Annotated in this window: 37 protein-coding genes and 1 tRNA gene (1 of these 38 cut by a window edge); 18 read left to right on the top strand and 20 right to left on the bottom strand. The window is 36.5% G+C overall.

All coding sequences use genetic code 11. The features are described 5' to 3' along the window. Window positions 1-11: 11 nt before the first annotated feature. Window positions 12-91, top strand: a tRNA-Leu gene (locus tag OZP12_RS00915). A gap of 93 nt (window positions 92-184) precedes the next feature. Here OZP12_RS00915 and OZP12_RS00910 read toward each other — a convergent pair. The 10 genes from OZP12_RS00910 to OZP12_RS00865 form a co-directional block, all read right to left on the bottom strand. Then, window positions 185-1,753 (bottom strand): DUF8693 domain-containing protein, encoded by a 1,569-nt coding sequence (locus OZP12_RS00910; RefSeq protein ID WP_281227166.1) that lies wholly within the window; start codon window positions 1,751-1,753, stop codon window positions 185-187. A gap of 988 nt (window positions 1,754-2,741) precedes the next feature. Then, on the bottom strand, window positions 2,742-3,209 hold the full coding sequence (locus OZP12_RS00905; RefSeq protein WP_281227165.1) for an OsmC family protein: 468 nt from the start codon (window positions 3,207-3,209) through the stop codon (window positions 2,742-2,744). 273 nt (window positions 3,210-3,482) lie between these two features. Continuing rightward, window positions 3,483-4,670: an aldose epimerase family protein gene (locus tag OZP12_RS00900; protein ID WP_281227164.1), complete on the bottom strand. Its 1,188-nt coding sequence runs from the start codon at window positions 4,668-4,670 to the stop codon at window positions 3,483-3,485. 120 nt (window positions 4,671-4,790) lie between these two features. Next, window positions 4,791-6,302, bottom strand: a complete 1,512-nt coding sequence (gene araA, locus OZP12_RS00895) for an L-arabinose isomerase (RefSeq protein WP_281227163.1) — start codon at window positions 6,300-6,302, stop codon at window positions 4,791-4,793. A gap of 128 nt (window positions 6,303-6,430) precedes the next feature. After that, complete coding sequence (locus OZP12_RS00890) at window positions 6,431-7,132, bottom strand: L-ribulose-5-phosphate 4-epimerase (protein WP_281227162.1); 702 nt, start codon at window positions 7,130-7,132, stop codon at window positions 6,431-6,433. Further along, a complete protein-coding gene (locus OZP12_RS00885) occupies window positions 7,116-8,807 on the bottom strand; it encodes a ribulokinase (RefSeq protein WP_281227161.1) in 1,692 nt (563 codons plus the stop codon). The genes OZP12_RS00890 and OZP12_RS00885 overlap by 17 nt, the downstream gene beginning before the upstream one ends. A 188-nt stretch (window positions 8,808-8,995) precedes the next feature. Then, window positions 8,996-10,981 (bottom strand): alpha-L-arabinofuranosidase C-terminal domain-containing protein, encoded by a 1,986-nt coding sequence (locus OZP12_RS00880; protein WP_281227160.1) that lies wholly within the window; start codon window positions 10,979-10,981, stop codon window positions 8,996-8,998. A gap of 110 nt (window positions 10,982-11,091) precedes the next feature. Further along, on the bottom strand, window positions 11,092-13,035 hold the full coding sequence (locus OZP12_RS00875; RefSeq protein WP_281227159.1) for a glycoside hydrolase family 97 protein: 1,944 nt from the start codon (window positions 13,033-13,035) through the stop codon (window positions 11,092-11,094). A gap of 69 nt (window positions 13,036-13,104) precedes the next feature. Next, a complete protein-coding gene (locus OZP12_RS00870) occupies window positions 13,105-15,066 on the bottom strand; it encodes a glycoside hydrolase family 127 protein (RefSeq protein WP_281227158.1) in 1,962 nt (653 codons plus the stop codon). A gap of 89 nt (window positions 15,067-15,155) precedes the next feature. Continuing rightward, a complete protein-coding gene (locus tag OZP12_RS00865) occupies window positions 15,156-16,703 on the bottom strand; it encodes an alpha-N-arabinofuranosidase (protein WP_281227157.1) in 1,548 nt (515 codons plus the stop codon). A 933-nt stretch (window positions 16,704-17,636) separates the two neighbouring features. On the opposite strand from OZP12_RS00865, the gene OZP12_RS00860 reads away from it, so the two are divergent. Further along, the gene (locus tag OZP12_RS00860; protein ID WP_281227155.1) at window positions 17,637-18,329 is read left to right on the top strand and encodes an NUDIX hydrolase; all 693 of its coding nucleotides are present in this window, start codon (window positions 17,637-17,639) and stop codon (window positions 18,327-18,329) included. Between the two features lie 95 nt (window positions 18,330-18,424). On the opposite strand, the gene fsa is transcribed toward OZP12_RS00860, so the two are convergent. The 5 genes from fsa to OZP12_RS00835 all read right to left on the bottom strand — a co-directional run bounded on the left by fsa (window position 18,425) and on the right by OZP12_RS00835 (window position 27,190). Beyond that, window positions 18,425-19,081, bottom strand: a complete 657-nt coding sequence (fsa, locus tag OZP12_RS00855; RefSeq protein ID WP_281227154.1) for a fructose-6-phosphate aldolase — start codon at window positions 19,079-19,081, stop codon at window positions 18,425-18,427. Window positions 19,082-19,227: 146 nt separating this feature from the next. Next, on the bottom strand, window positions 19,228-21,279 hold the full coding sequence (locus OZP12_RS00850) for a transketolase family protein (protein WP_281227153.1): 2,052 nt from the start codon (window positions 21,277-21,279) through the stop codon (window positions 19,228-19,230). 499 nt (window positions 21,280-21,778) lie between these two features. Further along, a complete protein-coding gene (locus OZP12_RS00845) occupies window positions 21,779-24,394 on the bottom strand; it encodes an alpha-L-arabinofuranosidase C-terminal domain-containing protein (RefSeq protein WP_281227152.1) in 2,616 nt (871 codons plus the stop codon). 16 nt (window positions 24,395-24,410) lie between these two features. After that, window positions 24,411-25,469, bottom strand: coding sequence for a glycoside hydrolase family 43 protein (locus tag OZP12_RS00840; RefSeq protein ID WP_281227151.1), 1,059 nt, complete (start codon window positions 25,467-25,469; stop codon window positions 24,411-24,413). Window positions 25,470-26,191: 722 nt separating this feature from the next. After that, window positions 26,192-27,190 carry a GntR family transcriptional regulator gene (locus OZP12_RS00835; protein WP_281227150.1) on the bottom strand — a complete coding sequence of 333 codons (999 nt, stop codon included), beginning with the start codon at window positions 27,188-27,190 and terminating at the stop codon, window positions 26,192-26,194. 154 nt (window positions 27,191-27,344) lie between these two features. On the opposite strand from OZP12_RS00835, the gene OZP12_RS00830 reads away from it, so the two are divergent. From OZP12_RS00830 to OZP12_RS00805, 6 genes are all read left to right on the top strand, one after another. After that, a complete protein-coding gene (locus OZP12_RS00830) occupies window positions 27,345-28,355 on the top strand; it encodes an aldose epimerase family protein (RefSeq protein ID WP_281227149.1) in 1,011 nt (336 codons plus the stop codon). A 12-nt stretch (window positions 28,356-28,367) separates the two neighbouring features. Further along, on the top strand, window positions 28,368-29,402 hold the full coding sequence (locus OZP12_RS00825) for a glycoside hydrolase family 53 protein (RefSeq protein WP_281227148.1): 1,035 nt from the start codon (window positions 28,368-28,370) through the stop codon (window positions 29,400-29,402). Between the two features lie 51 nt (window positions 29,403-29,453). Beyond that, a complete protein-coding gene (gene galK, locus OZP12_RS00820; protein ID WP_281227147.1) occupies window positions 29,454-30,617 on the top strand; it encodes a galactokinase in 1,164 nt (387 codons plus the stop codon). A gap of 8 nt (window positions 30,618-30,625) precedes the next feature. After that, on the top strand, window positions 30,626-31,675 hold the full coding sequence (locus OZP12_RS00815) for a UDP-glucose--hexose-1-phosphate uridylyltransferase (protein WP_281227146.1): 1,050 nt from the start codon (window positions 30,626-30,628) through the stop codon (window positions 31,673-31,675). 2 nt (window positions 31,676-31,677) lie between these two features. Beyond that, on the top strand, window positions 31,678-32,721 hold the full coding sequence (gene galE / locus OZP12_RS00810; protein ID WP_281227145.1) for a UDP-glucose 4-epimerase GalE: 1,044 nt from the start codon (window positions 31,678-31,680) through the stop codon (window positions 32,719-32,721). A gap of 291 nt (window positions 32,722-33,012) precedes the next feature. Then, a complete protein-coding gene (locus tag OZP12_RS00805; RefSeq protein WP_281227144.1) occupies window positions 33,013-34,713 on the top strand; it encodes a sodium/sugar symporter in 1,701 nt (566 codons plus the stop codon). An 85-nt stretch (window positions 34,714-34,798) separates the two neighbouring features. On the opposite strand, the gene OZP12_RS00800 is transcribed toward OZP12_RS00805, so the two are convergent. The 3 genes from OZP12_RS00800 to OZP12_RS00790 all read right to left on the bottom strand — a co-directional run bounded on the left by OZP12_RS00800 (window position 34,799) and on the right by OZP12_RS00790 (window position 37,544). Beyond that, window positions 34,799-35,599 carry a polysaccharide deacetylase family protein gene (locus OZP12_RS00800; RefSeq protein ID WP_281227142.1) on the bottom strand — a complete coding sequence of 267 codons (801 nt, stop codon included), beginning with the start codon at window positions 35,597-35,599 and terminating at the stop codon, window positions 34,799-34,801. Between the two features lie 239 nt (window positions 35,600-35,838). After that, a complete protein-coding gene (locus OZP12_RS00795) occupies window positions 35,839-36,279 on the bottom strand; it encodes a LexA family protein (RefSeq protein WP_281227141.1) in 441 nt (146 codons plus the stop codon). Then, entirely contained in the window at window positions 36,270-37,544 is a 1,275-nt protein-coding gene (locus tag OZP12_RS00790; RefSeq protein WP_281227139.1) for a Y-family DNA polymerase, read from the bottom strand. Before OZP12_RS00790 ends, OZP12_RS00795 begins: the two co-directional genes overlap by 10 nt. Window positions 37,545-37,697: 153 nt before the next feature. Here OZP12_RS00790 and OZP12_RS00785 point away from each other — a divergent pair, with 153 nt between their 5' ends. Both OZP12_RS00785 and OZP12_RS00780 read left to right on the top strand, forming a co-directional pair. After that, on the top strand, window positions 37,698-38,303 hold the full coding sequence (locus OZP12_RS00785; protein WP_281227138.1) for a hypothetical protein: 606 nt from the start codon (window positions 37,698-37,700) through the stop codon (window positions 38,301-38,303). Between the two features lie 189 nt (window positions 38,304-38,492). Beyond that, a complete protein-coding gene (locus OZP12_RS00780) occupies window positions 38,493-39,800 on the top strand; it encodes a nucleoside hydrolase-like domain-containing protein (protein ID WP_281227137.1) in 1,308 nt (435 codons plus the stop codon). A gap of 307 nt (window positions 39,801-40,107) precedes the next feature. Here OZP12_RS00780 and OZP12_RS00775 read toward each other — a convergent pair whose 3' ends face one another. Both OZP12_RS00775 and OZP12_RS00770 read right to left on the bottom strand, forming a co-directional pair. Beyond that, on the bottom strand, window positions 40,108-40,800 hold the full coding sequence (locus OZP12_RS00775; RefSeq protein ID WP_281227136.1) for an NUDIX hydrolase: 693 nt from the start codon (window positions 40,798-40,800) through the stop codon (window positions 40,108-40,110). 65 nt (window positions 40,801-40,865) lie between these two features. Beyond that, window positions 40,866-41,585: an NUDIX hydrolase gene (locus OZP12_RS00770; RefSeq protein ID WP_281227134.1), complete on the bottom strand. Its 720-nt coding sequence runs from the start codon at window positions 41,583-41,585 to the stop codon at window positions 40,866-40,868. Between the two features lie 778 nt (window positions 41,586-42,363). On the opposite strand from OZP12_RS00770, the gene OZP12_RS00765 reads away from it, so the two are divergent. From OZP12_RS00765 to OZP12_RS00730, 8 genes are all read left to right on the top strand, one after another. Continuing rightward, window positions 42,364-45,450: a SusC/RagA family TonB-linked outer membrane protein gene (locus OZP12_RS00765; protein WP_281227133.1), complete on the top strand. Its 3,087-nt coding sequence runs from the start codon at window positions 42,364-42,366 to the stop codon at window positions 45,448-45,450. A gap of 11 nt (window positions 45,451-45,461) precedes the next feature. Then, the gene (locus OZP12_RS00760; RefSeq protein WP_281227132.1) at window positions 45,462-47,039 is read left to right on the top strand and encodes a RagB/SusD family nutrient uptake outer membrane protein; all 1,578 of its coding nucleotides are present in this window, start codon (window positions 45,462-45,464) and stop codon (window positions 47,037-47,039) included. A gap of 25 nt (window positions 47,040-47,064) precedes the next feature. Then, the gene (locus OZP12_RS00755) at window positions 47,065-47,934 is read left to right on the top strand and encodes a hypothetical protein (RefSeq protein WP_281227131.1); all 870 of its coding nucleotides are present in this window, start codon (window positions 47,065-47,067) and stop codon (window positions 47,932-47,934) included. A 464-nt stretch (window positions 47,935-48,398) separates the two neighbouring features. Continuing rightward, a complete protein-coding gene (locus OZP12_RS00750; protein WP_432419536.1) occupies window positions 48,399-50,828 on the top strand; it encodes a glycoside hydrolase family 2 TIM barrel-domain containing protein in 2,430 nt (809 codons plus the stop codon). A gap of 78 nt (window positions 50,829-50,906) precedes the next feature. Further along, window positions 50,907-53,306 carry a glycoside hydrolase family 31 protein gene (locus OZP12_RS00745; RefSeq protein WP_281227129.1) on the top strand — a complete coding sequence of 800 codons (2,400 nt, stop codon included), beginning with the start codon at window positions 50,907-50,909 and terminating at the stop codon, window positions 53,304-53,306. Window positions 53,307-53,391: 85 nt separating this feature from the next. After that, window positions 53,392-55,395: a glycoside hydrolase family 97 protein gene (locus OZP12_RS00740; RefSeq protein ID WP_281227128.1), complete on the top strand. Its 2,004-nt coding sequence runs from the start codon at window positions 53,392-53,394 to the stop codon at window positions 55,393-55,395. A gap of 287 nt (window positions 55,396-55,682) precedes the next feature. Further along, window positions 55,683-57,263, top strand: coding sequence for a GH39 family glycosyl hydrolase (locus OZP12_RS00735; RefSeq protein WP_281227127.1), 1,581 nt, complete (start codon window positions 55,683-55,685; stop codon window positions 57,261-57,263). Window positions 57,264-57,293: 30 nt separating this feature from the next. After that, a protein-coding gene (locus tag OZP12_RS00730) for a glycoside hydrolase family 3 C-terminal domain-containing protein (protein ID WP_281227126.1) crosses the window boundary here: on the top strand, window positions 57,294-57,671 show its 5' portion. It continues 1,857 nt past the right edge of the window; 378 of the gene's 2,235 nt are visible here — the first part of the coding sequence; the start codon lies at window positions 57,294-57,296; its stop codon lies off the right edge, out of view.

The following is a 57,671-nucleotide window of genomic DNA, read 5'->3' as shown; positions in this document are numbered from 1 at the left end:
CTGTCTGCTAAGCCCGGATGGCGGAATTGGTAGACGCGCTGGTCTCAAACACCTGTGGGAAACCGTGCCGGTTCGACTCCGGCTCCGGGTACATTAACGGAAAAGCTGTCATTTTTGACAGCTTTTCGTTTTTTAACTCCCTTCTTAAATCTTACTATTCCTCCCTAATTCTTTTTTATAATCATTAAAATATTGTTTTACTGACTAATAATTTTCCGCTTTTTAATTGAGTTTTGATTAATAAAACTTGGTTCGTTGAATTCAGGTTTTGAATAATCAGTTCAGAACTATTTACATTTGGCATTTCATAAAGAAGTTTTCCTTTTAAATCATAAACCGATACCATATCAATTGTTTGCTCAATAGTATTCACTTTTATTTGATCATTATTAATGGATATGATTGCCTTATTTCTGTTTTTATTAGTAGTAACAAGACCGTTAGAATTGTTATTTGGATCAGTGACAACAGAATTGGATCCGTTTGGATTAGTTACCGCAGGTGGAGAAACGATTGGAGTTGTTACAACTACAACCGGATCTGAAACAACTGGAGTCGGTGCTGGCACAACTGGATCAGTTACAGCTGGTGGAGTGACAACTGGGTCAACTACAACTACAACCGGATCTGAAACAACTGGAGTCGGTGCTGGCACAACTGGATCAGTTACAGCTGGTGGAGTGACAACTGGGTCAACTACAACTACAACCGGATCTGAAACAACTGGAGTCGGTGCTGGCACAACTGGATCAGTTACAGCTGGTGGAGTGACAACTGGGTCAACTACAACTACAACTGGTTCTGTTACAACCGGAGTTGGTGCAGTCACAACTGGATCAGTTACTGCTGGCGGAGACACAACTGGGTCAGCTACAACTACAACTGGATCTGAAACAACTGGAGTTGGTGCAGTCACAACTGGATCAGTTACTGCTGGGGGAGTGACAACTGGGTCAACTACAACTACAACAGGTTCTGTTACAACCGGAGTTGGTGCAGTCACAACTGGATCAGTTACTACTGGCGGAGACACTATAGGAGTCGGCGCTGTCACAACTGGATCGCTTGCAACTGGAGTTTGGGTTACTGGAGGAACAATCACAACTGGATCAGTCACAACTGGATCTACATTTGCAGGAGGCGTAGCAACAACTGTATTGTCAATATAAACCAATACAAAACGATCATTAAACCTTCCCGTAGAAGTTGAAAAACTATATGAACCCTTTTTTAAATTATGAAATACTCCTGTAGTTTTATCTTCAAGGAATATATCCTGATTAACTAAAACACCATCTACATGATCAATACTTATCTCAAAAGTACCCGCTATCACCGTTTTATAGCCCAACGGCACTACATCAGTATTTACAAACGGAAGAGCACGCCCTTGAATTGTCAAATATTTATCGCTATTAATACTATAAAAATCAACATAAGGATTAGAATCCATACTCACTCCATCATATAAATTATCCCATCCATTGGTAGCGCCAGTAACATAGCCAACTAATATTTGTTTAAAAGCACCTCCTGTATTTGTAAAATTCAACCAAACACGATTTCTTTCTGTTACCGCATTTATTTTGTTCTTTGCAATTTTGTTGGAAAAAGTATTCCTAACAACTGATACATCTTTAAATGAAACTTCATTGCCTTTTGTAATAGCAAAAGAATCACTACCAACCTCTTTTCCAAATGTCATTTGCGAAACAAAAAAGAGAACATTAATTAAAAGTAGAATTTTTTTCATTGTAGTAAGGTATTAGATATTATATTGACTATTGAACGACCTTTTCTATAGATCTATCTATATTCACAAAAGCAACTAACAAACAAACTCTAATCAAATAGTATTATTTATCAATCCTGTACAATAAATAACTATTCTCATTATCATATTCTATGCTTTATGCTTTCTTTAGAAAGCTCCCATTTGTTAGTTGTTTAAAAAATTAGCGGTTTGCGTACATCTAAATCTTTTAAAAATCTGTCCAAATAACCAAAGATATAAGTGGCTGATTAGTAGTGTATGAAAATGTATTATGAACAGTATTAAAGTTAATGAATTGTATTTAATAAATCGAAAAAATGCATATTTTATCGATGAAATACATGTTTATTTTTTTAGTAGAGTATTTTTACTACAATAAATGAATTATTTTTCAATTGAAACATCTGCCTTATAATAAATAACAAAAAAGCTTGTAATATCATAAAAATTATTAATTGTCTTATCACAAAATAGCGATGCACAATTCAAGAGTATGAAAACGATAGAGTAAAAAGGGAGTATAAATCGAAAGGATATTTTATGCCTGAGGAGTAGAAGAAGATGAGGTAAAATTGTGTTCGGACGGTTTCAGAATAATGACTTTTCGGAAATTATTACCCCCTCAGGCTCTCGTGCAATGTCATTAAGTTAAGAATGATTTGGCCGTTACTGTGTCATTTCGACAAAGAAGAAACGAAGTTCAGCGAAGCTAAATTACATAACGTGAGTCATTAGTGAGATTGCTTCGCCAATTCGCTTTCGCTCGTGTCCTCATTCTTCGGAATGACAAAACGATGGCTTTATATCCTTAACTTAATGACATTGGGCTCTCGTTAACACAAACAAAATCTGCCTGTCAGGTTATACCAAACGAAATTATATCTAAACCCTAATACTTCTGGTATTATGCCGATGTAATATGAAAATAGTACAATGCAATTGGACTATATTGAATATACAATCGGTATTATATGTTTGAAACCTCACAACTCGCATTATGAAAAACCGGAAAATTGCAGGAATTGGCAATAAAGCACAATTGATTTGCTTTTTGATGCAGTTCTAAGGCCAATTGGATTTTATCTGAATCGGTAATTGTTACTTTCGGGTTTAATGTAACTTCTGTAAAACGGCCGCTTCCATCAGGATTTACTTCAAGTGTAGCTTCGGCATTGTCGGAATAATTCAGGACTTCTATTCCGTTTTGGGAACAGACGTATAAATACGACATCATGTGACAGGAAACCAAACTACTTAAAAGCAAATCTTCGGGATTGTATAAAGAGGGATCGCCTTTGAAAGCTTTTGCTGCAGAAACATCTAAAACTGGTTTGCCTTCAATCTGAATTTGATGGCTTTTGCTATAAAATTTTGTAGTTCCTTCTTGTTTATTCTTTGAAGTCCAATTTAGCTGCGCTTTGAATAGATGTTTCATTTGATGTCTTTTGCTATTGCTAAAATAATGTTTTTAATCTGACCTAGATTAGTGTTTTTTTAAGCCATAGATTACACGGATTTAAAAGATTAATCTGTTAAATCCGTGTAATCCGTGGCAAAAAGCAAATTATAACTTTGCGTTCAGTGCAATTAAATTATCCCCAATAAAAAACCCCGAATGTATGAGGCCATCCGGGGTAAAAACCAACAAAACGTTTATTTTTGAGAAAGAGGTTCAACAAGGAACAATTGTTCGGGAATGTTTTTTACATTATTTAACCGAAAATTTGAAAGTTGTTTTTGTTTTATAGTTTTCTCCCGGACTCAAGACAGTCGTTGGGAAATCTTTTTGATTTGGTGAATCTGGATAATGTTGTGTTTCCAGGCAAAATCCGGTTCTGTGAGCATAAGTTCCTCCGTTTCTCATAGGCAAAGTTCCATCAAGGAAGTTACCGGAGTAGAATTGGATTCCAGGTTGGTCCGTGTAAACTTCCAATAATCTACCGTTTGCAGGGTAGTAAGCAGAGGCAACTAAACGATCTCCTTTACCTTGGTTGTTCAAGACCCAGCAGTGGTCATAACCCAATCCTCTTTTTATTTGCTCGTCATTAGCATTGATTTCCTTTCCAACCAATTTTGGTTTTCTGAAATCAAATGGGGTATTGGTTACATCCGTCAATTGACCTGTTGGAATAAGCGTAGCGTCCACAGGAACCAATTTGTCGGCATCAATCATGATTTCGTGGTCTAAGATTGGTTTAGTGAAATCAGATGACAAGTTGAAATACGAATGTTGAGTCAAGTTAACCACCGTTTTCTTGTCGGTAGTAGCTTCATACTGTACGTCCAAAGCATTGTCTTTGTTCAACGTGTAAGTAACAAAAACAGTCAGGTTTCCAGGATAACCTTCTTCCATGTCTTTGGCTACATATTTTAGTTTTAGGGTAGCAACATCGCCACCTTTGGCTTCTTCAGCAGTCCAAACCACTCTGTGGAAACCTTCAGGGCCTCCGTGCAAAGCATTTGGCTCGTTGTTAATGGCCAAAGAATATTGCTTTCCGTCCAAAGTGAATTTACCTTTGGCAATACGGTTTCCGAATCTTCCGATAAGGGCTCCGAAATAAGGATTTGCTTTTTGGTATTGTTCCAATGAATTAAAACCAATTACAACTTCTTCTGATTTACCCGCTTTGTTTGGTACTTTTAGCGAAGTGATAATACCACCGTAAGTGATGATATTTACTTCCATACCTTTGTGGTTTTTCAGGGTGTATTGGTCTATTTGTACTCCTTTATCGGTTTTACCATATACCGATTTTGCTATAGATACTGAGTCTGTAGCGTTAGCTTCCAGAGTGGTTTCTGCTCCGTCTGCTTTTTTTTCTCCTTTACACTGTACATTCATACTTGCTAAACTTAAAATGGAAATTCCATAGATACAACGTTTTACTAGATTCATAAATATTATTGGTTTTTTAGTTAATTAAAAACATAAAGGCAAAAGCCTTGAAACCAAATGTATTAAAATTAAATTTTACTTTTTGGACTTCAAGGCTTTGTTGTTTCTGTTTAAAACAGATTACAATCTTGTTTGAAAGATATGAAAGTACGCTTCATTAGCGTTCAATGTATCTTTAAAGTTACGGATAGTTGTATTGTTGTCAATTACAACCAATTCGATACCGGCAATATCGGCAAAATCTTCCATGAATTCAGTAGTTACCGCTTGGCTGTAAACAGTATGGTGTGCACCACCTGCAAGAATCCAAGCTGTAGCAGCTACGTCAAGGTTTGGTTTGCAATCCCACAATACGCGAGCTACAGGAAGTTTTGGTAAATCAGCCATTGGTTTTACTGCTGTTACTTCGTTTACGATTAATCTGAAACGAGTTCCCATATCTACCAAAGACACGTTGATAGCATCTCCTGCAGGAGAATTGAATACCAAACGAGCCGGATCTTCTTTACCACCAATTCCTAACGGATGTACTTCGCAATTTGGTTTTCCGTCTGCAATAGAAGGACAGATTTCCAACATGTGCGATCCTAAAACGTATGATTTTTGAGGAGTAAAGTGATAAGTATAATCTTCCATGAAAGAAGTTCCTCCTTCAAGTCCAATGTTCATTACTTTTAACGCTCTAACCATAGCAGCTGTTTTCCAATCTCCTTCACCACCAAAACCGTAACCATCAGCCATTAAACGTTGTGTAGCAATACCTGGTAATTGTTTCCAGGCTCCTAAGTTTTCGAAAGTATCGGTAAATGCTCCAAATCCTCCTTCTTCAAGGAACGCTCTTAATCCTAATTCGATTTTTGCAGCATCCGCCAATGATTGTCTTTTGGCTCCGCCTGCTTTTAAATCATCTGTTAAATTATAAGAAGCTTCGTAAACGGCTAATAAATCGTTCAATTGTTTGTCGGTTACTTTTTCTATGTGTTTAGTCACATCCGAAGAATCGTATCCGTTAACAGAAACTCCAAAACGAATTTGAGCTTCTACTTTATCACCTTCAGTAACGGCAACTTCACGCATGTTGTCTCCGATACGTGCCACTTTTAGGTTTTGCAATTCATTCCAACCTAGAGCAACTCTTGTCCAGTTTCCAATTTTAGTTTGAACGCGCTCGTCTTCCCAATGTCCAACAACCACTTTACGTTTTTTACGCAATCTTGACATGATGAAACCAAATTCTCTGTCTCCGTGAGCCGATTGGTTCAGGTTCATAAAATCCATATCGATAGAACTCCATGGAATTTCAGCATTAAATTGTGTATGCAAGTGGCATAATGGTTTGTTTAAAATGCTTAAACCACCAATCCACATTTTAGCTGGAGAGAAAGTATGCATCCAAGCCACGATACCAATACAGTTTTTGTTTGAATTAGCTTCCAAACATACATTTGTGATTTGCGCAGGCGATTTTACTACATCTTTATATACCAATTTTACCGGTATTTTAGAAGAGGCGTCCAATCCTTTTGCGATGATTTGTGAATGCTCAGCCACTTTTTTTAGCGTTTCTTCGCCGTATAACTCTTGGCTTCCTACTACAAACCAAATTTCTTTTTGGGATATATCAATTTTCATTGTTTAGTATTTATTCGTTTATATGTTTTTATTTGTTTACTATTTCTGATTTTAAGATTTCAATCGTTTTGTAGAGCTTATATTATTTTCATAAACCTGCATGTTGAAATCTAAAATCTGCAATCTTTTTACTGTCCGTAATACGAATCTTTTCCGTGTTTACGTTCGTAATGTTTTTTGATCAAAGAATCTTTCAATCTTGGGGCAGTTGGGTTTATTTGCAAAGTCAGGTAAGCCATTTCAGCTACAACTTCAAGGACTTTACTGTTGTAAACAGCTTTAGCTGCATTTTTTCCCCAAGCAAAAGGCCCGTGATTTCCTATCAGAATCATTTCTACTTCTTCATAAGAAAGATTTTTTTCTTTGAAACAATCCAAAATCTGGATTCCGGTATTGTGCTCATAATTCCCTTCGATAAGTGAATCGGCCATTGGGGGCGCACACGGGATGTCTGCAGTCAAGTGATCGGCATGTGTAGTTCCGAAAATCGGAATGTCACGTTGTGATTGTGCCCAAGCTACCGAATAAGTCGCGTGAGTATGCGCTACTCCACCAATGTTTGGCCAGTTTTTGTATAAATACGCATGTGTTTTTGTGTCCGAAGATGGACGCATGGTTCCTTCGATAATGTTGTTGTCAAAATCGACAATGACAATATCTTCCGGTTTTAGGTCTTCGTAAGGAACACCGCTTGGTTTAATGGCGAAAACACCATTTTTTCTGTCGACTGCGCTAACGTTTCCAAAAGTATAAACTACCAAATTCAATGCGTTCAACTGCATATTCGCTTCGTAGCATTCTTGTTTTAAATCTTTATATATAGAGCTCATTATGTTGTTTTTTAATAGATGGATCTGCAAATGCACTTAATTGTTCGTAAGCCAAAAGCAATTTATTGTAAGCGGCTACTTTGTCTAGTTGTGGAGTATATTCACTTTCAAAAGGGCTTCCCATTTTTTGGCTAGCCTCAATTACATTTGGATAAATTCCGGCAGCAACAGCAGCATAAATGGCAGCTCCCAATGCTGGTGCCTGGTCAGAAATCGCTACTTTGATTGGTTTGTTTAGCACATTGGCCAAAGTTTGCATGATGAATGGAGATTTACGAGCCACACCACCAATTCCGATTACAGTGTCAATTCGAACACCTTCTTCTTCAAAACGATCTACGATTTTTTTAGATCCAAAACAAATAGCATTTACTAAAGATTTGAATACATGAGGCGCTTTGGTTCCTAATGATAAGTTAGAAATGGCGCTTTTAAGTTCCTGATTAGCATCTGGAGTTCGTCGCCCGTTGATCCAATCCAGTGCGATTGGCACACTTTCAGACAAAGGAATTTTTTCAGCTTCAATAGTTAGTTCTTTGATAAGGTTATCACCGATTTCCGCTTTCAATTGTTCTTTTTGTTCTGCTGTCAAAAGAGTAGAAGAAGTCAATAAATTTTCGGTTGGCCACATTAATAATTCTTTGTACCAAGCCAATACATCTCCAAAAGCAGATTGTCCGGCTTCAAGTCCGATGTATCCGGGAATTACCGATCCGTCAACTTGTCCGCAGATTCCACGAACAGTTTTTGATCCGATAGATTCTTTGGTGTCAACAATAATATCACAGGTTGAGGTTCCCATAACGCGAACCAAAGTGTGTTCTTCGATTTTTGCACCTACTGCTCCAGAGTGAGCATCGAATGTTCCCACTGCGATAACAGTATCAGTTGAAAGTCCCAAACGAGTTGCCCATTCTTGGTTTAAGTTACCTGCAACTAAATCGGAAGTATAAGTTTCATCGTATAATTTTCCACGAAGAGAAGCCAAATAAGGATCTAATTTTTCTAAAAATTCAACAGGAGGCAAACCATTCCAGTCTTCGTGCCACATTGCTTTGTGACCTGCTGCGCAACGGCTTCTTTTGAACGATTTCAAATCTTTATTGTCGATTAACAAATACGTCATCAAGTCGCAATGTTCCATCCAAGTATAAGCCGCTTTTTTAACTGCTTCGTCTTCTCTGGCAACATGAAGGATTTTAGCCCAAAACCATTCAGAAGAATAGATTCCTCCTTCGTATTTGGTAAAATCTTCGCCACCCCAATTGGCAGCCAATTCATTGATTTCGTTAGCTTCGTTTATAGCTGTGTGATCTTTCCATAACACCATCATGGCATTTGGATTATGTTCAAAACCTTTAGTCAGTGCCAATGGAGTTCCATCTTCGGCAACTGGCACAGGAGAAGATCCGGTTGTGTCAATACAAATGCTTCGTATCAAGGACGGATCCACTTTGCTGTTTTCTACCACATATTTTATTGTAGTTTCTAATCCTTCGATATGATCCAAAGGATGTTGGCGAAACTGGTTTATTGAGGCGTTACAATATTCTTTGTTTTTCCATCGCTTGTAATCGCAAACGTTTGATGCCAATTCCTGTCCATTTTCAGTATCTATCAATACCGCACGAACAGAATCTGAGCCGTAATCTAATCCTATTACATAATTTTTCATCACAAATCTTTTAAATTATCGACAAATATAATATAAATATTTAATAAGTGTATAAAAAACACTTAATTTATTTTTTGTTGCAACTTCAATTAAAACTCCATATTCCAAAAGGGTTTATGGAGAAAACTAAAAACACATATTAAAACAGTAAATGCATAAATGGTATAATATGTGTTTTTGTATTTCATTTATTTCATTTTCAACTTTAAAACAGACACCGAGTAGGCTGGAAGGTTCAATTGTGCTTTCTCTCCTTTCAAGGCATATTCGCTTTCTTTTGGGCTTATTTTTTTAGGTTCTGCAAATGAATTTTCGTCTTGCAGGTTTGCACTTGTCAATGTGATTAACTTTCCATTTGATTGCAGTTTACTACCTTTTAAGTCAACGGTTACGTCTTGTGCTTTTGCCGACGTATTTACTAATTTTACGATTATCTCTTTGGTGTTTTCATCTTTCACCGCTGATGCAAACAAATCGTTTTGTCCAATAAGTGCTTTACCATCTTTGGTTATAGATAATAAATCGGTTCCTTTATTGTTTGAGAATAACTTTTGGACATAATAATTAGCCGAACCATAAGATTCCAAGTTATTGAACCAAATCATGTCCGGTGTCCATTGCCAAGCTTCGGCGTGAGCCATCAGTGGAGCATAAGAAGTTAGATAAACTACTTCGGCGTTACGTTCCAAACCAGTCATGAAAGCCGCTTCAGAGAAAGCACATTCCCAGTTGTTTTTATTATCAGGACTTGCAATCGCGACACTTTGAGCAGCATATTCACCGGCAAATACTTTTGGTCCTTTGCGGTCGTAATTGTCATAACGAGTAGCATTTTCTCTAAACCATTTTGGATTTTTATAGTAATGCTCGTCTACAATTTGGGCATTCAATTTCTTAAGTTCCTGCATGCCATACTCAAAATAATCTCCTTCAGGAAACGGTCCTGCTCCCGAAACAATCGTAATTGTTGGGTATTTGGCTTTGATGGCTTTTTCAAAAACTTTATATCTTTCGATGTATTGTGGTCCCCATTGTTCGTTTCCAACTCCGATGTGTTTTAAGTTGAATGGTTTTGGGTGTCCCATATCGGCACGAACTTTACCCCAAGGCGTATCAACACCTCCGTTTGCAAATTCAATTAAGTCTAAGGCGTCTTGAACATAAGGATCCAATTCGGCTAAAGGAACCAATTCACCTGTGTTGAACTGACAAGCCATTCCGCAACTCAAGATAGGTAGAGGTGCTGCTCCAATATCTTCGGCAAGTTGGAAATATTCAAAGAATCCTAATCCGAAAGTTTGAAAATAATCAGGAGCCAGTTTATGAGCAAATTCCATATTCCAACGGTTGATTAGCGTTTCTCTTTTATCTACATCGCCAACTGTTTTTTTCCATTGATAGCGTTGTGCCAAAGTTTTTCCTTCAACAATACAACCACCAGGGAATCTAAGGAATCCCGGTTTCAAATCATATAATAATTGTACGATGTCTTTACGTAATCCATTTTTTCTGTTGTTCCAAGTTTCTTCCGGGAATAGTGAAATCATATCCAAATCGATAGTTCCTGTTCCTTCAAAAGTGATTTTTAATTTAGCTTTAGCTTCGGTTTGAGTAGCTGTTAATTGCGCTGTGTAGTTTTGCCAGTCAGAAGCCGATGGGGAAATGCTAGTCTCACCTAATACTTTTTTGTCTTTATCAATAAATTGGATAATGATTTTTTTGATGCTTCCACTTGGGTTCGACGCTTTTAGTGAAAGATTGTATTTTGCGTCTTTCTTGATTCCCATGCCGCGGAATCCTTCATTGATTAATTCGTAACCTTTGTCATCGTTTACAAGAACTCGGCAAAAATTAGGATTGGTCTTGTTTTCCAATACGTTGATCGTCGTAGCAATACCCGATTCTTTGTTGTACGAATGTCTGTCGCTCTTTGGTTGTATCCAGCCCATAAGTGGCGTTTCAAATTCGAAAGAACGGTTTTTTACCATTTCGGCATACAGACCGCCATCGGCAGCAAAATTGATATCTTCAAAAAACACCCCATACATCGTAGGTTGAATTTTGGTTATGGTTTTAGTGGTGTTTACTTCGAGAGTCGTTTTTTGGGCATTGGCATAAATACCGTTTAGCAACAGCCCGCAAAGTGTTATTTTGGTTATTAAATTCGGTTTCATTTATTTTTTATTTAAAGTTTTTGAGAGTGAATTTTAGTCTGATTCTTTTTTAAAATAATTTGCAAATTGAATTAGATCAAAGAACAAAATCTTGACATTTTCAATCTAAATTAATTTGTCAAAATCACACCTCCATTTGGTTGAATTGCCAAAGACACTTCTCCATTTTTACTAATTTTTATATTTTTCATTTCCGGTTTATTTCCTTTTTCATCGGAGTAATAGGAAACTTCTTTATCTGTAAACATTGGTAGTTTTACCTTTATTTTTAAGATTTCTTTCGTGGCATTTATTCCTGCAACATACCATTTGTCATTATGTCGTCTCGCCAATATGCAGTATTTTCCTGGGTAGCCATCGATGTAACGTGTTTCATCCCAAGTTGTAGGGACTTTTTTCATGAAGTCAATTGCAAATGCGGGTGCATCTGTCAAATTATTTGGAGCAATTGCAAACATTTGTACCGAACTTTGAAACAAGACCGCTGTCGATAATTCGAATACATCGCCTGTCATTCGGATTCTGCCGCCGTCATTTGTTCTATTGTGTTTTTTATTTAGTAAAACAGGGCCAAACTCCATAGATCCAACTGCATTTCTTATGAAAGGATGCAAGGAAGCACTAAATGCCTCAAGGTCGTTTGACCTTTGTGTGAAAATTAAATTTTCGGAAGCTAAAACAGCCTCGCTGCTAACATAGTTTGGATACATTTTTTCCCAACCTCTCGGTAGTGTACAACCATGAAATATTATCATCAGGCCATATTCATTAGCATCAGATAAAATATCTTCATACAGTTTGATTGTTTCCTGCTTATCGCCTCCAAAGAAATCAACTTTTAGGCCTTTAACTCCTTGGCTTTTTAACCATTTCATTTCTTTCTTTCTTGCAATCGAATTGTTCATGCGCTGTTTTGCACCTTGTGGTGCATCATTCCATTGCCCATTTGAATTATACCATAGAAAAACATCGACTCCTTTGGATTGGGCATATTTGAATAATGAAGGCAAGCGATCTTGACCTATTTGCTTATCCCAAAGGCCGTCAATCAAAACATATTCATAGCCCATGGTTGCTGCAAAATCGATGTATTTAACTTGGTCTTCGTAATTGATACTATGATCCTGCCACATGATCCAGCTCCAAGTGCTTCGGCCAAACTTATATTTTTGAGAAGGTTCGTACAGCGGTTTTACAACGTCAAAAGGTACTGTTGTTTCTACAATTGGCTTAAGGTTGTCTCCAACTGTTATCGTACGCCAAGGTGTCTCGCCGGGAAGACTCATTGCGGGTTGTGGAGTACCGCTGCCATTATTTTCCTGAGCGTTTGGAAAAGCTATTGTATAGATACCATCTTTTGTTCCATCACTCAAATGCGATCCACAATACGAACTGTTAACACCTGTTTCTGAAACTAGAGCCCAACCATTATTGGCAACATGAAAAAGTGAAGGAAAAGTATATCCTTGTCCGTATTTTGAAGGAGTTCCTATTGGCTCATCAGCAACATATTCTTCCTCATAACTTGGTTTTGTTCGCATCCAGCCAATCATTGGGGTAGCTTGTGAAGTTAAAAAAGTGGTAGTATTTTGAGGGAAATTAAATCCTGTAATCTCTTTTTCAACAATACAACAAGCAGTTTCGCCTTGCTGTGGAAGAGAATATTTAAAAGCAACATCATTATTTCCTACTCTGAAAATAAAATCGATATTCTGTTTTTTCTCATTGGTCAGAGTCAAAACAATTTCTTTGGCCTGATAATGAACTGATGAAACTTTTATCTTTTCAAGTTCATATTTTTCATCAATGTTATTTTCCTTAGCCGAATTAAATGTCATTCCTTTCGAGAAATCTCCATGATTGGTTATAAGTCCCAAAGGAGATTTTTCAACCAACAAATTGTTATTATAGACAACGGAATAGGATGGAATTCCTTGGTCTACATAAAAATTCAATAGTAATTTACCATTTTCGGAAGTAACAGTTTTTACTTGCCCAATCGCAAAGATTGGAAGTAAAAGAAGTAATAAGTTGTTTGTTATTAATTTACGCATGCTTTATTTTATTTATCAGGACTGTTTTGAGTATAAATGCTAATTGCTAAAAAACTTAGTTGCTAATGTTTATTTTAAATCTATCCAAACTTTCATTTTTCCAACACCTCTGTTTGACCAGGAATAATATGGAATTGCTTTTAGTTTTGAGGTTTGAATAGTATTTACACCTTCCAAAAGGTTATTCTCTTTGGTCACTTTGAAAGTATCATTGGCATTAATAGTGATTTTTCCAAAGTCCGTAGGGTTGTCTATTTCTTCAATAGCATACACAATCGGACCGTATTCCAAAGCTACTTTACCGATGTTGCCTTCAACTTTGCTATTGGTTACCACTTCTTTTACTTCCATTGGGAAATCCAGTTTTATGGTATCACCTTTTTTCCATTTTCTGGTAATGATAATATATCCTTTTTCTTCTGATTGATTGAAAGGGATTTCGTTTACAGTTACCTTGGTTACAAGAGATGAAGCTGATTTATAGCTGTACAAATCGCCTGGTAAAACTTGGTTTCTAGCCCAGCCCGGAATTCTTAATTTGATAGTGAATTCACTTTCTTTTTGTGGAGAAACAGTTAATGCGACTTTGCCATCCCAAGGATAATCGGTTTGCTGTGAAATTTCCAAAGCTGTTTTGTCCAATGTGATTTTTGCTGTATTAGAAGCGTATAAATTAACATAAAGAATGTCTTTGCTTGTTGAATAAATCAATCCCGGAATTGAAGGGATAAAGCGAATTAAATTGGTTGGACAACAAGAACAATCAAACCATGCCTGACGTGTGCAGGAACCTCTGTTGTTTTTGTGAACTCCATCTGATTCCAATGCATTTGGGTAGAAGAATTGTTTTCCATCTAATGAAATTCCTGAGATTAATCCGTTGTATAAACTGCGTTCTATTATGTCAAAATAATCCGAATTTCCGGTTAGGCTGTGCAGTCTGTGGTTCCAATAAACATCACCAATGGCAGCACAAGTTTCGTTGTAAGCGGTAAGATTTGGCAATTCATAGTCTTTACCGAAAGCTTCTCCTTCATGTTTGGCTCCGATTCCGCCTGTGATGTACATTTTTTTGTTGACCATATTGAGCCACAAATTATTCACAGCATTCAGATAACTTTGATCGTTATATATCGCAGCAATATCAGTCATTCCTGCATACATATAAACCGCTCTCACGGCGTGGCCTACAGCTTCCTTTTGTTGGATTACTGGTATGTTGTCTTGTGCATAGGCTCCATACAACTTATGGTTTTTCGGATTTCCTCTATTGTCAAGAAAGTATTTGGCTAAAGTTAAATAGGATTTGTTATTGGTAATTTTATAGAGATTGACCAAACCGGTTTCAACTATTTGATGCCCCGGAACACCATGAACCTGATCTGGTTTGTCGCCAAAAGTACGGACTAGCATATCGGCAGTTTTGATGGCGATGTCCAGGAAGTTTCTTTTTCCGGTTGCTTTATAGTGTACTACCGCGGCTTCAATCATATGTCCAGGGTTGTACAATTCGTGGCTAATTTGCAGGGATTCCCATCTTTTTCCTTCAATAACAGGAACCCACGTTGCTGGTGGTTTAGCAGGATTGATAGTTCTCCAAGTAGTTAAATACCCGTCTTTTTCTTGTCCCACTTTGATAATTGCGATAAGGGAATCTAAAAGTTTTTCCAGTTTAGGGTTAGGTTCGCTTATCAGCGTATTTGAAGCTCCTTCGATTATTTTGTACACATCGGTATCATCAAAAGGCATTTGTCCTTTGACTTCGCCTTTCATTTTTCCGCCTGCAATTAGGAAATTGTCCAAACGTCCTTCTTCTTCGCATTTGTGAATGGCATAGTCTATGGTTTTTTCTTGTACTCTTTTTATAACAGGAAGCCAAAAGGCATCTGTGATTTTAACATCTTTGATATTAACTGGTGTGATTGGATATCCATTTTTTTTTGCAGTACTGTTTTGGGCATTTATTTTTCCAAAGACGGAAAATAAGATAAACAGAAAATAAACATGTCTTTTTAAATTGAGAAAGTTCATAAAATTGTTTTTTAATATGTTTTTTACACTTGTAAAACGGCTTGCTTTTTTGCAGGATAAGCTGTAGCTCTATTCTGATTATTAGATTTTTATTTTCCTTCTAAAACAACTACTGAGAAAGGAGGAATATTGATTTCAAGTTTTCCTTTTTTGTTTTCAAAACCTTTGAAAATTGTTGGAACAATTTTGTTTGGTGTATCAAATGAATTGTAATCTTGGAGTTTTGATGAGGTAAGAATCGTTCCAGTTATGGATTTAATTCCAAGTTCATTGATGTCAACTACAACGGTGTTTCCTTTTTTTGCATCGACATTTACCAAAGAAATGTGTACTGCTCCATTTTTATCTTTCGAAGCAGAAGCAGATATTGCAGGTAAACTTTCTCCATTTACTGTGTATAAAGGCGATTCAAAACTAACAGGTAATAATTTGGCATCCTGATGAACGCTGTACATTTTCATGACTTGATAAGTCGGCGTTAAAATCATTTTGGTTTTATCGGTAAGGATTACTGCCTGCAAAACGTTAACGCATTGCGCTAAATTTGCCATACGAACCCTGTCAGCATGATTATTGAAAATGTTAAGAGTAGATCCAGCCAAAACAGCGTCTCTCATAGTATTTTGTTGGTATAAAAACCCAGGATTTGTACCACTTACAACTTCATACCAGCCTCCCCATTCATCGACAATCATCGCTACTTTTTTCTGAGGATCGTATTTATCCATTATGGCAGAATGTTTAGTAACCAATTCTTCCATTTTCAAGGCTGATTGCATTGTTTTGAAATATTGCTCTTCAGTATAATTAACACCGTCTCCTTTTTTATTCCAATCAATTACTGCATAATGATGAACTCCAAGTCCTCCTAACATATTTAACGGAATGTTTTTCATCAATACTTCTGTCCAGTTATAATCAGAACTGTTAGATCCGGAAGCAATACGGGTTAAACCGCCTGTATTTTCCCAATCCGACATGAAAGTGGCAAATTTGCGGTATTCTCCGGCATAATATTCTGCTGTCATATTTCCACCGCAACCCCAGGCTTCATTTCCAATTCCCCAGTATTTTACTTTCCAAGGTTCAGTTCTTCCATTTTTTCTACGCAAATCACTCATCGGACTTTTACCTCCAAAGTTGGTGTATTGTACCCAGTCGGCTAGTTCCTGAACGGTTCCGCTCCCAACATTTCCTGATAAATAAGGTTCTGCTCCTAGAAGTTCACACATGTTTAGGAAATCATGAGTTCCAAAACTATTGTCTTCGGTTACGCCACCCCACCATTTATTTACGATTGTAGGTCTGTTTTCCTTAGGTCCAATACCATCTTTCCAGTGGTAAGTATCGGCAAAACATCCTCCAGGCCAACGTAGATTTGGAATTTTTAAATCTTTTAAGGCAGCAATAATGTCATTACGAACACCTGCTGTATTTGGTATTTTTGATGTATCGCCTACAAAAAATCCGCCGTAGATACATCTTCCTAAATGTTCGGCAAAATGGCCGTAGATGTTTTTGTTGATAGTTGGGGCGTTTTCAGTATTTTTTATAGTAACGACCGTAGCTTCTTTTTGCGCAAAACTTGCTTGACTGGAAAGCGCAATAATCGACAAGAATAATAAGATTTTTTTCATGATATTTTTAGTTTTTGAATGATAACATTCGTGGTTTTTAATGTTTTTTGGTTATTGAATTTTGTCCTGGTTTTAATTGATGGATATTAAAAACAAGTTTTTAAATAGGGGTTGAATACATTTTAGTTTAATTTATGGCAACATCTAAAAATTAGTTTAAAGTTTTTTGACCACAATTCAGTCTTTTTTGCGATAGTTTTCTTGGTTTATGAATGATTCTGTATGTTTTTCAGAATTACTCATGGGTTTTATGAAGTTGGAATTCTTTATTGAAAACTACTTTGTCAATTTATTAAGTAATAATAGTTGTAAAAGTTTCTAAAAGGTATTGTCATAGCATCTGCAGAGTTTAAGTGTGTTTTTTACATTTGTAAATGTAGTTAAAAAAAAAGCACAAAAACAAATTAGTTTTCTAAAAAAAGCCGATAAAAAAACACATATCGTAATTTTAAGCTAAAAATGATTTGAAATATGCTTTTTTAAAATTGAAAAAAGTTTTCGTTACTTGTAAACGCTGAGAAATTGCTTATTCATAAAAATTTTCCCTACATCGTAATTTGTTTACAAAAGAAAGTTTTTGATTACAAAAATGAATTTTAAAATCAATTGTTTAATTGTTTTTATTATTTTTTTCGTGTTAAATTTTAGCTTGTTGAAGTTGGAAATCGCATATAAATGTATTTTTAACACTTAATAAAAATAATAAATCAAAAAATTAAGTTAAAAAAAGGGCGTTAAATCCTTAATTTTATAATTTCATTAATAAAGAGGATTCAAGAAAGTGATTTGTATAAAATGATATATTGTAAAGCAAATCAGTGGTTTAATGTACTTTTGTGTTTTTTTGTTTTATTAGTGTGAAAACCACATTAAATAAAGTTTGCTAGTTTTAAGGAAGTTACTATATTTACCGTCAAATTTTTACACGTAAATATGTTAAACAGTTATAGTACCGAAGATAAGGTTTTATTGGCGGTGGATTGTATCATTTTCGGTTTTGATGAAGAGGATGGATTGAAGATTCTTTTGATTAAAAGAGATTTTGAACCGGAAAGAGGGAAATGGTCATTAATGGGGGGATTCCTTAAAAATGAGGAGGTATTGGATGATGCTGCTATCAGGGTCTTAAATACTTATACTGGTTTACAGGATATTTATATGGAACAGCTCTATACTTATAGTGAAATAGACCGTGACCCGGTGGAAAGAACCATATCTGTGGCTTATTATGCATTGATTAACATCGAAGAACATAACGCCGAATTGATTCAGAATTACCACGCCAAATGGTTCACTGTTTCCGAAGTTCCAAAATTGATTTTTGACCACGATAAGATGTTGGATCACGCTATTAGAAGATTGCGTTATAGAACGTCGATGAGACCGGTAGGTTTCGAGCTTTTGCCTGAGAAATTCAAAATGAGCCAGTTGCTTAAATTGTATGAATCAATTTTGGATAAAAAAATCGACAAAAGAAATTTTATTAGCAAAATAAACTCATTGGATATTTTGATAAAATTAGATGAGAAAGATATGACTTCATCCAGAAAAGGTTCTTATCTCTATACCTTTGACAAAGAAAAATATGACGCTAAACTCCTGAATGATTTTGCGATAAATTTTTAAGACTAAGCTAACTGTTTGTTGAAAATAAAAAAAGGAAGATTCTTTAATTAGAATCTTCCTTTTTTGTTTGGGGAAAACGGATTTTATAGCTAGATCTAGCTGTTTCCTTTTTGGTAATCAGCCAAGAAAGTGGCTAGTCCGCTATCGGTAAGTGGATGTTTCAACAATCCGGTGATGGATGATAGTGGTCCTGTCATTACATCCGATCCCAATTTGGCACAATTAATAACGTGCATAGTATTTCGAACCGAAGCTGATAAAATTTGAGTTTGAAAATCGTAATTGTCATAAATCTGTCTGATATCGGCGATCAGTCCCATACCGTCGGTACAAATATCATCCAGTCTTCCTAAAAATGGGGAAACATATGTAGCTCCGGCTTTGGCAGCAAGTAATGCTTGTCCTACTGAAAAAACCAAGGTGACATTAGTTCTGATTCCTTTATCCGAAAAATATTTACAGGCTTTTATTCCGTCCTTGATCATTGGGATTTTAACCACGATTTGAGGGTGCAATGCCGCCAGTTTTTCTCCTTCGGCTATCATGCCTTCATAATCGGTTGAGATTACCTCGGCACTTACATCGCCATCAACCAATTCACATATTTTTACGTAATGTGCGAGGATGTTGTCTGCTCCTGTGATTCCTTCTTTTGCCATTAGCGAAGGATTTGTAGTTACTCCGTCCAAGATTCCTAAATCATTGGCTTCTTTGATGTCTTTTAAATTTGCTGTATCGATAAAAAATTTCATTTTTTTGAGTTGCTAAGAACCTAAGTCACTGAGTTACTAAGATTCTGGGTTTATAATTTTTTTTTAAAGTTGCTAAGATTCTAAGCTCCTAAGTTGCTAAGATTTTCACTTAGAAACTTAGCATCTCAGAAACTTAATTACTTGTTTTAGTTGCTTAGAATCTTTGCACTTTCTTCAATATATTTTAATATTTCGGCACAAACGCTTTGACTGTTAAAGCCGAATTTTTCGTCCAAAACACTTGCTGGTGCGGAATATCCAAAATGATCCAGTCCTACTATTTTTCCGCTATCACCGATTAATCCTTCAAGATTTACCGGAAGTCCTGCTGTAAGTCCGAAGACTAGTTTTTCTTTCGGAATAATGCTTTCTTGGTACGTTTTGGATTGTGATTTAAATAAGCCTTCAGAGATTATCGAAGCGATGTTTATTTTCAGGTTATGTTCTTTTTCCAAGATTACCGCAGCATCAATCAGTGTTGAAACTTCAGATCCGTTTGCGATTAAAGTAATGTCCGGATTTTCCGTTTCTTTTACCAAATAGCCTCCTTTTTTGGCGGCAGTAGCTTCCTGATATCTAGAAGTAGCAGCTGGAATATCTTTGATGCCTTGTCTTGAAAGGATTAAAGCCGTTGGAGTTTTAGTGTTTTGTAAAGCCATATCCCATGCTACAGAAGTTTCTACTGCGTCGGCTGGGCGTAATGCCAATAAACTTTGGTGTCCTTTATGGTTTTTTACTTTTTCCAACAAACGCATTTGTGCTTCCTGCTCGATAGGCTGATGCGTTGGTCCGTCTTCTCCCACGCGGAAAGAGTCGTGAGTCAAAACGTATTTTACAGGAAGTTCCTGAATGGCGGCCAATCGGATGGCAGGTTTCATATAATCAGAGAATACGAAGAAAGTTGCCACTACAGGAATTACTCCGCCATGCAAAGCAATACCGTTAGCGATAGAAGTCATTGTTAATTCGGCAACACCCGCTTGTAAAAAGGCACCGCTGAAATTATTTTTTTGCAATACGGATGATTTTTTCAAGAACCCATCAGTTTTGTCACTGTTTGATAAATCGGCAGAAGAAACGATGATGTTTTCTACATTTTCCGCCAAATAACCCAACACCGCAGATGAAGCGTCTCTAGTGGCGCAATTTGGTTTTTGAACGACACTGCTTAAATCCAATTCCGGTAATTTGCCTGATAGAAACAGTTCCATTTTTTGTGCCAAAGTTGGATTTTCATTTTCCCATTGTGCAATTTGCTGTTTTTTCGATGCCGCTTTTTCTGTTTTTTTAGCTAAAATATCAGAATAATAAACAGCAACATCACCAAAAATAGCAAATGGATCTTCTGGATTTGCGCCTAGGTTGATCAAGGTTTTTGTGTAGTCTGCTTTGGTGTCGCCAATAGGTTTTCCGTGCAATTCGCATTCGCCCTCATACATAGAACCATCGGCTGTAACGCAACCTTTACCCATGATCGTTTTTCCGATAATCAAAGTTGGTCTTTCGGTTTCTTGGTTAGCAGTGTCTAATGCTTTACGGATTTCCGAGTGGTTGTGCCCATCAATAGTGATTACATTCCATCCCCAAGACTTGTATTTCATGGCAGTATCTTCAGAAGTTACCTCATCAGTCATCGAAGAAAGCTGTACATCATTGGAATCATAGAACATAATGAAATTGTTCAATCCTAAATGTCCTGCGATTCTTCCTGCTCCTTGCGAAATCTCTTCCTGAACACCTCCGTCAGTGATGAATCCGTATATTTTGTGGTCAAAAAGCCCTTCGAATCTAGCTCCGAGGAATTTAGCAGCAATCGCAGCACCCACACCCATTGCATGTCCTTGTCCAAGAGGCCCGGAAGTGTTTTCGATTCCTCTTAAAACATCAACTTCTGGGTGTCCAGGTGTTACCGAACCCCATTGTCTAAATTGTTGCACATCTTCTTTTTTGTAGTTTCCTAGTAAATAGTATTGTGCATACATCAAAGCCGATAAGTGTCCAGCATCCATAAAGAATCGGTCTCTAAAAGGCCAATCCATTTGGGTAGGATCATAATTCAAATATTCAGTGTATAAGATGTGCATGAAATCGGCACCTCCCATGGCTCCTCCAGGGTGTCCTGAATTTGCTTTTTCTACCATTGAAATAGCCAGTGCTCTAATATTGTCAGCGGCTAATTGGTCCATTTTTTGGTTCATAATTTTTCTAATTTGGTTGTATTATATAAGTGGTTACTATCTATACCTTTTTCAGATTTTTTGAAAAATCAGTTCAAAGGAGTGTTTTGTTTTTAGTGTTTCAAAGAAACATTCTTTGGGATTTAAGATGAGATAGGTTTTAATCTCTCTACAAATTTAAATCGAATAATTGAAGTTTATTATTTTGGTTTGTCTTTTTGAATAACCATCTATTTTTGAGATGGTACGGAAGATAAAAATAATAAGTGTAAAAAATACATTTGCAAATATAGATAAATTTGTTTTACAATAACAAAAAGAAATTGTCTATTTTTTTCTTTTGGAATTTTGGTTTTTTATTCTTTGGATGATGGCAAAAAAGCCAATTGTCTCCTTTTAGCCCCGGGTGAAGAGGAAATCGTCTTGTATCTCGTCCCTAAAAGACGAGATACAAGACGATTGAAACGGAAAACGGGACGATATTGGCAAGAAGGCCAGATCATTCCGCTCCAAAACTTAATTATTTTGTTTTTGCTTTAATGCGATAAACAGTAAATGAATAAGCGGGTAATTCCGTATTTGTTAACTCCGACAAAGAGGCGGTGGAAACCGTTGCTTTTGCGTTTTTGTCACTTGGGTCGCCTTTCAGTACGCTTTTTATAGCTTCTTTGTTTTCAAGGCTTCCATTTTTTAAATCGATTGACGTATTTACCGCAACTGGTAGCATATTCACCAGTTTTACGATTAGGTCATTAGTTTTTGTGTCGCGAACTACCGAAATAGCGATGCGGTTTTTTACATTTTCCTGATTGTTGGAAAGCTTGGTTTCGCTCGGGATGTATTGGTCACCGGAGTTTTGTCCATAGAGTTTTTGTACTTCGTAACCAACAGTTGGTCTCACCTCGGTATTGTTGAAATAAATAAGGTTAGGGTTCCATTGTGTATGTTTGTCTTTCGCCAATAATGGAGCGTAAGAAGCCATGCTCACCACATCGCCATTGCGCTCAACCGAGGTTAGGTACAAGGCTTCGGACAAAGCCGTTTCGATATTATTAGGCCTTCCCGGTAAATGAGAGGCGTATTCGCCAAGATACACTTTCGGTTTTGAGCCATCGTAACTGTCATAATAATCTTGATTGTAGATAAACCAGCCCGGAGATTGGTAATAATGTTCATCAACCATTGGAACGCTTAGTTTTGTCGCGATATCCCATCCTTCCTGATAATCGGTTCCTTCAAAATTAGGACCTACAGTACCGATTACAGTTATTTCAGGATGTTTTTCTTTGAGGGCTTTGAAAATCATCGTAAAACGTTCTTCGAAAATATCAGTGATTAAATCTTCATTTCCGATGCCTATGTATTTTAGGTTAAAAGGTTTTGGATGTCCGGCTTCGGCGCGTTTTTTACCCCATTTGGTTGTTACGTCACCATTGGCATATTCGACCAAATCCAAAATATCCTGAACGTAGTCGGCCATTTCTGCCATTGGGATTCCGCATTGTTGACCCGCGCCTCCTGTTGATGAATTTTGACACGGAACTCCGGCAGCGATTACTGGTAGTGGAGCGGCTCCGATATCTTCACAAAATTGGAAATATTCGAAATAACCTAATCCGACTGTTTGATGATATCTCCAAAGGTTGCTCATAGGTTTTCTGGTTTCAAGCGGACCAATGGTGTTTTTCCAACGATAGATATTTTCTAATCCGTCTCCGTGCGCAACACAGCCGCCCGGGAAACGCATGAATTTTGGTTTTAGGTCGGCTAGGGGTTGAGCCAAATCGGCGCGTAAACCATTTTTACGGCCTTTGAAAGTTTTTTGAGGGAAAAGCGAAATCATGTCCAAATCCAATGTTCCTATCATTTGCGGAACGATTTCGAGGCTTGTATTGGCTTCGGTGGTTTTGGCTGTAATGGTTGTGTTGTATTTTTTCCAGTCTTTACCAATGGTTGGAATCGAAGCTTCACCATAAACTTCTCCGTTTTTACCAGCGAGACGGATAATAAGTTTGCCCGCTTTACCTTCAACAGCTCTGGCAAATACTGAAAAATCATATTTTTCACCAGCCTTAACGGCAATTCCGTCAAAACCTTCGTTGACTAAGGCCGTTTTGCTATCTTTGACTGTAAGTTTTGCGTAATGTTTGTTGTTGGGATGAATAGGGTTGATAGAATCGATAACGTAATTTGAACCATCGCCTTTCAAACTCCAGGCTTTGGTGCTGTTCCAAGTCTTGTCCCTGCCTTTAGTATCGGCAAGGATATATTCGAAATCTCTGTTTTGAACCAATTCGGCATACAAACCGCCGTCAGCGCCATAGTTGATATCTTCAAAAAAGATACCGATTAACGAATTGCTGATTTTTTTACTTTTTGAGGCATCAACAGTGAACTTTGCTTCTACAGGTTTCAACGAAGCAAAACGCTCGTTGTCTGTTTTGGTAGTTTCTGCCCAAAGTTGGCTTTTGTAGGCTGCTAATTGTTGGGTTTTGATTAGTCCTTCGACTACGTTCCAGGCCACTTTATTGATTGAGCCTGTTTCTGATTTTCCTGAAATCAAAACAGTAGCGCGTGAGCTTTTGTATTCGGATACAGGAAGGCTTTTCGTTTCAGAAAATTTTTTAAAATCTTTAGTTGTTGTGTACCAAGCCTTGGTCTCTGTTTGATCTTTGCTTAACCAAGAGATCGTGTATTCCTCTTTTTCCTTGTTAAAGGTTACCTCTGGAGTCAGGCAGTTTTTATTGTTCATGACAACAGGGTAGGACTGACGTCCCCAATAAAGTAAATCTTTGGAAGAAGCGTGAGCAAAATTTCCGTCTTTTTCATTCAAACTCCATACACAATGCCAGAAACCATCGGCGCCCAAGAACAGTACAGGATCAACCATTCTTTTTTCAGATCCCCAAGCGCCGAAATCGGAGTGGATGTAACTAAATTCAGGGCCAATCGGATGCCAGCTGATTTTGTCCGTGCTCCAGGCAAAATGTAATCCGTCGAAACTTTTCCCTGAAGTGTAAGAGAAAATATAGGCTGATTCCGGATTTTTACCAAAAGCAGATAATGCCGACAGACATACAATTAGCAATGCCAGAAAGTGTTTTTTTTGTTTTTGAAATTTGAAAATAGGAATCATGATGCTATTTTATGTTTTAAAATTTTATGTTGCAGTTCCAGTTATCGGCGAGTTTTTGCGCTTCTTTTTTGGTGATTTGAATTACAGCAGGATGTTTTGGTACCGAGAAATTTGTCGATTTCATTACGCCTTCATTGAAGTGTCCCAAGTTTGTGAAATTCACAAAGTCGGAGGTTTCACTAAACCCGAAATTGTGCGGGTTAATGCGGTAGATGTCGTAGATAAGCACCCATTTATTTTGACCAATGATTTTATAGACGTTTGGGGCTTCGCATCCCACTTTTTCGCCATCAACACGTTTCGTGTCCAGTTTGTAGCCGGTATTAATTGAGTTCGAAGTGGCCTGCTCTATATGTGAACCGCCGTTATGGGAAGCAATCATCATGTGGTATTTGTTGCCAACTTTGGTGATGTCGGCATCGATGTATTCTTTGTCTTCAGGATATTCGAAAATACTTTTGGGTAAGGTTTCCATTTTGGTGAAATCCTTGTTCATGTAGGCATAATAGACTTTGTTTTTTTGGTTACCAAAACGCATCGTAAAGTAAATCATGGTCTTTTGGGCTTTGTCGTCATAAATCAATTCGGGAGCCCAAGCACAGCCAATGTCCGCCAATTTAGGAAAAGCTTGATCCACACGAAGAACGGTGTGTAACCAATGAATCAGATCGGGAGATTTTAGAAGAACAATGCCTCGGTTGTTTCCCCATCCGAATTGTTTACCGTCACGTTCCCATTCGGTGTCACGATAACCGGCTTTTTGTCCATAAATGTGTAAATCGGTAAGAGCCAGATAGAAATATCCATCTGGGCTGCGATAAATATAAGGGTCGCGGATTCCTTTCTGTTCAGCTATCGTGTCACCGGCTATAATTGGTTTCGCATTGTTTACATCGGTAAAACTATAACCGTCTTTGCTCAATGCCATATACAAACCGTGTGTGTCATCTTTGAAATAAACCATTAGATAAGCACCCATTTCCTTTTCTTTTGGAAATTTTGGTTTTTGTGCCAAAGTTGTATTGCCGATAAAAAGCAGACTGCTAAGAGCAATTAAGATTTTGATTTTTTTCATTTGCGATACTTTTGATTTTTTCTCTTTAAAAGACAGATTACTTTTTTGAGAATGTAACGAAGAATAAAATAATAAATGTAAAAAACACATTTACAAATGTAATTAAATTTGTTTCAGAAAAACAAAAGAAAAAATATCATTTTGAACTTTTATCTTTTAAATTATTCCATCATTAATAAAATTGAACAGTTTTTCTAGTCTTGGCGGACTAAATGATATTTTAATGATAAGTGAATAGTTGTAATTCTCTTTTGAAAAAAAATGAAATTACAATTTTGTCCCTCTTTTTTTTCGAATTTATCCCTTCTGTTATTTTTGAAATCGACTTTACTTTGTATTTATAAAATTCAATAATACAGTGGTTTGTTGTCATTGATTTTATAAGTGTTAGTTAGTTTACAACTGTAGGTAATTAGTTTATAATTTTTGGGATCTGTTAAAATTATTTAGCAGGAATCGCAAATAAATGTTTAACATATTTATGCCCGAAGTGTACGCCTTGGGCATAAATTAACCAAGTTACAGTGAAGAAAATGTTTGGCTATTATTTGAGTTTTACCATACTCTCAATATTAGTCTATTAAAAATAAATTGGTTTAAGTTTAAAATTTGGTTTTGTGGTTAAGGAGACTTAATAAGATCATTTAAAAGATTAAATTTCAAATTAATTAGTTTAAGTTTTGGTTCGAAAAAGAAGGTTTTGGTTAGCCTTCTTTTTCTTTTTACAATGAATTCCTGATTATCAAAGCGCTTCTGTTTTCGATTTGTTCTTTTTTCCCGGTAAGGATCATTTGTGCTAATAATCTTCCCATCGCTGTAAAATCGGTAGAAATGGTTGTGATTCCATTAGAAACTACTTTTTTTAATGGGGTTTCATTATAGGAAATAATGCCAAAATCGGTTCCAAGTTTTAAGTTTTGCTGGCGGGCTTTTTCAATAACCTTAACCAAATCCCTATCATTTGGGATGATGTAAACACCACCAATGGTAATTTCATTATTCGTGAATTCATTGATAATTACATAGTCAATGTGGTGTTCATTGCAAAAGTTTTCAAAACCAACTTTCATTCCCAACGGTTCCCTGAAACCTGGGAAAATCATGATGAATTTTTTGTACTTGTCTAATCTCGTTTTTCCTTTGTCCAAACCTTCAAAAATGTCTTTTTTGTGATTTTGATAAATGGCGGGATACAATTTTAATTCCTCATTTGTTTGGTCCAGGATGATAACTTCATTAGCTGGTAGGGTTTCAATCATCGATGGAACTCCAACTAAATTGGTTGGCATAATAATGTATTTGGTGTAGTTTCCGTTGCTGTCATTTATCAATTTTTGAAACACCTGGATATTGAAATGGTGAAAGAAAATATCTACCTGTACATTCTTCCCGATGTTCTCCAAAAACGAATTGTAAAGGTCTTCCTTAAAGCTGTTTAGCTCATCAAAAAGTAAGAATATTTTTTGTTTTATGTTGGTTTCCAGACTCTTTACATAATATCCTTTTCCAGGAATGGCGTACACTATTCCTCTTTTTTTCAATTCATCATAGGCTAGTAAAACGGTATCGCGGGACAATGAAAAATCGAGGCAGATTTTATTTATCGAGGGTAGTTTTTCGTCCTTTTTCAATAAGCCTTCTTCTATCGCTTTTTCGATCGAAAAAATGATTTGTCTGTATTTTGGAACGCCTTTGTTTTTATGAACATTTACGATTTTCATGTCAGCAGTTTTTACAAATATACAAAAACTGGTAGGTACTGGTATGTAACATCAAATTATTATTTCTATTTTTGTTTTCGGCATTTGAGAAAATGACAATAAAGGAGTCAAAACAAAATAGATATCACATTTAAATTTTAAATTAATTCTGAAAATGAAATTATTTGGAACAACACCCGACGGAAAAGTTGTGAATTCGTATGAATTAACGAACAGCAAAGGAGCTAAACTGGAAGTAATCAATTATGGTGCAACGGTTTCGGCTCTAAAAATACCATTGAAAAATGGTGAAATGGTCGATGTTGTTTTAGGTTTCGATAATTTGGAAAGCTATATAAACTCATTTGATTTGCCAAGTGCTCCTTATCTAGGAACTACTGTTGGTCGTTATGCCGGTCGAATCAATGATGCAGTTTTTACTTTGAATGGAAAAGCTGTTCATTTGGAAAAGAATAATAACGGGAATTCTTTGCACGGCGGAATTGATAATTTCAGCAAAAAGGTTTGGGAAGTGAAAAAGGTAAATGAAGGGGCAAATCCATCTATTACTTTAACTTACCTAAGTCCTGCTAATGAAGCAAATTATCCGGGGGATTTGTCTGTGGAACTGACTTATATACTTTCTGAAGAAAATGAATTGATTATCAGATATTCTGCCAAGACGAACGAGGATACTATGGTGAATTTGACGCACCATAGTTATTTCAACCTTGATGGGCATTCTTCTAGTGTGGTGAATCAGGAATTGATAGTGAATACCCGACAAATGCTTGAGGTTGCTGATGACTGTATTCCAACTGGTAGGGTTTTGGAGGTGAACAATACCGATTTTGATTTTTTTACACCAAAAAAATGCCCAGCTTCGATAGACAATACTTTTGTTTTAAGAGGTAAAGACGAATTTGCCGCTTCACTTTTTAGTGAAAAGAATAATTTAAAAATGACAGTTTACACCGATCAGCCTGGAGTTCATATCTATGTTGGAGGAAACTGTTTCAATACAATAAAAGGAAAAGAAAATGCCGATTATCATACGTTAAGCGGTATTTGTTTTGAAACGCAAAACTTTCCTGATGCACCTAATCACGGACATTTTCCGAGTGCGCTTCTGAAAAAGGGAGAGGAATATGTACATAATACACTTTATAAATTTAAATCATTGTAAAAGGAATCCGAAATGAAAAAAGTATTATGGTCATCGGTGTTTTTTTTGGTTTTGATTTTTTCTTGTTGCACTACCAATAAGGCGATACCGGAACCTAATGAAAATTCATTTGCCAAAGGGGCAGATGTGGGTTGGTTGCCACAAATGGAAGCGACAGGATATCAATTTTATGATGCTGACGGAACCAAAAAAGATTGTTTGCAACTATTGAAAGACAGAGGAATGAATACCATCAGGCTTCGTGTTTGGGTAAATCCTTCGGATGATAAGGCAAGCGGGCATTGCAGCAAGGAAGAAACGGTAGCTATGGCTGTTCGCGCTCAAAAGATGGGAATGCGCATAATGATTGACTTTCATTATAGTGATTCTTGGGCCGATCCCGGTAAGCAAAATAAGCCTTTGGCTTGGAAAGATCATACTTTTGCAGAATTGCTTAACGATGTTTACGCTCATACAACTGATGTTTTGAAAGCATTGAAAGAGGCTGGAGTCACACCAGAATGGGTACAAGTGGGGAACGAAATTCCCGGAGGGATGTTATGGCCGGAAGGAAGTACCAACAACTTTGGTCAATTGGCACAGTTGCTAAATAAAGGATATGAAGCAACCAAGGCAATTGATTCAAAAATCAAAGTAATCGTTCATTTGGACGAAGGCAATAACAGTGGAAAATTCAGATGGTTTTTTGACAATGCAAAGGCAAATAACGTGAAGTATGATGTAATTGGAATGTCGTATTATCCCTATTGGATCAAAAGTGATTATAAAGCAACCATTGCAGATTTGGCGAATAATCTAAATGATATGGCAGCTCGCTACGATAAAGAAGTAATGATAGTTGAAGTTGGTGGAGTGGATACTGAGGAACAAAACACTTACGATATGTTGGTTGCCGTGATCAAAGCGGTAAAAGCAGTACCCAACAATAAAGGTCTGGGAGTACTCTATTGGGAACCGCAGGGAGCAAAATCCTGGAGTCACTATGAATTGAGTGCATGGAGAGCAGATGGGAAACCTTCGATGGCTTTGGACGCTTTTAAAAATTAATTAGAAAAAGAGAAACATTTTAAGAACAAATATTTTAATAATTTCAAAAGAATGAACGATACATTAATTAAAAAAACAACAGATTCTTTTCAGGAGAAATTCGGAAGTGCTCCTGAAAAAGTAGTGCTTTCTCCAGGGAGAATTAACATTATTGGCGAGCACATTGATTATAATGACGGTTATGTTTTGCCAGCTGCAATTGACAAGATTATCTGTTTTGCTTTCGCAAAAAACAATACAAATACATCCAGAATTATTGCTTTAGACCTTAATGATGAGTTTGAAATTGATGTTACGGCTGAGGTAAAATTAGACGATAATGCCTGGACAAACTACATTAGAGGAATCATTAATCAGTTAAAAATTAACGGGTTTAAGTTTGAAGGAGTTAACTGTGTTTTCAGTAGTAACATTCCTGTGGGTTCTGGTTTGTCATCTTCAGCAGCTTTAGAATGTGGTTTCTTATTTGGATTGAACGATTTATTCAATTTGAATATTAAGCCAATTGACATTGCTTTATTGGGACAAAAATCGGAACATTGGGTTGGAATCAAATGCGGAATTATGGATCAGTTCTCAAGCGTGATGGGACTTGAGGATAAAGTGATCAGAATTGATTGCAAAACACTTGAATACGAATATCATAATGCTGATTTTAATGATTATTCATTGATTTTGTTTGATTCGAATGTAAAACACTCATTAATGACATCGGCTTATAATGAAAGAAGACAGCAATGTGAAGAAGGAATCGCGATTGTAAAATCTAATTTCCCTGAGATAAAAAGTTTTAGAGATTGTACTGAACAAACAATAATTGATTTAAAAGATAAAATGAGTCATGACGTTTTCAGACGTTCTCTTTTTGTGGTAAAAGAAATCAATCGTGTTATTCAGGCCTGTGAAGCATTAGACAATGGAAACATTGAATTATTAGGAGAGTTAATGTTTGCAACCCACGAAGGATTGTCTAAAGATTATGAAGTAAGCTGTGAAGAGTTGGATTTATTAGTGGATTTGGCTAAAGCTGAAACGGCAGTTATTGGTTCAAGGTTGATGGGAGGCGGTTTTGGTGGCTGTACCATTAACTTAGTTAAAAAAGGACAAGAGCAACAAATAAAAGATAAGTTCTCAAAATTATACAAAGAGGCTTTTGATATTGAATTGAAAATTTATGATGTAAAAATCGGTAACGGAACATCATTATATAAATAAGAAGTAAGATGAGAAATTTTGATATTTACGAAGATCCACACAGACGATTTAATCCATTGATTAACGAATGGGTTTTGGTATCTCCACATAGAGCAAAAAGACCTTGGCAAGGCCAAAATGAAAAAATCCATACAGATGCGCTTCCGGAATACGATCCAACATGTTACTTGTGTCCGGGGAATGTTCGTGCCAATGGTGAAAACAATCCAAAGTATGAATCGAGTTTTGTTTTTGATAATGATTTTGCGGCCGTAAAACAAGAGCCAATTGCGTTTGAAGAGGAAACAAAACCAACTTTCTTTAAAGCAAAACCAGAGCGCGGTATCGCCAGAGTGGTTTGTTTCTCGCCAAGACACGATTTGACTTTGCCAGAGATGGATCTTCCTTCGATAGAGAATATTGTTAGAACATGGCAAAAAGAATACACTGATTTAGGAAATGTAGATTACATCAACCACGTACAGATTTTCGAAAACAAAGGCAGTGTAATGGGATGTAGTAACCCACATCCACACGGACAAATTTGGGCGCAATCTTCATTGCCTACTCAAGTTGAGAAAACACAAAACAGCCTGAAAGCTTATTTCGAAAAAAATGGAAGTAATCTATTGTTGGATTATTTGAAAGACGAATTAGAAGCTAAGGAGCGTATCGTAGTTGAGAATGATCATTTCGTTGCATTAGTTCCGTTTTGGGCAATTTGGCCTTTCGAAACGATGATTATCAGCACAAGACATATTACAAAAATTACTGAGTTTACTGATGAGGAAGTTTCTGCTTATGCCTCAATTTTAAAGACATTAACGACAAAATACGATAATCTTTTTGAGACTTCTTTCCCTTATTCTTCCGGGATTCACCAAGCACCAACTGATGGTGAATCGCATCCTGAATGGCAATTCCACATGCATTTTTACCCACCATTATTGCGTTCGGCTTCTGTAAAGAAATTTATGGTTGGTTACGAAATGATGGGCGAAGCACAAAGGGATATCACACCTGAGAAAAGTGCTGCAGTTTTAAAAGCATTACCTGAAGTACATTATAAAAACAAATAGTGATGAGTAAAATAGTAGTTACAGGAGGTTTGGGTTTTATAGGGTCCCATACCGTTGTTGAGTTGCAAAACCAAGGTTTTGAAGTAGTTGTGATAGACAATCTGTCTAATTCTTCGATTGAAGTTTTGGACGGGATTGAAAGAATTACCGGGAAGAAACCTATTTTTTCAGCTATTGATTTAAGAGAGAAGAAAGCTGTTCAGGATTTTTTTAAGGAGCATGACGATGTTGCGGGAGTAATTCATTTTGCAGCTTCAAAAGCTGTTGGCGAAAGCGTAAAGAATCCTTTATTGTATTATGAAAACAATTTGGGAGCTTTGGTTTATATTTTACAGGAATTAGAGAAAAAGGCAGCAGCTCATTTTATCTTTAGCTCTTCTTGTACAGTTTACGGTCAGGCCGAAGTAATGCCAATAGCTGAAACAACTCCTATTCAGCCAGCATTGTCTCCTTACGGAAACACAAAACAAATTGGAGAAGAAATTATTTCTGATGTGGTTAAAGTAAGCGGTATTAATGCCATTTTGCTTCGCTATTTCAATCCTATCGGTTCACACCCTTCTGCGGAGATTGGTGAATTGCCAATTGGTGTGCCTCAAAATTTGGTTCCGTTTATTACTCAAGCAGGAATGGGGTTGCGTGCTGAATTGTCGGTTTATGGAAATGATTACCCAACGGTTGATGGAACTTGTGTACGCGATTATATTCACGTAGTTGATTTGGCCAAAGCTCATGTTATTGCTTTGCAACGTTTGTTGGACAAAAAGAATGCTGAGCCTTTGGAAATCTTCAATCTTGGAACAGGTAAAGGAAGTTCTGTATTGGAAGTGATTGCCGCCTTTGAAAAAGTAAGCGGACAAAAATTACCATATAAGATTGTAGGAAGAAGAGAAGGAGATGTTACTGAGGCTTACGCCAATACCGATAAAGCCAATAACGTTTTGGGATGGAAAACTGTTTCAACATTGGAAGAAGCGATGGCTAGCGCCTGGAAATGGGAACAAAAGATTCGAACCAGTCCCGAATTTATGCCTAAAAGTGTTTAATTAGGCAAGAGAATCGTACTTTTTGTAGATTTTAACAACTAAATTAAAAATAAATGTAAAAAATACATTTATGAACATTGTAAATAAATATTTTTATTTTACATTTGGCTTCCATAATTCATAAAAAAAGAAGTGAATTAAAATAGAAATGACATTTTACAATTGATTGCATTATCGAATTTTAATTTTTTTTAGGAAATAACTGTGTTTTAATGTATAAAATAGTAGATTGCAAAGCTTAAAAACAAACAACCACATAATAATATTAATTTTAAAAAAGACTATTAACTCATGAGCCAGAACCTTGTTTTTGCGGATTACGCAGTATTTATTATTTATTTTGTCATCGTATCTACCTATGGATATATGATTTATCGCAAACGTGAAAAAAATGAGCACGATGCAAAAGCTTACTTTCTTGCCGAAGGAACACTTACTTGGTGGGCTATCGGAGCTTCTTTGATCGCTTCCAACATATCGGCCGAGCAATTTATCGGGATGAGTGGTGAAGGTTACTTTTTGGGAATCGCCGTTGCTGCTTACGAATGGATTGCTGCCATTGCTTTGATTATCATTGCGATTTGGTTTATTCCTGTTTATTTGAAAAACAAGATTTACACCATGCCTCAATTTTTGAAAACTAGATATAACGAATCGACAGCTTTGATTATGGCTGTTTTCTGGTTGTTTTTATATGTTTTCGTGAACTTGACTTCTATTTTATACTTAGGAGCTGTTGCTATTAATGGATTGGCAGGTGGAGAATACCTACACGCCATCATGATTGGTCTTGCGGTTTTTGCCTTATTGATTTCTTTAGGAGGTATGAAGGTGGTTGCTTATACTGACGTAATTCAGGTAGCGGTTTTGATTATTGGAGGATTAGTTACTTCTTACATTGCTTTGACAACTGTTGGTAACTATTTTGGTTTTGGTCACGATGCAATTGCTGGTTTTAATGTATTGATGGAAAAAGCACCAGAGCATTTTAAAATGATTATTCCTAAACCACATGACACGATGGTTACTGCGCAAACATCTCAGTTAGCCATTGACAAATATTTGACTTTCCCTGGAATGTTGTCTTATTTAGCAGGTATCTGGATTATCAACCTTAATTACTGGGGATGTAACCAATACATCACTCAAAGAGCTTTGGGAGCTGATTTGCAAACTGCACGTACAGGTATTTTATTTGCTGGATTCTTGAAATTATTGATGCCTCTTATCGTAATGCTGCCTGGTATTGCTGCTTTTGTTTTACATGAAACAGGTCACTTACCACAATTGGTTGGAGGAAAAGACGGAGCTTATTCTGCTATGTTAACATTCTTACCAACTGGTTTGAAAGGATTATCTGTTGCTGCTTTGACAGCTGCGATCGTGGCATCTTTGGCTGGTAAAGTAAACAGTATTTCTACTATCTATACTTTGGACGTACATAAAAAATACATTCAAAAAAGCGCTACTGATAGAGCTCAGGTAAACATCGGAAGATACGCTGTTGTTGCAGCTATGATTCTTGCTGTTTTATTTACTTGGAATGACTTGTTAGGAATTGGTGGTGTAGGTGGTTTCACTTACATTCAAAAATATACTGGATTTATTAGTCCAGGGGTATTCGCGATGTTCATTCTTGGTATGTTCTGGAAAAGAACAACAGGAGCTGCAGCTATTGTTGGTGTAATCACAGGTTTCTTATTATCTGTTTTATTCAATGAATTTGCTCCTGCATTATTCGGAAACGAAACTTTATTGTATACTGCTTACGCAAATGCTAAAGGAATCTATGAAATTCCGTTCCACATCTGTATGGGATTATCATTTGCGTTCACTATGCTTTTGATGATTGCGGTGAGTTTGGCTGGACCAAAAGTGAATCCAAAAGCTTTCGACTTGGATACTGAAATGTTCAAAGTAAAACCACAAACAATGGTGTTAATTGTATTGACATTATTAATCATCGTTGCTTTGTATGTGAAGTTCTGGTAAAAATAATTGTTAGTTATAAAAAAGTGCGAAACCGAATTTGTTTGGTTTCGCACTTTTTTTATAAAATTGATTTTGAGGTACTGGATTAATGAGATTGTTTGTTTTGAATATATTTACCTAAATCCACCATTGTTGTAACCCAAATATCTTTTTCTCTGTTCTTTAAGTAATCGAGTAATTTTTGGTGTTCCTCCCAATCTACATTTAATGCATGTTCTCCACCAACACCATGGAATAATAAAACAATAAATGATCCTGCTTTTTCGGCTTCTTCGATTTGGGCAATCATTTGTGCTGCGGTGCTTCCGACTTCCACAAAAGAATTCACATTAGATAAATCTACTTCTTTGGCTTGAAGAAATCCTTGTTGAACTCCTCTTGCTGCCACAAAATCATTTTTTAAAGAATTATAATAAATCGAATCGCCAATTTTCAGGTCACCGCAGGGATATGCAAAAGTACGTTCCGTTTTGCCGTCAATAGCCTTTAAAAGTTGGTTTGTTGTTCTTATTTCTTTTACTGCTCTTGCAGCTGTATAATTGGTAAGATCATTTTCTTTATCAACCCATTCGCGTCCCGTCAAACTGCCGTCGCAGGGATGATACAAAGTGTGATTTCCCAGCTCATGTCCTTTTTTGGAAGCTGCACGCCATTCCTCCATTCTGTCTATAACAGCTGGCCTTGAAGCAATAAGATAAAAAGTACCCTTAAGGTGATATGCATTGAGAGCAGGGATTACTTTGTTGAGATGAATGTTTAGGGCATCGTCATAAGTTAAAACGACAGCACATTTTTTGCCGTTCCAGTTTGCGGATTCTTTTTGGGCATAAGATAAATTATTGACTAATAGCAATAAGGGAAGAATGATGAGGTTTTTAAATTTCATAGAGAATTAATTGTTTTGAGGGGATTGGTTAGTATAGCACTGTTTTTAAGAAGGCTTTACTTTGTAAACATACCCACTATTTTTTATAAATCAAAGAGAAGGATTGGCTTTTGTATTGATAGTAAGTTATTTGCAGGTGCAGTTAAATTTGCATTCACGGAATAGGAAAGAATACAAAAAATCACGTGAAGCCAGTAAAGCTTTACGTGATGTGGTTAAACTTTGAATATACTAAATGATTACACTTTTTTTATCACATAAGTGACCATTCCCCAAATGATGAGCTGGTTTTCTTCGGTAACTTTTATGGGTTCGTAGTTGGGATTTTCGGGCATTAGAAATAAACAGTCTTTTTCGACCTGAATGCGTTTTACGGTAAACTCGCCATCGATACAGCAAATTGCAATCTTGTTGTTTTGCGGTTCCAAACTTCGATCCACGACCAATACATCTTTGTCGTTTATGCCGGCATCAATCATCGAGTTGCCTTTTACTTTGATATAAAAAGTAGCTAACGGATTTTCGCTTAACTCTTTATTCAAGTCAATACAGCTTTCCATAAAATCGGTAGCAGGCGAGGGAAAGCCAGCCGAAACCCCTTCGTTGATGTATGGAATTTGCATGCCGCTTTCAAAGTCGGGACGGAAAAATGTGAGTTTTTGTTCTTTTTTTACAGACATTGTATCTCAAGTATATCTTTGAAATTTGTGGTATATTTTGGCGAAAGATAATTTTGGTTCATATTCCAAGTTCGTTTTAGGTCTTGGCTGGCCAATTTTATTTTGGTATCGCCAATTTTATGGTTTAATTGATCCATTACTTTCATTAGAGCCTGATGTTTTGGGCTTTCTTCTTCAAATAATTGGAATTGTTTTCTGTTTTCATCAATCAATCCGGTAACAATGACTCCTGCTTTTTTGAATTTGATTCCTTCATTGCCTTTGTGCATTTTTTTCAGCATTTCTATGGCTGTGTTGGAAATGGTCAAAGTAGAATTACTCGGATAGGGCAGTGTCATTGCCACGTTAAAATAATATTTGGACGTTTTGACCGAATGTTTGTCAACTACCAGCATGACAATAATGGTGTGGCAGCAAGAGTGCTGTTTTCGTAATTTTTCGGCGCATACAGCGGCAAAAGTGGTTATTCGTTCCCGAAGCGAATCAAAATCGGCTATTTGTTTTGGGAAACTTCGGGTGATGGCAATGCTCTTTTTTTGTTCGGTAATAGGTTCTAGATCCAAAACCGATTTGCCTTCTAACTCATATTTCAGACGAAGACCGACAACTCCCATTTCTTTTTTGATCCAAGCCTCATGTTGCGGTTGGATAAAATCGAGTGCAGTATTGATTTTTCGAAGTTTCACCTTCTTGATGGTGCGGTAGCCAATCCCCCAAACATCTTCAATTTTGGTCCATTTTAGAGCTTTAATGCGTTTTTCTTCAGTATCAATAACATAAACACCTTTGGTTCTCTCATGGAATTTTTTGGCAATTTTATTGGCAACTTTGGATAATGCTTTGGTTTCGGCAATACCAATGCAAGTTGGAATACCAACCCATTTTTGGACACGGTTTTTCATCTGCAAACCATAGTCATGATAGTCAGGAATCTTTAAGCCGTCAAAATTCAGAAAAGCTTCGTCTATGCTGTAGATTTCCACGTTGGGCGTAAATTGTCCCAAAATTTTCATCACCCGATTGCTCAAATCGCCATAAAGCGGATAATTGGAAGAGAATAAAGTGATATTTTTTTCTTTGACCAATTCTTTGATTTGAAATGCCGGAATTCCCATTGGCACTCCGGCTGCTTTGGCTTCTTCACTTCTCGAAATCACACAGCCGTCATTGTTCGACAATATCGCAACAGGTTTTCCGTTGAATTTCGGCTGAAAAACACGTTCGCAGGAAGTATAAAAATTATTGCAGTCGACTAAAGCATACATGTTGTAAAATTACGCAATAGTAGAATATGCTTTTTGATATGGAAAGTTAATTTTTGGATTTAATAAATCTTGAAAAAGAATCATGCAAATGCTGAAATGGTAGTTATTTTTAAAAAAAATATTACATTTGAAATTTAACCTAACCATTTTTATATGAAAAAATTAGTATTCGCATTGTTATTAGTTTCAGGATTTGCATTTGCTCAGGATATGAAAGTTGTAAGTGGAAATTTTGATTTTTTGAAAGACCAAAAAGAAATTAATATTGAATTTGATTATAGTAATTTTACTATGATGAAGGAAAATAAATCAGAAGCTCAATATGTTGAAGAGCACAAAGCGGATTTAAATAGTAAAGTAAAAGGTAACGGAAACATTTGGCAAAAACAATGGATTTCTGCCAAAGATCAAATTTGGACACCAAAATTTTTAGAAATAGGAAATATTGTATTATCCAAAGCTGGCAAAGATGTGACTTTTCAGGAAGGTGCGAAGACTCCATATACTTTAATTGTCCGAACCGTATGGATTTATCCAGGCTGGGATGCAGGAATAATGAAGCAACCAGCAAAGGTTACTACAAATTTAAAATTTGTTGAATCAGCAAATAAATCGAATGTTTTATTGGAGATTACAAGTGAAGAAGCTCCGGGAGATCAGTGGGGAAATAACTTTAGTAATGAATCCCGAATTGGCGAGGGATACGCAAAAACAGCAAAATCATTATCTAAGCTTTTATTGAAAAAAGCTTATAACTAAAAACAACAAAGCCTTGATTTCTCAAGGCTTTGTTGTTTTTGTATGTTAAGTAAATCCTTTTTAATCAGTATCGTGTTTTTTGTGGACGAATTTTTATTTCTAATAATCGAGTTTGGTTCATGATTTTTGTAATGATAAAAAACTTATCTTAGCAATGTAATCGATTGCATTAATTAATTCAATATCAATATGAACATGAAGATTTGTTTTTATTTGTTTTGTTTTTTAACTCCATTTTTTTCGGTAAATGGTCAGCAACCAACGTCTCAAAAACCACGAATACTCATAAGTACTGATATTGGAGGGACAGATCCTGATGATAATCAATCGATGACCCATTTACTAATGTATAGTGACAAATTCGAAATAGAAGGACTAATCTCATCTCCATCTTATGGGAACGGCAGTAAACAAGAGATAATTAAGATGATTGATTTGTATGAAAAGGATCTTCCTAAATTGCAAAAGCATCAGTCTGGATTTGCATCTCCAAAGTATTTGCGTTCGATATCAAAACAAGGTTATCGTGGAAATGTATCTTTTATAGGTATAGGTTATTCAAATGCAACAGAAGGCTCCAACTGGATTGTAAAATGTGCTAAAAAGAAAAGTTCTCAGCCTTTGTGGATACTGTGTTGGGGTGGTTTGGAAGATTTAGCACAAGCTTTGCATGATGCACCTGAGATTCATAATAAAATTCGTGTGTATTGGATAGGGGGACCAAATAAAAAATGGAGTGCCAATAGTTACGCTTACATTGTTGCAAATTTTCCAAACTTATGGTTTATTGAAGATAATTCTTCTTACTACGGCTTGTTTTCGCATAGTGACGAACCTGATAGTGTAACTGCTTCAAATTATTATGATAAGTATATTCAGGATAAAAGTTTTTTGGGCAAGGATTTTAAAAATTATTACCAGGGAGAAGTCAAAATGGGAGACACTCCTTCATTGCTTTATATGATGGATGGTAATCCCGAAGACCCAACACGTGAGAGTTGGGGAGGCAGTTTCGAAAAGTTTGATTATAGTCCAAGAGTTGTGTTAGATCATGCAACATCTATTAAAGATACCGTTGCATTTTGTTCTATAGTAGAGTTTCGATTCAAAGGGCCAAAAATAAAAGCCGAGAAAGAATCAATTCAATTCTGGATGGAGGTTCCTTACGGTAAAACAGTTCAGAAATGGCCAGGGTATTACATAGAGGAAGGGATTTACGCCATAAGATACATTCCAAAAAAAGCCGAAGTTTTAAATTATAAATTTTCTTCTGACATTAAGGAAATTAATGGAAAAGAAGGAGCATTGGTCGTAGATAATTTATGGCCTGGAAAACAAAATAAGTCAGATTATAAACTGGGAGATGATTGGTTTACTGATAAGCAGGCTAAAGAGCTTTATTTTGGTAAGATACAAGGAGGGAAAACTGTTTTGAAGTGGAGAGATGAAATTTTAATGGATTGGGCAAAGCGGTGGAATTGGCTTAATGAGGAATGAAATTAGAAAAGAGAGGCTTTGAGAATATTTTAACAGTTTGGCGAGTATATTTTGCGAAATTAAATAGTGTCAATTTAAAAAGAATGATTATCTTGTGGTCAAATTAACCATAAGATATAGAATAGTTTTTCAACATCAATTTTAGTTATAAAAAGGAGTCTTAATTAGTTATTTCTACTCCAGACCCGGTAGTTTGATTATCTATCGGGTCTTTTTTTATTTAAACAAAAGGAAATTATTTAGAAAAGGATAGTGAAAATTTATAGAAAACCAAATTTCACTAAATAACGGAATTAGTCAAAAGGGCTTAAAACTCAAAGTTGAAGCCTTTTTGGGTTAGTTTTTCGTAAATTTCAGGGTCAAATTTGTACAATTGAGCGGCTCTATGCGAAACATCTTGTTGTTTTTCGTCCAATGGAACCAATAATTTCATATGCAGAATTTTTCTGCGGAAGTTGGATTTGTCCAATTCGATTCCCAATATTTCTTCGTAAAGGTGCATCAATTGCAATAATGTGAATTTTTCGGGCAAAAGGTTAAATCCAATAGGTGCTTGTCGTACGCGATTGCGTAATTGCATCAAACTAAAATCTAAAATTTCGTTGTGGTCAAAAATTAAATCAGGAATGTCGTTGATTTTGTACCATTTGGCTTCCCTTAAAGTAATGCTGGCCTTAATATTATAGTCCTCGCGGTTTACCAATGTATAATAGCCAATCGTTACAACTCTTCTTTCGCTTACACGGTTTGGATCTGTGAATGCTTTTAATTGCTCCAAATAAATGTTGTCCAAGCTGGTTAGCTCGTACAAAATCCGTTGGGCAGCATCATCCGAACTTTCGTCTTTTCTCAGCCAACCACCTAGAAGGCCCCATTGTCCAACACTTTCTCCAATGGCATGTTGTACCAATAGCACTTCGAGGCTTTCTTTGTTAAATCCAAATATGACGCAGTCAATTGTGATTCCTTCAATAGCTGTTTCTTTATTGTCTGTAGTCATATTGTCATTATTTTTTGGTTTGTTTTAGAAAAGAGGTATTCATTTGTTTTGGTTTAAAAAAGAATTTAGAATTCAAAGTTAAATCCTTTATCAGTGAGTTTATTGTAAATTTCAGGGTCAAATTTATATAATTGCGCTGCACGATGCGAAACATCTTGCTGTTTTTCGTCTAGTGGAACCAGTAATTTCATGTGTAGAATTTTTCTGCGGAAATTGGATTTGTCCATTTCCACTCCTAAAATTTCTTCATACAAGTGCATCAGTTGCAAGAGGGTGAACTTTTCTGGCAATAAATTGAAACCTATTGGTGCCTGACGTACTCTATTACGTAGATTTTTTATACTATAGGCCAAAATTTCATTATGGTCGTAAATTAAATTGGGTATTTCGTTAATCTTATACCATTTGGCATCCGAGGCCGTAAAACCTGCTTTAATATTATAATCTTCTCTTTTTACCAATGCATAATAACCAATGGTGATGACCCTTCTAAGCGGAAATCGGTCGGGTTCTCCAAAAGCTTTTAATTGTTCAAGGTAAATATTGTCCATGCCGGTCAGATCTGCCAATAACCGATGTGCAGCGTTATCTGTACTCTCTTTCTTTTTTATCCAACCACCCGGAAGTCCCCATTTTCCTTTACTGATACCTTCGGCATGTTGTACCAATAGTACTTCAAGTATACCATTGTCAAAACCAAATATTACACAGTCTATTGTAATGGCATTCATGGCAGATTGCTCTGTAATTTGAATTAAATCCCGATCTAAAATTTTTCCGCCCATGGCCTTATAATGTTTACTGCTTAATTTTCTTTATTTAAATCACCAATTATTTGAACCAAAATATATTTTGTAAAGTAATTATTATCAAACCAATTTTTGAGGCTTCAAACGAATAATTATTTTTTGGTTTATTCCCCCTTTTAGATTAATTACTTGAAAAATAAGGGTTTCAAAGCGATATAATGTTTTTAAAAATCAATCAACCCCTTTGTTTTTAATATATAATATCTGTAAAAATAGATTCCTTTTTTTATCAATCACAAATATTTTGACACAATTTTTTGTTAATATAAAAAATATGCCATATACTTGTAGTCAAATTAACCATAACGTTATGGTTTGTTTGACCAAAAGTACAAAAGAACATTAACAAAACAAGCACATTAGTAATAATATGTGTTTTATAGAAGTCATTTTGGAAAGGATATTTATAAAAACGTCAGTTTTTGATTTCAATAATGAAATTATGGTCTTTTCTTTTAAATAGAGATTTCAGGATTTGTTGAAAATGTTTCAGATAAAGATTTTATCAGTACGAATATATTTTTAGAAATATAAATAATAATTACGCCAAAAGCGTAGCGGATTATTTGACGGGAATGAAAAGTTGAATTAAAAAGAGCTGCATGCTCTAAGAAAGATTTTGACACCATTGTACGTGCAAATGGAGAGCCTTAACAAATAAAAAAACCAATGAATTATTTGAACCAATTTTAACCAAGCTTTTAGAACCTAAACAATGAACACTAACTTAAAATTAACCAATTCTTAAATTATTATGAAAAGAAAATATTGTACATCGACAATGCTTCCCTTTTGTATGGCACTCCTGTTCAGTGTATTTATGCTACAATCAGGTTTTGCACAACAGAAAACACTTTCTGTAACCGGGAAAGTGACCTCCGCTGGAGACGGCATAGGTATTCCTGGTGCAAACATTACCGTAGAAGGAGGTGGTGCAAGTGCATCGACGGATTTTGATGGTGCTTATAAAATTACCGTAAAACCGGATGATGTTTTGAAATTCACAGTTTTGGGCTTTAGGACCCAAAAAGTTTCTGTAAACAATCAATCGACGATAAATGTTACTTTGCAAGCGGAAGCGTCAGACCTTAAAGAGGTTGTCGTTATCGGGTACGGAACTCAGAAAAAGAAAGTTTCTACAGCTGCTACTTCGGTAGTATCTGCTAAAGATATTCAGGCAGTTGCCGTTGGTGACGTAGTGAATGCCTTGCAAGGACAAAGCTCAGGGGTTAATGTTACTTCGACTTCCGGGCAACCTGGAGCTGGAATGGTAATCAACATTCGTGGGGTAGGAACCGCAGGAAACAATTCACCTTTATATGTTGTGGATGGAGTAGTTATTGATAATGGTATTGGCTATTTGGACCCTTCTTCTATTGAAAGGGTTGATATCCTGAAAGATGCTTCTGCAGCATCTATTTATGGAGCTAGAGCTGCAAACGGTGTTGTATTGGTAACTACTAAAAAAGGAAAAGAAGGTAAAATGAATGTGGCATTGAGCACTTATACAGGTTTTCAACATGTTGCTAAAAAATTAGACTTGTTAAATTCTTATGAGTACGCTACAATCATAAACGAATCAAGAGTAAACTCGGGCTTAACACCTTTGTACACTCAGGCACAAATTGCTGCTTTTCCAGATCACGATTGGCAAGATGATTTGTTTAACGAGGGAGCGGTAAAACAAAACCACTCTTTGATGATTACTGGTGGTGATCAAAAATCAACTATCGCTACAGGATTATCTTATTATGGTCAAGACGGACTTATTGGTAGTCAAAATAACCAATCGAAATACGGCCGTACTACTTTTACTGTGAATTCAACTTCGGAACTAATTAAAGATCATTTGAAAGTTGGGGAAAATTTCTCTTATTCAAATATCAAAAGCAATGGTGTTTCTGATCAAGGGATTTACAGTAACAGTATTAGAGGATTTTTGAATGCACCTCCAATCGATCAAGCGTATGATGCCAATGGAGATTTTGCACATTCTATTGTTGCAGCTGATATCAGCAACCCGCTAGGATCAATGTATTACAATAACTTCAATGAGAATAAAATTGACCGTTTTGTAGGTAACTTTTTTGCGGAAGCGAAATTCTTGAAAAACTTTACGTTCAGAACAAGTTATGGGGTAGATGTTACTGATAGTGCTTACCGTTCGTATACTCCGGTTTATAATCTTTCTTCTACTAACAACAATACTATATCAAGTGTAACTCAAAGCGCAAATAAAGGATTGGGTTGGTTGTTTGAGAACACTTTACAATACAAAGCTTCATTAAACGATGTTCACCACTTTGATGTTTTGGTTGGTACTTCAGCCAAAGAAAGTGTGTATGAGTACCAAAGTGCTACCGGAAAAGATTTGAATTTTGATGATTTTGGACATGCTTACTTAAGCAACGCAACAGATAAAACTTCGAATACGGTATCTGGAGGACGCAGTGATTACAATATGCAATCTTATTTCGGACGTTTATTGTATGATTATGACAACAAATATTTGTTCTCAGCCACAGTACGTAGAGATGGTTCTTCAAATTTTGGGCCTAATAATAAATATGCAGTTTTCCCATCATTTTCTGCAGGTTGGAATGTGGACAAAGAAAGTTTCTTTCCAGAAAGCAGTGTGTTGACCAATCTTAAAGTTAGAGGAAGCTGGGGACAAAATGGAAATGACCAAATCAAATCATTTGCATATATGTCAACAATAAGTTCTTATGATAAAACATATCACTTTGGTACAACAGATGAAACGTTGCAAGTGGGATCTAGCCCAGATGCGATTGCGAATCCTGATTTGAAATGGGAAACGTCAGAGCAATTGGATTTAGGTTTTGATCTTACTTTGTTTACTTCATTGACTTTCACTTTTGACTATTATGATAAAAAGACCAAAGATTGGTTAGTACAGGCTTCTATTCCGGATATTGCCGGAGCTTCAGCACCTTATATCAATGGTGGGGATATTAGTAACAAAGGTTATGAATTTGCTGTAGGTTACCACACAAACTTTGGAAAAGATTGGACTTTTGCAGTAAATGGTAATGTTTCTTTCAATAAAAATAAAGTTACAAGAATTGCAAATGCTGAAGGAATTATCCATGGAGAGACTAACTTGTTGTTCCAAGGTATAGATGAAATTAACAGAGTTGAAGTAGGAAAACCAATTGGATATTTCTACGGATTGAAAACAGATGGAATCTTCCAAAATGCAACCGAAGTTGCAGCTGGTGTTCAACCAAATGCAGTGCCTGGAGATGTTCGTTTTGTTGACTTAAATGGTGACGGGAAAATTGATGCCAATGACAAAACTCAAATTGGTGATCCAAATCCGGATGTTAATTATGGTTTAAGCTTCGATCTTACTTATAAAGCATTTGATTTATCTGTTTATACTTATGGTGTTTCAGGAAGCCAAAACGTTTTCGGGGTTCATGATTATACTCGTGCTTATAATAATTACACTACTACTATTTTGGACAGATGGACTACTGCGGGTTCTTCAAATTCAATTCCAAGAGTAACTTATGGTACAGATGCTAACGGGAATTACACTAAATTCTCTGATTTGTATATTCAAAATGCTGATTTCTTCAGAATTAAATCGGTTACATTGGGTTGTGATTTAACGAAATTAACAGACAATCTTAAATTCTTCAGCAAATTCAGATTTTATGTAGCGGCAAATAACTTGTTTACGTTTACTAATTATCAAGGAATGGACCCTGAAATTGGATTTGGAAATGCAAACCAATCTTGGGCAAAAGGGATCGATGTTGGATTTTATCCACAGCCAAGAACATACATGTTAGGTCTTAATGTTAATTTTTAAAAATGATACTGATGAAAAAATATATTAGAATAGTTGCAATTTCAAGTCTTCTTGTATTAGGGGCATGTTCCAGTGACTTTTTGGAAAATGAACCTTATACCGAAAAAGTAACCGAGAATTTTTATAAAACGCCAAGTGATGCCTATGAAGGACTTGTAGCGATTTATGATATGTTACAACGTGATGAGTACGGTTGTCCATTATTGATTAGCGAGCAAGCCTCAGACGATTGTTTTGGAGGATATGGGAATTCTGATGCGCAAAATGATTTAGAATGGGACCGCTTTATGTATGTAGCAGACAAAGATATGAACAGAAATGCCTGGAAAACACCTTATCAGGGAATTTACAGAGCAAATGTTTTGTTGGCCAATTTAGATAAAGTGGATTGGGGAACTGATCCGTCACTTAAAACAAAATACGAAGCTGAAGCCCGTTTCTTGAGAGCACATTTCCATTTTCAGTTGGCTAAAATGTTTGGGGATATTGTGGCGCTTGACAAACCAATTACTCCAAGTGAAATTTATTCTCCAAGAGTAGCTCCAGAAGTGACTTATGCTTTAATTGCCAATGATTTAAAGTTTGCTGCAGATAATTTAGGAAAGGATAACTATTCTACACCAGGAAACCCAAATTATGGTCGAATTACAAAATGGGCTGCTGAAGCATACATTGCCAGAACCTTTTTATTCTATACGGATTATTATAAAAAAGCTGATTTGGCTGGGGTAGTTACTAAACCACAAGCTATAACTTATATTAATGATGCCGTTAATAATAGTGGACATGCTCTCGTGCCTAATTTTGCTAACTTATGGCTTGCAGCTTCCCTTGAAAACTTTGCTGGCGAAGGGAATACTGAAATTGTTTGGGCTGTTCGTTACAATGGATCAGGTAAAGGAGATTGGGGACTTCATGAAGGGAACCGTTTTCAAGTGCTTATTGCACCACGTGGAGGTAGCATAGGACGTTATGCAACAGGATGGGGTGGTGCTACTGTAAACCCTAAGTTGTATGCTGCGTATGGTTTGGGTGATACTCGTAGAGATGCTACTATTATCAACTTTGCAGGCGAAGGTTTGAATTTTGATCCTCAAGCAAGAGATCAACGTCAATACACAGGGTATGCCTGGAAAAAATATTGTCCAATTACTGATGCAGCCGGAAAAGCTATTGTAGAAATCAACGGAGGAAATTTCCAAATTGATAACTACCAAGATTTCGCCATATTCCGTTTTTCGGATTTATTGTTGATGGCTGCGGAGCTTAATTTGGGAACTAATAACGGATTCGCACAAACTTGTCTTGACAAAGTGCGTGACCGTGCTTATCAAAATGCAAATAACCGTGTGGCTGTTTCCAAAACTGCTATTATGGATGAACGTCGTTTAGAATTCGCTCTGGAAGGGCAACGTTATTTTGACTTGATTAGACAAGGTATGTCTGTGGCGAAAGCGGCTATTGATAACAGTGGTGCCGGAACTCAGTTTAATGTTACGTTTAGACCTGAAACATTGGGTTGGTTCCCATTGCCTCAGTCTCAAATAGTACTTTCTAACGGAACAATGTCACAAAACCCAGGTTGGTAATTTTAACTAATAAAAAAAGAAAACTATGAAACGTATACTATATATACTTATAGCCGCAATAACTCTAGGTTCACTTTTTTCTTGTGAACCGTCAGAAGACCGTAATAGCCTTCCTGAAATGACACTTAAGTCAGAGGACTTAAATTTTACCGCTGTTGTGAACGGAAATAATTTAGTGGTAAAAAATATGACGCCAGACGTGATTCCTTATTGGAGTTATACTGATTCCAAAGGTAATGAACTAGGGCATTCAAACTTGAATGAAACTACTATTGCCATGCCTTTTGCCGGAACTTATACTGTGAATTTTACAGCTTTTGCCAGAGGGGGTTCTGTAACGTCTTCAAAAACAGTAACTGTTCTTAAAAATGATAGTACATTATTTAGCGATCCTAGATGGCAAATGCTTACTAATGGAGAACTAGGAAAAACTTGGAAAATTAATATGGTGACTGAAAGTCCATTTGCTTTTGTTGGTCCAGGTTATATCAACACCACCTTAGAAGGTGATTGGGCTTGGTTCCCAGGAAGTATCAATGATGTTTCTTGGTCTGGAATAGAAAATAAAGATTGGGGTGAAGTTACGTTTGATCTAAAAGGAGGATACAACGTAAAAATTGTTCAAACTTCATTGGATACAGGAAGTACAGCACAAACAACTTCAGTTGGAACATATTCATTTCAACTTACATCACAAGCTAAAAACGATAGAATTATTATGAACGGCGGATTGCAAATGCTTCATACCAATGCCTATTACAAAGAAACTATGTCTGGATTTACTTTTTCAGATGTGAGATTAATAGAGCTTAAAACCAATTCGTTGCGTTATGCATTGATTCGTAATGATGGAGTTCAAGTGGTTATGAACTTAGTCCCAAAAACATCAAACTAAAAAATGTTTGGTTGATTAATAGAATTGAATTAGTACAGTTTTTTTTGTTTTGAATAGGTAGTTATCAAGAGTGGAATCATACTACTGCTCTTGATAACAAACCTAAAATAGTAGGGATCTATTAGAATTCAAAGGAAATGAGAACTGAAAAGAAATAATTTGTAACTGTTACCACTTTGTAATTTGTGAAAAGTGATTAGTCGGAAGTGATATAAAATTTGATTTGTAAGCCTAAATAAGTGAGGTTTTAGTCTTGTAGCTTTTGTTTTGGGTTAATCATTAACGGCTTTTCACCGATCACATTATGGGATAGTTATAATTATAAATGTGTCGATAAGAGTGTAGAATTTAGGCAATATCCTTATTGACACATTTATAATTTTAAAATCTTTAATACTTTAAGAAAAATGAAATATTTAAGCAATTTTCTGAAAATAGGGATGCTGCTGGGAGTTACATTTCTAATGATGGCCAGTATTGAAAAAGGCGGAGGAACTATTTCCAATTCTAGGAAAATAGCATTCAATTCCGGTTGGAGTTTTCATTTGAATGATAGTATAAAAGACAAAGATACCATCAACGGTTCGACTACTTGGAGAGTATTAAATTTGCCTCATGATTGGAGTATCGAAGGAAAGTTTGATGAAAAAAGCCCTGCAGGTTATGGCGGAGGTGCCCTTAATGGAGGTTTGGGATGGTATAAAAAAACATTTAAGATCGCTCTAGAAAATAAAGAAAAAATTACGTCAATTGTTTTTGACGGTGTTTATAAAAACAGTCAGGTTTGGATTAACGGACATTACCTTGGCAAACGCCCAAATGGGTATATTGGTTTTCAATATGACCTTTCTCCTTATTTGAACTTCGGAGATAAAAACAATGAAATTCTTGTCAAAGTTGACAATTCAAAACAACCCAACTCTCGTTGGTATTCCGGATCGGGGATATTTAGAAACGTATGGTTGGAAACAACAGATAAATTACATGTTGATCAATGGGGAACTTATGTAACTACCCCAAAAGTTACTGCCAAAAGTGCTTCGGTGCATTTGGAGACTACAATTAAAAATCAATATGACGCGCCAAAAAACGCGAGCATTCTAACCACAATTTTCAAAAATGACATTAAAGTAACTTCGGTTACCAAAAATATAAGCATTGCTGCAAATGTAAATCTGGTTCTGAATCAAGACTTAATCGTAAATGACCCAATTTTATGGTCTGACGAAAAACCGGAACTTTATAGAGCAGTTACTACAATAAGCATTGACAATCAAGTTATCGATCAGTATGAAACCAATTTCGGAATCCGAAATTTCAAATTTGATCTTAACAAAGGATTTATTCTGAATGGAAAACAAGTAAAAATCAAAGGGGTTTGCATGCACCATGATTTAGGCCCGTTAGGATCGGCAATTAATACAAGAGCTATCGAACGTCAGTTGGAAATTCTGAAAGGAATGGGTGTAAATGGAATAAGAACTTCCCATAATCCTCCGGCACCAGAGCTTTTGGATCTTTGCGACAAAATGGGTTTCATTGTCATGGATGAAGCATTTGATATGTGGAAAAAAGCAAAAAATAAATATGACTACAGTCTCGATTGGGATAAATGGCATGTGAAAGATTTGCAGGACCAAATCCTTAGAGATCGTAATCACCCAAGTATTTTTATGTGGAGTATCGGAAACGAAATTCCGGAGCAATGGAGTGAAGAAGGAGTCACAATTGCCAAAGAATTATCGGCGATTGTAAAAAAACTGGATGCAACACGTTTGGTTACTGCGGCCATGAATCCTGCTGTTAATATGAAAATTGATGAGGTGGCATTGCAATTTGAAAAAGCAAAAACCGATTTCAATTTATTGGCAACTTCGGGGGCTTTGGATATTATTGGTTACAATTATGCCCACCAAACTTTTGAACATCATCAAAAAAACTTCCCAAATACTCCTTTCATAGCTACCGAAACAACTTCGGCTTTAGAAACACGTGGTTATTATGACGTGGTTTCGGATACTTTAAAAAAATGGCCGGTAAGATGGGACCTCAAATTTACAGGAGGAAAGCCTGGTAACACGGTTTCGGCTTATGACCAAGTGCAGGCACCTTGGGGTTCTACTCATGAAGCGACTTGGAAAGTGATTAAAAAATACGATTTCCTTTCTGGAATGTACATCTGGACTGGTTTTGATTACATTGGTGAACCAACTCCTTACGAATGGCCTTCGATCAGTTCTTATTTTGGGATTGTGGACTTGGCAGGTTTCCCAAAGGATGTTTATTATATGTACCAAAGCGAATGGACTAAGAAAACTGTTTTGCATCTTTTTCCGCATTGGAATTGGAAGGAAGGCCAAAATGTAGACGTTTGGGCATATTACAATAATGCCGATGAGGTGGAGCTTTTCCTTAACGGAAAATCAGTTGGCGTTCGAAGTAAAAAAGGCGATGATTTGCACGTGATGTGGAGAATTCCTTTCCATGCAGGAACCTTAACAGCTATTTCCCGTAAAAACGGAAAAACAGTTTTGGAGCGAACAATCAAAACTGCCGGAGCACCAGCTGCTTTAAAGTTATCCGCAGACAGAGCTATTATCAAAGGCGATGGAAATGATTTGTCTTTTGTAACGGTGGATATAACAGATGCGAATGGTGTGCTTTCGCCAAATGCCAATAACGAAATCCAATTTTCTTTGAAAGGAAACGGAAAAATAGTTGGGGTTTGCAGCGGTGATCCTGTGAGTCATGAATCTTATAAAGGAGACAGACACACTGCTCTTAACGGAAAATGTCTGGTTGTTATCCAGGCTGGTGAAAAAGCAGGAAAAGTTGAATTGACTGCCAATGCCACTGGATTGAAAAGTAGTACGACATTCATTACGATTAAATAAAAGAATACTGTAAATTGCTTTGTCTGATTCTTCTTATTTGAAAAGGCAAAGGATTAACTAAAATAAAAAAACAAGAAAATGAAAAAAAGACAACTAATACCGTTATCCCTATTTATGGTATTTGGATTTTTTGTAAGTCCAAAAGGATTTGCTCAAATTCAAAACGCTGATGTTTTGAACGCACCAATCGATATCAGCAAAGATTTTCAGAACTATTTAAACACTTTTTATTTTGCAGATGAGCTAACCAGTTTTGATCCTGCAACAGGAAAAGGAACTATAAAATATTTGCGTTACAATTATCAAACCCGTCAGGCTTTCAATAATATGATGATGAAGCCAGGTGTGGTTCCTGCCAATGAATTCCCAACGACTGAGTACTCAGTTTCCCCTGAATTGCCTTTTCAGATTCAGTTTGTATCGGATCGTTCCATTCGTATTAAAACAACTTCCGGACCACAATTTCACCCAGAAGCAACCTCTTTGATGCTGGTTGATGGAGTGGCTCCAAATCATCCTGAATTGTGGAAATCATCTAAAATCGAAGGTGGTTATAAATACACCAGCAAACACGGTTCTGTTGAGATTTTGTCAAAACCTTGGCACATAAAAATTTATGACGAAAAAGGAAAGCTGCTTACGAGTACGCTTCACGATTCTGATTTTAAAAACACATACACTCCAACACTTCCATTCTCGTTTGTACGCAGAAACAGCGATTACTCCAGAAGCATGGGAGCTGCTTTTAGCTTAGAGCCAGATGAAAAAATATTTGGCTGCGGAGAATCATTTACCCAATTCAATAAACGCGGGCAAAAAGTGGTTTTATGGACGGATGATGCCAATGGTATTCAAAACGAAACCATGTACAAACCAATTCCGTTTTACATGAGTAGCCGTGGTTATGGAGTTTTTATGCACCACTCTACGCCTATTACGGTTGATTTTGGAAAATATTTTGCCAGTGCCAATGAAATGTATATTGGTGATGATGAAGCCGATTTGTTTTTCTTCATTGGTGAACCAAAAGAAATATTGGATGAATACACCAATTTGACAGGAAAAGCCGCAATGCCGCCACTTTGGTCGTTTGGTTTCTGGATGAGTCGTATTACTTATTTCTCTGAAAAAGAAGGTCGTCAGGTGGCAAAAGATTTACGCGCTTACAAAATCCCAACCGATGTTATTCACTTCGATACTGGTTGGTTTGATGTAGATTGGAGAAACAATTACGAATTTTCTAAAGAGCGTTTTCCGGATGCAGTGAAAATGATGTCGGATTTGAAAGATGATGGTTACCATGTGTGTCTATGGCAATTACCATATTTCACTCCAAAAAATACTTTGTTCAATGAAATCATGGACAAAAATTTGGCCGTGCGTGATCGCAAAGGAAATCTTCCTTATGAAGATGCCGTTTTGGATTTCTCAAACCCTGCAACTGTAACTTGGTATCAAGGCAAATTGAAACATTTATTCGACCAAGGAGTTTCTGTTTTCAAAGTAGATTTTGGTGAAGCCGCACCACCGGACGGAATTTATAACTCAGGACGTACCGGTTTCTATGAGCACAATTTGTATCCATTGCGTTACAACAAAGCCGTTGCCGAAATTACCCAGAAAGAAAAAGGTTATACTCTTATCTGGGCAAGAAGTACTTGGGCAGGTAGCCAACGTTACCCATTACACTGGGGTGGTGATGCCGAAACTTCTAATGGTGCAATGTCAGCTGAATTAAGAGGAGGGCTTTCATTAGGATTGAGCGGATTCAGTTTCTGGAGTCATGACGTGGGAGGATTTGCAACCAAATCACCGGAGAATTTATACCGCAGATGGGCACCATTCGGAATGTTTACTTCACACGTAAGAAGTCATGGTGAACCTCCGAGAGAACCTTGGTTATACAGCAAAGATTTCTTGGAAGGATTTAGAAATGCCGATAATATGCGTTACGAATTAATGCCTTATATCTATGCCCAAGCCAAAGAAAGTTCTCAAAAAGGATTGCCAATGATGCGTGCTTTATTCCTTGAATATCCAAATGACCCGGGAGCTTGGTTGGTTGACAACGAATATTTATTTGGATCCAGTATGTTAGTCGCCCCTTTGTTTGAAGAAGTTACAGAAAGAGACGTCTATCTTCCACCTGGAACTTGGATTGATTACCAAACCAAAAAAGTGTACCAAGGCGGATGGCATAAAATCAAAGCGGGAGATATTCCAATCGTAGTTTTAGTTAGAGAAGGGTCGGCGATTCCTCATATTGGATTGGCACAATCTACCAAAGACATGGACTGGAGCAAATTGACCCTTAAAGTATACGCTGCAGATACAACCGATTCTGCCACCGCCAAAGTATTCTTGCCTGGTACTGACGCTGTACAAACTATTACTGTTTCTAAGAAAGGAAGCAATTTTGAACCCGCTTCAAATCCGTTAAACGGAAAAACTACTTTCAAAACTGAGTGGATTAAATAGGATAAATTAGGTTAGTTCTTTAATCGGGGTTATAGAAAATCTAGACCCCCGATTAATTATAATGAATTGCCGAAAAAACACAATGATGATAAAGAAATTAATACTTCCAGCACTTTTACTGTCCATTAGTATAGGTAATGCTCAAGGCAAAAAAACAAAAACCTACGAAGTGGCTTCTCCCGAAGGGAAAAATAAAATCCAGTTCCAATTGGTTGACAATGCTCCGAAATATTCGGTTAATCACGGAAAAATCCAAGTGATTACACCATCTGATATGGGTTTTATGCTAAAGAATAATGAAGATTTTAGCAAAAATTTTGACGTTGTAAAAGTTGAGAATTCTACTTTCGACGAGACATGGCAACAGGTTTGGGGAGAAAAGAAAAAAATAAGAAATCACTACAACCAAATGGTGGTGAAGTTGCAACAGAAAAATGCCGAAAAGCGAAAATTGGAAATTCAGTTTCGTGCATACGATGATGGAATTGCTTTTAGATATGTGTACCCAAAACAAGGAACCAAAGACAGTATTTTTATCATGGATGAAAAAACAACTTTCAACCTGAAAGAAGACGGAAAAGCGTGGTGGATTCCTGCATACAAGGAAAACCGTTACGAATATTTATATAAAGATTCTCCGGTTAGCACTTTAGATACTGTTCATACTCCATTAACAGTGGAAAGCAAAAGTGGATTGAAACTCAGTTTTCACGAAGCCAATCTAATCGATTATGCAAGTACAACATTGGTAAACAATACAGGAACACAACTGAAAACGGATTTAGTGCCGTGGGCGGATGGTGTAAAAGTAAGAGTAAAAGATACCTTCACTTCTTCTTGGAGAACACTTCAGATTGGAGAAAATGCAGGCGATTTAATTGAATCCTATTTAATCCTAAACCTTAACGAACCAAATAAATTAGGAAATCCATCTTATGTAAAACCATTTAAATATTTCGGAATTTGGTGGGCCATGCACATCGGAAAATACACTTTTTGGGAAGGTGAAAAACAAGGAGCTACTACGGATCATGCCAAAGATTATATTGATTTTACCGCCAAAGAAGGATTACATCATTTATTGATCGAAGGTTGGAACAAAGGCTGGACGCCTGCTTGGTATGAAAACAAAATGCACATGTTCAGCTTCACTCAAAGTGCAGATAATTTCGACTTGGACAAAGTAGTAGAATACGGAAAAGAAAAAGGAGTAGAACTTATCGGCTATCACGAAACAGGTTCGAACTTGATTAACTACATGAAACAAATCGATGCCGGTTTTGCCTTGTACAAAAAATTAGGAATCCATACCGTAAAAATTGGTCACGTAGGTTCAAAATTGAACATGAAAGAATGGCACCATGGACAATTTGGAGTGAATTATTTCAGATATGTTTTGCAAAAAGCTGCCGAATATGATTTGGCCGTTTTCTATCATGAACCAATAAAAGACACAGGAGAACGCAGAACCTATCCAAACATGTTAGCAAGAGAAGCCGCTCGTGGTCAGGAATACAATGCCTGGAGCGAAGGAAATCCGCCAAATCATGTAGTTATTTTGCCTTTTACAAGAATGTTGTCTGGACCAATGGATTATACTCCTGGAGTTTTAGACGTAGAAATCAAACAAGGATATCCTGGAAAAAGAGTACACGGAACAACGGCACAACAATTGGCAATGTATGTATGTTTTTATTCGCCAATTCAAATGTTGGCCGACCTTCCTGAAAATTATGCAGTACCCGCTTTCCAATTCCTGAAAGACGTTCCAACGGATTGGACAGATACTAAAGTGTTGAATGCCGAAATTGGACAATACATCACAACTGCCCGTAAAGACAGAAACAGTGACGATTGGTATTTGGGAAGTATGACTAATGAAAAGGCGAGGGACATATCAGTTCCATTGACATTTTTAGATTCTAAAGCGACTTACGAGGCACAGATTTATGCCGATGCCGAAGGTACTGACGAAACACACAATCCATCTGCAGTTGCGATTTCTAAGAAAACCGTGAAAGCTTCAGATGTATTGAAATTGCATTTAGGGGGCGCTGGCGGAACAGCTGTTAGATTCAAAAAATTATAATCTGTGGACATTTTAAATCCGATAGGTTTTTAAAGCCTGTTAGGTATTTGGAAGAGTTTAATTAGTTAGATTCCATAGGTCTTACGCCCAGTTTGTCATTCCGACGGAGGAGGAATCTCCGTTAGAAACTCGACAAAGATTGGAGATTATGATTGCGGAATTGCTAGCGGAGATTCCTCCTCCGTCGGAATGACATGCGATATGGAATAAATGTTATCTAAAAATAGAATATTTACAGGTTTTCAAAACCTGGAAGGATAAAAAATCAAATGGCAAATATCATTTTCATGAAAAGAATTTTACTAACATCACTGGCCTTCATTTGTTTAATCAATATCAATTTGTTTGGACAAAATAATAATGCTGAAAACAGGATTATTAAAGTCGATTACAATAAATCTGCGGGGAAAATGAGCACGATGTTCAAAGAATGTGTTGGAGCCGGACGTGCCAATGAAGGTTTACGTGCCGATTGGCAACAGCAACTCACAATGGTGAAGAAAGAATGCGATTTCAAATACATTCGGATGCATGGTTTATTGACAGATGATATGGGAGTTTACAAAGAAGACAGTAAAGGAAATCCAGAATACAATTATCAATATATCGATGCTTTGTACGATTTTCTTTTGAGTATCAAGATGAAACCTTTCGTGGAATTAGGATTTATGCCTTCGGCTTTGGCAAGCGGTAACCAAACCATTTTTTGGTGGAGAGGAAACGTTACTCCTCCAAAAGATTATAAAAAATGGGAAGACTTAATCCGCAATTTAACGACACATTTTACCGAACGTTATGGAGCTGATGAAGTGAAAACCTGGTATTTCGAAGTTTGGAACGAACCGAATTTGACGCCTGGGTTTTGGACAGGGACGCAAGAAGAGTATTTCAAACTCTATGATTATACGGCAAAAGCCATCAAAAGTGTAAATCCAGTCTATAAAGTGGGAGGTCCCGCAACGGCAGGTGCAGCCTGGGTACCGGAAACTATTGACTTTTGCAATAAAAATAATGTCCCGCTGGATTTTATTTCGACTCATACTTACGGTGTAAAACAAGGTTTTTTAGATGAATTTGGAACTTCGGGAACTGTCCTGAATAAAGAAGAGTCAAGTATTAGTGGTGATGTAATTAATTCGCGCAAGCAAATTTCAAGTTCGGCTAAACCTAATTTGGAATTGCATTATACAGAATGGAGTTCTTCGTACACGCCAGCTGATCCAATTCACGATAGTTACCATTCGGCTGCTTATATTTTGCAAAAATTAAAACAAGTAGGCAATGCACCAAACTCAATGTCATATTGGGTTTTCACCGATATTTTCGAAGAAGCAGGACCGCGATTTACACCCTTTCACGGTGGATTCGGATTGCTGAATACTCAGGGAATTAAGAAACCGGCTTATTTCTCGTACTATCTTTTGAATAAATTAGGGGAAACAGAACTTCAAAATAAAGATACTGCCTCTTGGGCAACAAAAAACGCAAAAGGGGATATTCAGTTGTTGTTTTGGGATTTCACTCATACGCTCCCTGAAGCTTCAATAAACAATCAGCAATATTACATTAAGGACTTACCATCCAAACCAAAAGGAACCGTAAAAATTGAAGTAACCGGACTTCAAAAAGGGAAGTATAATTTGGAGATATACAAAGTTGGATACAAAACGAATGACGTTTACACGGATTATTTAGGTATGAATAAACCGAACCAGCTTTCTCAACAGCAAGTAACTACACTGAAGCAAAAGAATAGCGGAGCACCGATTGCAACAGAAAAAATAACGGTAGATGCAAAAGGCATTTACACTAAGGATCTTAAAATAAATGAAAATGATGTGCTTTTGCTGAATTTGGTAAAGCAATAGTTATAAAAAATAAGACGAAAATTACCTGTTATGAAAAATAAAATAATCAAATTATCCTTTTTTTCGATGTTACTGTTCATGGAATACAGTGCTAATTCCCAAACAATTAACAATATGAATTTGTTAAATACGAGCCAACCTGTAAAATCTTTGAGTTCAAAATATGATGCAAAAATAGACCAATTAGTCGCCCAAATGACTTTGGAAGAAAAAATTGGTATGCTACATGGTAACAGCATGTTTGCAACAGGAGGTGTAAAACGATTGGGAATTCCAGAATTAAAAATGGCTGATGGACCTTTGGGTGTTCGAGAAGAAATTTCTCGTGACAACTGGTCGGCAGCAGGATGGACAAATGATTTTGCCACTTATTATCCAGCTTCGGGAGCTTTGGCTGCAACTTGGGAC

Origin of the sequence: Flavobacterium aquiphilum, assembly GCF_027111335.1 — a bacterium.
GTDB classification, from domain to species: domain Bacteria; phylum Bacteroidota; class Bacteroidia; order Flavobacteriales; family Flavobacteriaceae; genus Flavobacterium; species Flavobacterium aquiphilum.
Note: the sequence above shows the minus strand (reverse complement) of the source record. Positions and strands in the feature narration are given on the sequence as shown.

Coding starts and splice junctions, on each gene's coding strand:
- OZP12_RS00910 (WP_281227166.1), bottom strand. CDS start 1,753: ATGAAAAAAATTCTACTTTTAATTAATGTTCTCTTTTTTGTTTCGCAA.
- OZP12_RS00905 (WP_281227165.1), bottom strand. CDS start 3,209: ATGAAACATCTATTCAAAGCGCAGCTAAATTGGACTTCAAAGAATAAA.
- OZP12_RS00900 (WP_281227164.1), bottom strand. CDS start 4,670: ATGAATCTAGTAAAACGTTGTATCTATGGAATTTCCATTTTAAGTTTA.
- araA (WP_281227163.1), bottom strand. CDS start 6,302: ATGAAAATTGATATATCCCAAAAAGAAATTTGGTTTGTAGTAGGAAGC.
- OZP12_RS00890 (WP_281227162.1), bottom strand. CDS start 7,132: ATGAGCTCTATATATAAAGATTTAAAACAAGAATGCTACGAAGCGAAT.
- OZP12_RS00885 (WP_281227161.1), bottom strand. CDS start 8,807: ATGAAAAATTATGTAATAGGATTAGATTACGGCTCAGATTCTGTTCGT.
- OZP12_RS00880 (WP_281227160.1), bottom strand. CDS start 10,981: ATGAAACCGAATTTAATAACCAAAATAACACTTTGCGGGCTGTTGCTA.
- OZP12_RS00875 (WP_281227159.1), bottom strand. CDS start 13,035: ATGCGTAAATTAATAACAAACAACTTATTACTTCTTTTACTTCCAATC.
- OZP12_RS00870 (WP_281227158.1), bottom strand. CDS start 15,066: ATGAACTTTCTCAATTTAAAAAGACATGTTTATTTTCTGTTTATCTTA.
- OZP12_RS00865 (WP_281227157.1), bottom strand. CDS start 16,703: ATGAAAAAAATCTTATTATTCTTGTCGATTATTGCGCTTTCCAGTCAA.
- OZP12_RS00860 (WP_281227155.1), top strand. CDS start 17,637: ATGTTAAACAGTTATAGTACCGAAGATAAGGTTTTATTGGCGGTGGAT.
- fsa (WP_281227154.1), bottom strand. CDS start 19,081: ATGAAATTTTTTATCGATACAGCAAATTTAAAAGACATCAAAGAAGCC.
- OZP12_RS00850 (WP_281227153.1), bottom strand. CDS start 21,279: ATGAACCAAAAAATGGACCAATTAGCCGCTGACAATATTAGAGCACTG.
- OZP12_RS00845 (WP_281227152.1), bottom strand. CDS start 24,394: ATGATTCCTATTTTCAAATTTCAAAAACAAAAAAAACACTTTCTGGCA.
- OZP12_RS00840 (WP_281227151.1), bottom strand. CDS start 25,469: ATGAAAAAAATCAAAATCTTAATTGCTCTTAGCAGTCTGCTTTTTATC.
- OZP12_RS00835 (WP_281227150.1), bottom strand. CDS start 27,190: ATGAAAATCGTAAATGTTCATAAAAACAAAGGCGTTCCAAAATACAGA.
- OZP12_RS00830 (WP_281227149.1), top strand. CDS start 27,345: ATGAAATTATTTGGAACAACACCCGACGGAAAAGTTGTGAATTCGTAT.
- OZP12_RS00825 (WP_281227148.1), top strand. CDS start 28,368: ATGAAAAAAGTATTATGGTCATCGGTGTTTTTTTTGGTTTTGATTTTT.
- galK (WP_281227147.1), top strand. CDS start 29,454: ATGAACGATACATTAATTAAAAAAACAACAGATTCTTTTCAGGAGAAA.
- OZP12_RS00815 (WP_281227146.1), top strand. CDS start 30,626: ATGAGAAATTTTGATATTTACGAAGATCCACACAGACGATTTAATCCA.
- galE (WP_281227145.1), top strand. CDS start 31,678: ATGAGTAAAATAGTAGTTACAGGAGGTTTGGGTTTTATAGGGTCCCAT.
- OZP12_RS00805 (WP_281227144.1), top strand. CDS start 33,013: ATGAGCCAGAACCTTGTTTTTGCGGATTACGCAGTATTTATTATTTAT.
- OZP12_RS00800 (WP_281227142.1), bottom strand. CDS start 35,599: ATGAAATTTAAAAACCTCATCATTCTTCCCTTATTGCTATTAGTCAAT.
- OZP12_RS00795 (WP_281227141.1), bottom strand. CDS start 36,279: ATGTCTGTAAAAAAAGAACAAAAACTCACATTTTTCCGTCCCGACTTT.
- OZP12_RS00790 (WP_281227139.1), bottom strand. CDS start 37,544: ATGTATGCTTTAGTCGACTGCAATAATTTTTATACTTCCTGCGAACGT.
- OZP12_RS00785 (WP_281227138.1), top strand. CDS start 37,698: ATGAAAAAATTAGTATTCGCATTGTTATTAGTTTCAGGATTTGCATTT.
- OZP12_RS00780 (WP_281227137.1), top strand. CDS start 38,493: ATGAACATGAAGATTTGTTTTTATTTGTTTTGTTTTTTAACTCCATTT.
- OZP12_RS00775 (WP_281227136.1), bottom strand. CDS start 40,800: ATGACTACAGACAATAAAGAAACAGCTATTGAAGGAATCACAATTGAC.
- OZP12_RS00770 (WP_281227134.1), bottom strand. CDS start 41,585: ATGGGCGGAAAAATTTTAGATCGGGATTTAATTCAAATTACAGAGCAA.
- OZP12_RS00765 (WP_281227133.1), top strand. CDS start 42,364: ATGAAAAGAAAATATTGTACATCGACAATGCTTCCCTTTTGTATGGCA.
- OZP12_RS00760 (WP_281227132.1), top strand. CDS start 45,462: ATGAAAAAATATATTAGAATAGTTGCAATTTCAAGTCTTCTTGTATTA.
- OZP12_RS00755 (WP_281227131.1), top strand. CDS start 47,065: ATGAAACGTATACTATATATACTTATAGCCGCAATAACTCTAGGTTCA.
- OZP12_RS00750 (WP_432419536.1), top strand. CDS start 48,399: ATGATGGCCAGTATTGAAAAAGGCGGAGGAACTATTTCCAATTCTAGG.
- OZP12_RS00745 (WP_281227129.1), top strand. CDS start 50,907: ATGAAAAAAAGACAACTAATACCGTTATCCCTATTTATGGTATTTGGA.
- OZP12_RS00740 (WP_281227128.1), top strand. CDS start 53,392: ATGATAAAGAAATTAATACTTCCAGCACTTTTACTGTCCATTAGTATA.
- OZP12_RS00735 (WP_281227127.1), top strand. CDS start 55,683: ATGAAAAGAATTTTACTAACATCACTGGCCTTCATTTGTTTAATCAAT.